The organism is Enterococcus sp. 12F9_DIV0723 (genome assembly GCF_002174375.1).
GTDB lineage: Bacteria > Bacillota > Bacilli > Lactobacillales > Enterococcaceae > Enterococcus_A > Enterococcus_A gilvus.
The window spans coordinates 1,832,841-1,890,511 of record NZ_NIBK01000001.1 but is presented as its reverse complement, the minus strand read 5'-3'; the positions used below and the strand labels follow the sequence as shown (position 1 = coordinate 1,890,511).

At 41.3% G+C, this 57,671-nt stretch carries 53 protein-coding genes and 1 riboswitch (1 of these 54 only partly in view); of the genes, 50 read left to right on the top strand and 3 right to left on the bottom strand.

All coding sequences use genetic code 11. The features are described from left to right. The 30 genes from ligA to A5868_RS08805 form a co-directional block, all read left to right on the top strand. A protein-coding gene (gene ligA / locus A5868_RS08945; protein ID WP_086304428.1) for an NAD-dependent DNA ligase LigA crosses the window boundary here: on the top strand, positions 1-1,710 show its 3' portion. The gene continues 309 nt to the left of window position 1, outside the view; only the last 1,710 of its 2,019 coding nucleotides appear in the window; its start codon lies beyond the left edge, outside the window; the stop codon is at positions 1,708-1,710. A 194-nt stretch (positions 1,711-1,904) separates the two neighbouring features. Continuing rightward, positions 1,905-2,210 (top strand): Asp-tRNA(Asn)/Glu-tRNA(Gln) amidotransferase subunit GatC, encoded by a 306-nt coding sequence (gatC, locus tag A5868_RS08940; protein ID WP_010780633.1) that lies wholly within the window; start codon positions 1,905-1,907, stop codon positions 2,208-2,210. After that, positions 2,210-3,679, top strand: coding sequence for an Asp-tRNA(Asn)/Glu-tRNA(Gln) amidotransferase subunit GatA (gene gatA, locus A5868_RS08935; RefSeq protein ID WP_086303711.1), 1,470 nt, complete (start codon positions 2,210-2,212; stop codon positions 3,677-3,679). The genes gatC and gatA overlap by 1 nt, the downstream gene beginning before the upstream one ends. Next, on the top strand, positions 3,679-5,109 hold the full coding sequence (gene gatB / locus A5868_RS08930; RefSeq protein ID WP_086303712.1) for an Asp-tRNA(Asn)/Glu-tRNA(Gln) amidotransferase subunit GatB: 1,431 nt from the start codon (positions 3,679-3,681) through the stop codon (positions 5,107-5,109). The genes gatA and gatB overlap by 1 nt, the downstream gene beginning before the upstream one ends. Before the next feature lie 11 nt (positions 5,110-5,120). Beyond that, positions 5,121-6,140 (top strand): diacylglycerol kinase, encoded by a 1,020-nt coding sequence (locus A5868_RS08925; protein ID WP_010780636.1) that lies wholly within the window; start codon positions 5,121-5,123, stop codon positions 6,138-6,140. 173 nt (positions 6,141-6,313) lie between these two features. Next, the gene (rlmD, locus tag A5868_RS08920; protein ID WP_086303713.1) at positions 6,314-7,678 is read left to right on the top strand and encodes a 23S rRNA (uracil(1939)-C(5))-methyltransferase RlmD; all 1,365 of its coding nucleotides are present in this window, start codon (positions 6,314-6,316) and stop codon (positions 7,676-7,678) included. Between the two features lie 2 nt (positions 7,679-7,680). Further along, positions 7,681-7,809: a hypothetical protein gene (locus A5868_RS19355; protein ID WP_010780638.1), complete on the top strand. Its 129-nt coding sequence runs from the start codon at positions 7,681-7,683 to the stop codon at positions 7,807-7,809. Between the two features lie 23 nt (positions 7,810-7,832). Then, a complete protein-coding gene (locus A5868_RS08915) occupies positions 7,833-8,246 on the top strand; it encodes a hypothetical protein (RefSeq protein WP_254908292.1) in 414 nt (137 codons plus the stop codon). Between the two features lie 50 nt (positions 8,247-8,296). Further along, positions 8,297-8,965 carry a 2,3-bisphosphoglycerate-dependent phosphoglycerate mutase gene (locus A5868_RS08910; protein ID WP_086303714.1) on the top strand — a complete coding sequence of 223 codons (669 nt, stop codon included), beginning with the start codon at positions 8,297-8,299 and terminating at the stop codon, positions 8,963-8,965. Positions 8,966-8,995: 30 nt separating this feature from the next. Beyond that, positions 8,996-9,601 carry an HAD-IA family hydrolase gene (locus A5868_RS08905; RefSeq protein ID WP_086303715.1) on the top strand — a complete coding sequence of 202 codons (606 nt, stop codon included), beginning with the start codon at positions 8,996-8,998 and terminating at the stop codon, positions 9,599-9,601. Positions 9,602-9,711: 110 nt separating this feature from the next. Continuing rightward, positions 9,712-10,095: a DUF1149 family protein gene (locus tag A5868_RS08900; protein ID WP_010780642.1), complete on the top strand. Its 384-nt coding sequence runs from the start codon at positions 9,712-9,714 to the stop codon at positions 10,093-10,095. Between the two features lie 240 nt (positions 10,096-10,335). After that, the gene (locus tag A5868_RS08895) at positions 10,336-11,727 is read left to right on the top strand and encodes an L-cystine transporter (RefSeq protein ID WP_010780643.1); all 1,392 of its coding nucleotides are present in this window, start codon (positions 10,336-10,338) and stop codon (positions 11,725-11,727) included. Positions 11,728-11,897: 170 nt separating this feature from the next. Beyond that, a complete protein-coding gene (locus A5868_RS08890) occupies positions 11,898-12,269 on the top strand; it encodes a VOC family protein (protein ID WP_086303716.1) in 372 nt (123 codons plus the stop codon). 30 nt (positions 12,270-12,299) lie between these two features. Further along, positions 12,300-13,028 (top strand): metallophosphoesterase family protein, encoded by a 729-nt coding sequence (locus A5868_RS08885; protein ID WP_086303717.1) that lies wholly within the window; start codon positions 12,300-12,302, stop codon positions 13,026-13,028. 139 nt (positions 13,029-13,167) lie between these two features. Next, positions 13,168-14,070 (top strand): DMT family transporter, encoded by a 903-nt coding sequence (locus A5868_RS08880; protein ID WP_086303718.1) that lies wholly within the window; start codon positions 13,168-13,170, stop codon positions 14,068-14,070. Between the two features lie 106 nt (positions 14,071-14,176). Continuing rightward, complete coding sequence (locus A5868_RS08875; protein WP_086303719.1) at positions 14,177-16,357, top strand: Tex family protein; 2,181 nt, start codon at positions 14,177-14,179, stop codon at positions 16,355-16,357. Further along, positions 16,350-16,799 (top strand): SprT family protein, encoded by a 450-nt coding sequence (locus A5868_RS08870; protein ID WP_086303720.1) that lies wholly within the window; start codon positions 16,350-16,352, stop codon positions 16,797-16,799. Before A5868_RS08875 ends, A5868_RS08870 begins: the two co-directional genes overlap by 8 nt. Positions 16,800-16,900: 101 nt before the next feature. Further along, the gene (murC, locus tag A5868_RS08865) at positions 16,901-18,235 is read left to right on the top strand and encodes a UDP-N-acetylmuramate--L-alanine ligase (protein ID WP_010780649.1); all 1,335 of its coding nucleotides are present in this window, start codon (positions 16,901-16,903) and stop codon (positions 18,233-18,235) included. 137 nt (positions 18,236-18,372) lie between these two features. Next, positions 18,373-18,852: a MaoC/PaaZ C-terminal domain-containing protein gene (locus A5868_RS08860; RefSeq protein WP_044926163.1), complete on the top strand. Its 480-nt coding sequence runs from the start codon at positions 18,373-18,375 to the stop codon at positions 18,850-18,852. Further along, positions 18,845-19,528: a Bax inhibitor-1/YccA family protein gene (locus tag A5868_RS08855; RefSeq protein ID WP_086303721.1), complete on the top strand. Its 684-nt coding sequence runs from the start codon at positions 18,845-18,847 to the stop codon at positions 19,526-19,528. Before A5868_RS08860 ends, A5868_RS08855 begins: the two co-directional genes overlap by 8 nt. A gap of 214 nt (positions 19,529-19,742) precedes the next feature. After that, on the top strand, positions 19,743-22,382 hold the full coding sequence (gene polA / locus A5868_RS08850) for a DNA polymerase I (protein ID WP_086303722.1): 2,640 nt from the start codon (positions 19,743-19,745) through the stop codon (positions 22,380-22,382). A 269-nt stretch (positions 22,383-22,651) separates the two neighbouring features. Then, entirely contained in the window at positions 22,652-23,485 is an 834-nt protein-coding gene (gene mutM / locus A5868_RS08845; protein ID WP_086303723.1) for a DNA-formamidopyrimidine glycosylase, read from the top strand. Between the two features lie 2 nt (positions 23,486-23,487). Then, positions 23,488-24,087, top strand: coding sequence for a dephospho-CoA kinase (coaE, locus tag A5868_RS08840; protein ID WP_086303724.1), 600 nt, complete (start codon positions 23,488-23,490; stop codon positions 24,085-24,087). Between the two features lie 185 nt (positions 24,088-24,272). Next, a complete protein-coding gene (gene nrdR, locus A5868_RS08835; RefSeq protein WP_010780655.1) occupies positions 24,273-24,746 on the top strand; it encodes a transcriptional regulator NrdR in 474 nt (157 codons plus the stop codon). A gap of 10 nt (positions 24,747-24,756) precedes the next feature. Beyond that, entirely contained in the window at positions 24,757-26,070 is a 1,314-nt protein-coding gene (locus tag A5868_RS08830) for a DnaD domain protein (RefSeq protein WP_086303725.1), read from the top strand. Then, positions 26,070-26,996: a primosomal protein DnaI gene (gene dnaI / locus A5868_RS08825; protein ID WP_010780657.1), complete on the top strand. Its 927-nt coding sequence runs from the start codon at positions 26,070-26,072 to the stop codon at positions 26,994-26,996. Before A5868_RS08830 ends, dnaI begins: the two co-directional genes overlap by 1 nt. Positions 26,997-27,112: 116 nt before the next feature. Continuing rightward, on the top strand, positions 27,113-27,826 hold the full coding sequence (locus A5868_RS08820) for a tRNA (adenine(22)-N(1))-methyltransferase (RefSeq protein ID WP_086303726.1): 714 nt from the start codon (positions 27,113-27,115) through the stop codon (positions 27,824-27,826). Then, the gene (locus tag A5868_RS08815; protein WP_441316140.1) at positions 27,807-28,928 is read left to right on the top strand and encodes a Nif3-like dinuclear metal center hexameric protein; all 1,122 of its coding nucleotides are present in this window, start codon (positions 27,807-27,809) and stop codon (positions 28,926-28,928) included. The genes A5868_RS08820 and A5868_RS08815 overlap by 20 nt, the downstream gene beginning before the upstream one ends. Before the next feature lie 24 nt (positions 28,929-28,952). Next, positions 28,953-30,182 (top strand): peptidase T, encoded by a 1,230-nt coding sequence (pepT, locus tag A5868_RS08810; protein WP_086303728.1) that lies wholly within the window; start codon positions 28,953-28,955, stop codon positions 30,180-30,182. 101 nt (positions 30,183-30,283) lie between these two features. Further along, the gene (locus A5868_RS08805) at positions 30,284-31,318 is read left to right on the top strand and encodes a lysylphosphatidylglycerol synthase transmembrane domain-containing protein (protein ID WP_086303729.1); all 1,035 of its coding nucleotides are present in this window, start codon (positions 30,284-30,286) and stop codon (positions 31,316-31,318) included. Between the two features lie 17 nt (positions 31,319-31,335). Here the strand turns inward: A5868_RS08805 and A5868_RS08800 are convergent, their stop codons facing one another. Further along, a complete protein-coding gene (locus A5868_RS08800; RefSeq protein ID WP_086303730.1) occupies positions 31,336-32,346 on the bottom strand; it encodes a zinc-binding alcohol dehydrogenase family protein in 1,011 nt (336 codons plus the stop codon). Between the two features lie 157 nt (positions 32,347-32,503). Between A5868_RS08800 and clpB the strand changes: the two genes are divergently transcribed. The 6 genes from clpB (at position 32,504) to tdcB (ending at position 40,376) form a co-directional block, all read left to right on the top strand. Then, positions 32,504-35,107 (top strand): ATP-dependent chaperone ClpB, encoded by a 2,604-nt coding sequence (clpB, locus tag A5868_RS08795; protein ID WP_086303731.1) that lies wholly within the window; start codon positions 32,504-32,506, stop codon positions 35,105-35,107. A gap of 270 nt (positions 35,108-35,377) precedes the next feature. Further along, entirely contained in the window at positions 35,378-36,247 is an 870-nt protein-coding gene (locus A5868_RS08790) for a glucosaminidase domain-containing protein (RefSeq protein WP_086303732.1), read from the top strand. Between the two features lie 218 nt (positions 36,248-36,465). Then, complete coding sequence (gene cysK / locus A5868_RS08785; protein WP_086303733.1) at positions 36,466-37,386, top strand: cysteine synthase A; 921 nt, start codon at positions 36,466-36,468, stop codon at positions 37,384-37,386. A gap of 102 nt (positions 37,387-37,488) precedes the next feature. Continuing rightward, positions 37,489-37,926 carry a Fur family transcriptional regulator gene (locus A5868_RS08780; RefSeq protein ID WP_087654152.1) on the top strand — a complete coding sequence of 146 codons (438 nt, stop codon included), beginning with the start codon at positions 37,489-37,491 and terminating at the stop codon, positions 37,924-37,926. A 333-nt stretch (positions 37,927-38,259) separates the two neighbouring features. Then, positions 38,260-39,369 (top strand): alanine dehydrogenase, encoded by a 1,110-nt coding sequence (gene ald, locus A5868_RS08775; RefSeq protein WP_010780667.1) that lies wholly within the window; start codon positions 38,260-38,262, stop codon positions 39,367-39,369. Continuing rightward, positions 39,369-40,376 (top strand): bifunctional threonine ammonia-lyase/L-serine ammonia-lyase TdcB, encoded by a 1,008-nt coding sequence (gene tdcB / locus A5868_RS08770; protein ID WP_010780668.1) that lies wholly within the window; start codon positions 39,369-39,371, stop codon positions 40,374-40,376. Before ald ends, tdcB begins: the two co-directional genes overlap by 1 nt. Positions 40,377-40,513: 137 nt before the next feature. On the opposite strand, the gene A5868_RS08765 is transcribed toward tdcB, so the two are convergent. Further along, positions 40,514-41,431 carry a magnesium transporter CorA family protein gene (locus tag A5868_RS08765; protein ID WP_010780669.1) on the bottom strand — a complete coding sequence of 306 codons (918 nt, stop codon included), beginning with the start codon at positions 41,429-41,431 and terminating at the stop codon, positions 40,514-40,516. 245 nt (positions 41,432-41,676) lie between these two features. Next, positions 41,677-41,774: riboswitch (purine riboswitch) on the top strand. Between the two features lie 76 nt (positions 41,775-41,850). Between A5868_RS08765 and A5868_RS08760 the strand changes: the two genes are divergently transcribed. The 5 genes from A5868_RS08760 (at position 41,851) to purB (ending at position 46,937) form a co-directional block, all read left to right on the top strand. Then, positions 41,851-42,432 carry a xanthine phosphoribosyltransferase gene (locus A5868_RS08760; protein ID WP_010780670.1) on the top strand — a complete coding sequence of 194 codons (582 nt, stop codon included), beginning with the start codon at positions 41,851-41,853 and terminating at the stop codon, positions 42,430-42,432. 1 nt (position 42,433) lies between these two features. Next, positions 42,434-43,720, top strand: coding sequence for a nucleobase:cation symporter-2 family protein (locus A5868_RS08755; protein WP_086303734.1), 1,287 nt, complete (start codon positions 42,434-42,436; stop codon positions 43,718-43,720). A 243-nt stretch (positions 43,721-43,963) separates the two neighbouring features. Further along, positions 43,964-44,452, top strand: a complete 489-nt coding sequence (gene purE / locus A5868_RS08750; RefSeq protein WP_010780672.1) for a 5-(carboxyamino)imidazole ribonucleotide mutase — start codon at positions 43,964-43,966, stop codon at positions 44,450-44,452. Further along, positions 44,445-45,566, top strand: a complete 1,122-nt coding sequence (purK, locus tag A5868_RS08745; protein ID WP_174293644.1) for a 5-(carboxyamino)imidazole ribonucleotide synthase — start codon at positions 44,445-44,447, stop codon at positions 45,564-45,566. The genes purE and purK overlap by 8 nt, the downstream gene beginning before the upstream one ends. 75 nt (positions 45,567-45,641) lie before the next feature. Next, positions 45,642-46,937: an adenylosuccinate lyase gene (gene purB / locus A5868_RS08740; protein WP_086303735.1), complete on the top strand. Its 1,296-nt coding sequence runs from the start codon at positions 45,642-45,644 to the stop codon at positions 46,935-46,937. Between the two features lie 37 nt (positions 46,938-46,974). Here the strand turns inward: purB and A5868_RS08735 are convergent, their stop codons facing one another. Beyond that, entirely contained in the window at positions 46,975-47,346 is a 372-nt protein-coding gene (locus A5868_RS08735) for a hypothetical protein (protein ID WP_086303736.1), read from the bottom strand. A 257-nt stretch (positions 47,347-47,603) separates the two neighbouring features. Here A5868_RS08735 and purC point away from each other — a divergent pair, with 257 nt between their 5' ends. From purC to purD, 9 genes are all read left to right on the top strand, one after another. Then, positions 47,604-48,320 (top strand): phosphoribosylaminoimidazolesuccinocarboxamide synthase, encoded by a 717-nt coding sequence (purC, locus tag A5868_RS08730; protein ID WP_086303737.1) that lies wholly within the window; start codon positions 47,604-47,606, stop codon positions 48,318-48,320. A gap of 2 nt (positions 48,321-48,322) precedes the next feature. Next, complete coding sequence (gene purS / locus A5868_RS08725; RefSeq protein WP_086303738.1) at positions 48,323-48,577, top strand: phosphoribosylformylglycinamidine synthase subunit PurS; 255 nt, start codon at positions 48,323-48,325, stop codon at positions 48,575-48,577. 1 nt (position 48,578) lies between these two features. Next, on the top strand, positions 48,579-49,259 hold the full coding sequence (purQ, locus tag A5868_RS08720; protein ID WP_086303739.1) for a phosphoribosylformylglycinamidine synthase subunit PurQ: 681 nt from the start codon (positions 48,579-48,581) through the stop codon (positions 49,257-49,259). Continuing rightward, positions 49,259-51,478: a phosphoribosylformylglycinamidine synthase subunit PurL gene (gene purL, locus A5868_RS08715; protein WP_086303740.1), complete on the top strand. Its 2,220-nt coding sequence runs from the start codon at positions 49,259-49,261 to the stop codon at positions 51,476-51,478. Before purQ ends, purL begins: the two co-directional genes overlap by 1 nt. Then, the gene (purF, locus tag A5868_RS08710) at positions 51,463-52,902 is read left to right on the top strand and encodes an amidophosphoribosyltransferase (protein WP_010780680.1); all 1,440 of its coding nucleotides are present in this window, start codon (positions 51,463-51,465) and stop codon (positions 52,900-52,902) included. The genes purL and purF overlap by 16 nt, the downstream gene beginning before the upstream one ends. Before the next feature lie 106 nt (positions 52,903-53,008). Next, the gene (gene purM / locus A5868_RS08705) at positions 53,009-54,052 is read left to right on the top strand and encodes a phosphoribosylformylglycinamidine cyclo-ligase (protein ID WP_086303741.1); all 1,044 of its coding nucleotides are present in this window, start codon (positions 53,009-53,011) and stop codon (positions 54,050-54,052) included. After that, on the top strand, positions 54,049-54,621 hold the full coding sequence (purN, locus tag A5868_RS08700; protein WP_010780682.1) for a phosphoribosylglycinamide formyltransferase: 573 nt from the start codon (positions 54,049-54,051) through the stop codon (positions 54,619-54,621). The genes purM and purN overlap by 4 nt, the downstream gene beginning before the upstream one ends. Positions 54,622-54,790: 169 nt before the next feature. Next, entirely contained in the window at positions 54,791-56,323 is a 1,533-nt protein-coding gene (gene purH, locus A5868_RS08695) for a bifunctional phosphoribosylaminoimidazolecarboxamide formyltransferase/IMP cyclohydrolase (RefSeq protein WP_086303742.1), read from the top strand. Between the two features lie 15 nt (positions 56,324-56,338). Beyond that, positions 56,339-57,586 carry a phosphoribosylamine--glycine ligase gene (purD, locus tag A5868_RS08690; RefSeq protein ID WP_086303743.1) on the top strand — a complete coding sequence of 416 codons (1,248 nt, stop codon included), beginning with the start codon at positions 56,339-56,341 and terminating at the stop codon, positions 57,584-57,586. Positions 57,587-57,671 lie beyond the last annotated feature (85 nt).

Sequence of the window (57,671 nt, the reverse complement as noted above, 5' to 3'; positions counted from 1 at the left end):
GTGGGACATCCGGTTTCCTATTGTGTGGAATTAAAAATAGACGGGTTATCGATCTCATTGAAATATGAGAATGGCGTGTTTGTTCAAGGGGCTACTCGTGGTGATGGCACTGTGGGCGAGAATATCACTGAAAATTTAAAAACGGTCAAGTCCATTCCTTTACGTCTGAAAGAACCCTTGTCCATTGAGGTTCGTGGGGAATGTTATATGCCTAAAGCCTCTTTTGTCAAACTCAATCAGCAACGAGAAGAGGAAGGAAAAGAAGTATTTGCCAATCCTCGAAACGCTGCTGCTGGAAGCTTACGGCAATTAGACACTCGTGTCGCAGCCAAAAGAAATTTGAGTACCTTTTTATACACACTGGCAGATTTTGGTCCATTAGAATCAACAACGCAGGATCATGCGCTCAATGAGATGTCTCGTTTAGGATTCCGAACAAATCCTGAGCACCGTGTCTGTGAGACTATTGATGAGGTTTGGGAATACATTGAGAATTTCCACGAAACAAGAGAGCAGCTGGATTATGAAATTGACGGTATCGTCATCAAAGTGAACGATTTTAGCATTCAAGATGATCTAGGTTTTACGGTGAAGGCACCACGTTGGGCAACGGCCTACAAGTTTCCACCAGAGGAAGCACAGACAACATTGTTGGACATTGATTGGACGATTGGTCGGACGGGTGTGCTGACACCTACAGCAATTATGACGCCGGTTCGTCTAGCCGGCACCACTGTTGGCCGGGCCAGTCTTCATAATAGTGATTATATCGAGAAGAAAGATATACGATTAAAGGACACTATTTTAGTATACAAAGCAGGGGATATTATCCCTGAGGTTTCTCGGGTGATTCTGGAGAAACGGCCATCTGACAGTGAACCCTACCCGATTCCGACGCATTGTCCGATCTGCGGCAGTGAACTGGTTCATTTAGATGAGGAAGTTGCTCTGCGATGTATCAATCCTAAATGTCCCGCACAAATCAAAGAGGGGCTCAGCCATTTTGTGTCTCGGAATGCGATGAATATTGAAGGATTAGGGCCTCGCGTGTTAGCACAAATGTTTGATAAAGGGTTGGTTTCAGACGTCGCCGACCTCTATTCTTTAGAGAAAGAGCAGTTACTCACATTAGAGAAGATCAAAGATAAATCTGCAGAGAATATCTTACAGGCCATTGACGCCAGCCGTGAAAACTCAGTGGAACGCTTAATTTTTGGCCTAGGAATTCGCCATGTTGGCTCAAAAGCCGCGGGTATATTGGCAGAGCATTTTGGCAGTCTTGAAGGTGTCAGTCAAGCGACGAAAGAAGAAATTGTAGGACTGAATACGATTGGAGAAACGATCGCGGACAGTTTAGTGACTTACTTTGAGAACGAAGAAGTACATGAATTGATGCAAGAGCTGAAAGATCGGCATGTAAACCTTGAGTACAAAGGCATCCGTGCTAGCCAATTAGCAGAAGTGGAGTCGCCATTTAAAGACAAAACGATCGTGCTGACTGGAAAACTCGTAGACTACACAAGGGAAGATGCAAAGGAAAAGATTCAAATGCTCGGTGGAAAAGTTACTGGCAGTGTATCTAAAAAAACAGATATCGTGGTAGCAGGAGAAGAAGCCGGAAGCAAGCTGACGAAAGCACAAAATCTTGGAATTGACATTTGGGATGAGAAACAAATGATTCAAGCAATCGAAGAAAGTCATACAGATTAAGTATTTTTGTCTAAATGACGATTGACGATTGGATTCACGAACGGGTATGATAAAAAGCGTTACATCTATTAGAAGCTGTTTTATTTGTGTTTTATTGATGAGAGCGATTTTTCGAAAAATTTCAGGAAAAAAACGTGAATTCTAATAGAGTTATGATAAAATGATTGAAAATTGACAAAAGAAAGAGGGATATTATGGCAATCAATGAAGAACAAGTGAAACATGTCGCGAAACTTGCGAAGCTTTCTTTTTCAGAAGATGAATTGACCGGTTTTACGGATCAATTAGGCAAAATAATCGACATGGTCGAACAACTTGGGGAAGTTGATACAGAAGGCGTGCCATTTACTTCCAATGTATTAGAAACGATCAACGTCATGCGCGAGGATGTAGCTGATCAAGGCTGGTCGCGTGATGAGTTAATGAAAAACGTTCCGGAACACGAAGATGGCTTTATCAAGGTTCCGGCGATCATTGACAATGGAGAGGCTGGTGCATAATGGAAAAATTATACGATAAATCAATCGAAGAATTACACACTCTTTTGGTTTCAAAAGAAATCACGGCAACGGACTTAACAAACGAAACATTTGACCGTATCAAAGAGACTGAAGAGAAAGTCGATGCGTTCATTACTTTAAATGAAGAAAAAGCATTAGAAATGGCTAAAGCGATCGATGCAAAAGGGATCTCTGATGAGAATGCCTTAGCGGGTATTCCAATCGGTATCAAAGATAACATCGTGACAAAAGGACTCTTGACGACCGCTGCATCGAAAATTTTATCTAATTTTGATCCTATTTATGATGCAACAGTCATGGAGAAGGTTTACAGCTCTGACTTGATTCCAGTAGGTAAACTCAACATGGATGAGTTTGCAATGGGAAGTTCGAGCGAAACATCTTACTTTAAGAAAACGAAAAATGCTTGGGATCAAACAAAGGTTCCCGGAGGTTCTTCAGGTGGTTCTGCCGCAGCAGTGGCTGCTGGAGAAGTCCCTGTTTCTTTAGGGAGTGATACGGGTGGTAGTATTCGCCAACCGGCAGCGTTTAATGGGGTTGTCGGATTAAAACCAACTTATGGACGTGTCTCTCGTTTTGGTCTGATTGCATTTGCTTCATCATTGGATCAAATTGGACCCTTTACCCGCACCGTGAAGGATAATGCGTTAGCGTTAAACGCGATTAGCGGCTACGACCCTAAAGATGGGACTTCCGCCGGTGTCTCTGTTCCTGATTTTGCTGCTGGTTTAACAGGAGATATTAAAGGAATGAAGATCGCTTTGCCAAAAGAATTTATGGCAGAGGGAATCGAACCGGGCGTCAAAGCAGCAATTACGAAAGCAGTAGAAACCTTTAAAGCATTAGGGGCAACTGTTGAAGAAGTTAGCCTGCCGCATTCAAAATATGGGGTAGAAGTCTATTACATCATCGCTTCATCCGAAGCAAGCTCTAATTTGCAACGCTTTGATGGTATTCGCTATGGGTTCCGTTCTGAAGACGTTCAAAACTTAGAAGATGTGTATGTCAACACTCGGACTGAAGGTTTTGGTGATGAAGTGAAGCGTCGGATCATGCTAGGAACATTCTCACTTTCTGCTGGATATTATGATGCATACTTTAAGAAAGCTGGACAAGTTCGGACATTGATCAAACAAGACTTTGATAAGGTCTTTGCAGATTACGATCTGATCATTGGTCCAACCTCACCAACTGTGGCATTTGGCATTGGTGAAAATATCAATGATCCGATCACGATGTATTTGAACGATATTTTGACGATCCCTGTGAACTTGGCAGGATTGCCAGGTATGTCTGTTCCTGCCGGATTCTCTGAAGGATTGCCGGTCGGCCTGCAAATCATCGGCAAGCATTTTGATGAGTCAACGATGTACAAAGCCGCCTATGCCTTTGAACAGGCAACGGATTTCCATAAGCAAAAACCAGTGATTTTAGGGGGGGACAAATAATGAACTTAGAGACAGTCATTGGACTTGAAGTCCATGTAGAATTAAAAACAAACTCTAAAATCTTTTCACCTGCGCCCGCTCACTTTGGTGCGGAAGCAAATACAAATACAAGTATCATCGATTGGGGCTATCCAGGTGTGCTGCCAGTTATGAATAAAGCAGCAATCGAATTTGGGATGAAAGCCGCCCTGGCGTTAAACTGTGAAATTTCAAAAAATATGCATTTTGACCGTAAAAACTATTTTTACCCAGATAATCCGAAGGCCTACCAAATTTCTCAATTTGATGAGCCGATCGGCCATGATGGCTGGATCGAGATCGATGTCAACGGGAAAAAGAAAAAGATTCGTATCGAACGCGTCCATTTAGAAGAAGATGCAGGTAAAAATATGCACGGTATCGGCGGCTATTCCTTTGTCGATCTAAACCGTCAAGGCACGCCGTTGATCGAAATCGTATCTGAAGCAGATATGCGTTCACCGGAAGAAGCAAATGCTTATTTAGAAGCATTACGTTCAATCATCCAATTCACTGGCGTTAGTGATGTGAAGATGGAAGAGGGTTCTATGCGTTGTGATGCCAATATCTCTCTACGCCCCTACGGACAAGAAGAATTTGGTACAAAAACAGAGTTGAAAAACTTGAACTCTATCAGTTTTGTTAAAAAAGGCTTGACCTTTGAAGTACAACGCCAAACAAAAGTATTGTTATCTGGCGGAACGATCCAACAAGAAACACGTCGCTATGACGAAGGAACGAACAAGACCATCTTGATGCGTGTCAAGGAGGGCTCTAGTGATTATCGTTATTTCCCTGAGCCAGATATTCCCCGCTTTGAAATCGATGACGAATGGATTGAAAAAGTTGGGAAAGCATTGCCTGAGATGCCCGCTTCGCGTCGCAAACGCTATGTGGAAGAACTTGGGTTGCCTGAATACGATTCTATGGTCTTAACGTTAAGTCGCGAAATGTCTGATTTCTTTGAAGAAACATTAGCAGAAGGCGCAGATGCGAAACAAGCATCCAACTGGTTAATGGGTGAAGTTTCAGCCTACTTGAATAGTGAAAAGCTGGAATTAGCGGATACTAAATTAACACCAAATAATTTAGCAGGTATGATCACGTTGATCTCTGATGGAACAATCAGTTCTAAGATCGCGAAGAAAGTCTTCCGTGAATTGATCCAAAACGGCGGCGAGGCCAAAGAAGTCGTTGAGGCGAAAGGACTTGTCCAATTATCTGATCCTGCACAATTACTTCCTATGATCAATGAAGTGCTTGATAACAACGAACAATCAGTTGAAGACTTTAAAAATGGGAAAGACCGAGCTGTTGGTTTCCTTGTTGGACAAATCATGAAAGCAACTAAAGGGAAAGCAAACCCTGGTGTTGTAAATAAATTACTTCAAGAGGAATTAGCGAAACGGTAAGGGGCTTGAACATGAGAAAAGCACGACTGATTTATAATCCAGTATCTGGAAAAGAGATCATGCGCAATAATTTGGCAGATATTTTGGATGCCATTGAAAAAGCAGGTTATGAAGCAAGTGCCTTTGCGACGACCCCTGAACCGAATTCAGCGAAAAATGAAGCGACTCGTGCCGCAAAAGCTGGTTTCGAACTAGTGGTTGCGGCAGGGGGCGACGGAACGATCAATGAGGTAGTCAATGGGATTGCCGGGTTAAAAAAACGGCCTAAAATGGCGATTATTCCTGCCGGAACAACAAATGATTATGCGCGCGCGTTAAAAGTGCCTCGAAACAATGTTAAGGCAGCTGCAGAAGTTATTCAAAAACAGCAAACAGTCAAGATGGATATTGGGAAAGCCGCGGAGACGTATTTTATCAATATCGCTGCTGGCGGCTCTCTAACGGAATTGACCTACGAGGTGCCATCTGAATTAAAAAGCATTTTTGGTTATTTAGCTTATTTGGCTAAAGGAGCTGAAATGCTTCCCCGTATTAAGCCAACAAAGATGCGCTTAGTCTATGAAGGCGGCGAATACGAAGGAAATGCATCGATGTTTTTCCTTGGGTTGACCAATTCTATCGGTGGCTTTGAGACGATTGCCCCCGACGCAAAATTGGATGACGGGAAATTCTCGTTGATCGTAGTGAAAACGGCGAATCTATTTGAAATCGTTCGTTTAATTACGCTTGTTTTGAATGGTGGAAAGCACGTCAATGACTCAAAAGTACTGTATGTTAAAACGAGTTTTTTAGATGCTAGTCTAATTGATACGGATAAAAAAATGATGATCAATTTAGATGGTGAATACGGCGGCGATGCGCCAATGCGTTTTGAAAATCTTCATCAGCACATTGAATTTTATGCCAACACGGATGAAATCAATGATGACGCAATTTTAGGTACGGGTGACCAAGACGATCAAAAACGCGAAGCAGGCATCGAGCTCGTGAAAGAATATGAAAAGATCCAAGACGAAGATCTAGAGAAATAAGACAAAAACGTTTCTGTCAAAATGGATAGAAACGTTTTTTGTTTGCAAGAGTATTCACTGTAAGAAAGTTATTAGTAGCTTATGCAACTCTTAAGATTATAACTCTCGGTGTTACCTTGCTTTTTCTAGTAGAATTCATTAGAATAGGTGAATCAGCCTTGAAGGAGAATATAATGACCACAGTAGAAAAAAATAAAACATATACGGTCTCAATCGACGATTTGTCCCATGAAGGACTCGGTGTCGCTCATATTGATGGCTATCCCCTGTTTATCGAAAATGCTTTACCAGATGAAGAAATGACAGTTAAAGCAGTTAAAGTTGGAAAGAAATTTGGTTACGGAAAAGTAATCGAACGATTCACTGCAAATCCTGAGCGTCAAGATGTAAAAGATTTAGACTTGTTGAGAAGCGGAATTGCACCGTTAAGTCACATGACTTATGACTATCAATTACGATTCAAGCAACAGCAAGTTGAAAAAGTATTGAAAACAATTGCAAAGTTGCCGGATTTGTCCGTTGCTCAAACGTTAGGAATGGATAACCCCTTTGAGTACCGCAATAAAGCACAGATTCCTGTACAAAAAGTCGACAATCAATTAATGACGGGTTTTTACCGTAAAAATTCACATAACTTACTACCGATTGAAGATTACTTGATCCAAGATCCAAAAATTGATCAAGCGATTCTAGCTGTTCGTGATATCTTACGACGTTTCAATGTGAAAGCTTATAATGAACGTGAAAATACGGGCTTTATCCGCCACATTATTATCCGTCGTGGGCACTACAGTCATGAAATGATGGTCATTCTGGTAACAAGAACCGAACGTTTCTTTAAAGGAATGGAAATCGCCGAAACGATCAAAAAAGAGTTGCCTGAAGTAGTTTCAGTGATCCAAAATGTAAATCCAGAAAAAACCAACGTGATCATGGGACGAGAAGAGAAGGTATTGTTTGGGAAGTCGACGATCAACGATACATTGTTAGGCAAGACATACCGCATCTCTCCTCAATCATTTTATCAAGTAAATACGCAGCAAACAGAAGTACTCTATCAAACAGCAATTGATTTTGCGGAGTTAAGTTCAGAAGATATCGTAGTAGATGCATACTGCGGAATTGGAACAATCGGTCTGTCACTAGCAGAAAAGGTGAAGCATGTTTATGGCGTTGAGGTTGTCCCTCAAGCAGTTGAAGATGCAAAAGCCAATGCAAAAATGAATGGTATCGAAAATGCGAACTATGAAATCGGAAAAGCTGAAAAAATTATGTCTCGCTGGGCACGAGAAGGGATCGAACCTTCTGTAATTTTTGTTGATCCGCCAAGAAAGGGACTAGATGAAAAATTCATTGAAGCATCTGTTGCGGTAAATCCTGAAAAAATCGTCTATATTTCTTGTAATCCAGCCACATTAGCTAGAGATTTGAGACGATATGAGGATCTTGGCTATCATGCTGTGAAAGTTCAGCCAGTGGACATATTCCCACAAACTTATCATGTGGAATCAGTGACTCTACTGGTAAAGGCGGTGTAAAAATGAATCAAAAAGAAAAAATGCTAGAATTAATAAAGAAGAAACAAGGCGGCGGTCGTTCGGAAAAAATGGAAAAACCGAAAAACGATCGTAAAAATATGCGTAAGGGACCAAAGATCTACAACAAGTAATTTTTTAGAAGGGAGCTTCTCCATTGGGAAATATCTGGATGCAGCGAGTAACGAAGCTTTATCAAAAATATGCACATTTAATGCGTGGGCGCTACGGTCGTTTCGATCAAATCAATAAAGCATTGTTGGTTTTATGGGCTATAATGATGATTTTAGATCGTTGGATCCCGTATTATATTGGAAACATTTTGGCAGTCGCGGCATTTGCACTCGTACTTTATCGATTTCTTTCAAAGAAAATCTATCCACGAAGCAATGAGAATCAGAAATTTATTCAATGGATTGCTCAAATGAAAGATGTTTTTAAAGGAAAAAAAGCTACCTATAGCTATTTTAAGTGTCCAGAGTGCAAACAGAAAATGCGTGCTCCAAAAGGACGAGGAAAAATCAAAGTGACATGTAAAAATTGTCATACGCAATTCACGAAAAAGGTCTAGTTTTTAAAACTAGGCTTTTTCTGATATCCTTACAACAAGAGGGTGAGAGAATGAAGTTGATTTTAGTTCGTCACGGAGAGAGTGAAGCCAATTTTCAAAATTACTGGACAGGTTGGTTAGATGTAGATTTGACCGAGAAGGGCATCGAACAAGCAAAAAATGCTGGCAAAAAAATAAAAGATGCAGACCTGTTCATTGATGTTGCGTACGAGTCCGTATTAAAACGTTCGATCAAAACAGCAAAAATGATCTTGCAGCAAGCGGATGCAAGTTTTGTTCCTGAATTTAAGACATGGCGCCTAAATGAGCGTCACTATGGTGCATTAGTTGGGAAAAATAAAGAGACTATCGCTCAGCATTTTGGAAAAGAACAAGTAAAAAAATGGCGAAGAGGGTTTGATGAAGTGCCGCCATTGACTAAGGACAATCATTTTGATCGCCGCTACGACCAATTAGATCCTCGACTGATACCGACAGGAGAAAGTCTGCATATGACGTTGAAGCGTGTAATCCCTCTCTGGCAGGAGTGTATCGCTCCAGATTTGCTGGATAATAAGACTGTTTTAGTTTGTGGTCACGGCAATAGCTTGCGTGCATTGGTTCAGTTTTTAGAAAATGTGCCAACAGATCAAGTGGATCAAATTGACATTCCTAACGCCGCTCCAATGGTTTACACGATGGACGCACAATTAAGAATTGTAAAAAAAGATATTTTATAAAATTATTATGTTTACTTAGAAAGGTTTACGATGAATTATATTTGGGATTTTGATGGGACACTGTATGATACATACCCGATTATGTTGAAGGCATTGATGAAAACTTTTAACGATTTTGATCTTCAAAAAGAACAAAAGCTTGTATACAAGAAAATAAAGGAAGAGTCTATTCGTCAAATGATTCTTGATTGGAAGTTGCCTGCACCGGAATTTGATAGAGTCTATCATGCTTATGAGGCGCAGGACAATAAAGATTCCTATCCTTTTGAAGAAACGAAAGACATGCTAAAAGAATTACAAGAAAAGGGCGGGCAACATTTCATTTTGACACACCGAACCGTGGACTCCACTTGGGATTTGTTGAAACGCGATGGGCTGGATTCTTTTATTGTGGATATTATTGGGAGTGACTCCGACTTTCCTAGAAAACCGGACCCGTCTTCCATTAAATATTTTTTAGATACTTACCAGCTATCCCCGGAAGAAACGGTAATGATCGGGGATCGAAAATTAGACGTAGAGGCTGGAAACAACGCAGGTGTACAAACCGTTTTCTTTGATATCGATCACTTCAATCAAGCAATTCATGCCACTTATTTTATAAATAATTTAAAAGAAATGGTACAAAAATTCTAAGCAAAAAGCTATAATTAAGATAAGCAAAAGAAATTTATTTGAGAATCATGCAGACATTAATAAATATTTGAAAATTGATGGATTATTTCTTATGAATGAGGAGTTATGAAATGGAATTACAGCGTGATCCGGAAGTCGTAGAGTCATTTAATTATGGACTTCCTCCAAAAGACCAAGTGGTCAAACAAAAATTATTGATTAATTTCAGTCCGTTGGAAGCAGTTGATCCAGGGTATCCGGCTGGAAATAGCATCATGGGTGTACGAATTGAATTCGTTATTCCCTTTGAGAAGTTCATTATCGGTGGGGTGTTTTCGCAGGTGATCCACGTCATTGGACGAGAAGTCAAACAGCAAAGCGACCTAACTGAAGCAGAAGCGAACGAGATGATCCGACCAATCTTGCGTTTAATCGAACGAATGGTTTACGAAATAACCGAGATTGCCTTAGATCAACCTGGTGTAAAAATAAACTTCTCCTCCAACACCATTTAACTGTTAAAAACCTCCATTTTAAAAATGGAGGTTTTTTTATGAATATCATTATGAAAATTTCTATGGAACAGTGCAAATCATAAGACAGATTATTTTTTCTAAGTTATAATTTAAAGGTCACTAAAATTTAGGAGTCGCGCAGCTATATTTTAGGGTAGGTCGCTGAAGAGCGGATACCGGGAACCTTTACTTCCTTTGACAGACTTGTCATTATAGAAAGTTATTTTAAGGAGGAATACAATGACAACTCTGTTCACTGTATTAGTGATCTTAGCTTTCGTTGCCTTGCTTGTAGTTTTCTACCAAATGCAAAAGAAACATGTGAAATTTTCTAATCGTGTATTTGCAGGATTAGGAGCCGGTATTCTTTTTGGCGGTATTTTACAGCTTCTTTTAGGAAATGGTAGCAAAGTTATTTCTCAAGCGATGGAATGGATCGGGATCGTTGGTAATGGTTATATTTCATTATTACAAATGTTGGTTATGCCGTTAGTTTTTATTTCAATCGTCGGTGCATTCACCAAGATGAAATCAAGTAAAAAATTAGGGAAGATCAGCGCCAATGTATTAGTTACTTTATTAGCAACAACAGCAATTGCTGCGTTGATCGGAATCGTTGCAGTGATGGTCTTTGGCCTTGATGGTGCAACATTCACCAAGGGTGCGGCTGAAACTGCTCGAATCAACGAGTTGGCGGAACGTCAATCAATGGTTCAAAACTTTTCGATTCCGCAACAAATCTTATCGTTTATTCCAACAAACGTTTTTGCTGATTTTGCTGGAACACGCCCAACAAGTACAATCGGCGTGGTAATTTTTGCGGCCTTTGTCGGCATCGCCTTCTTGGGTGTACGCCGGAAAGCACCAAAAGAAGCAGAATTCTTTTCTAATTTAATTGAAAGTCTTTATAAAGTTATTATGCGTATCGTGACTTTGGTCTTGCGTCTAACACCTTATGGCGTGTTTGCTCTGATGACCAATGTTCTAGCAACAAGTGATTTCGAAGCAATCGTTAACTTAGGTAAATTTATTCTGGCTTCTTATAGTGCGTTGATCGTTGTACTATTGGTTCATTCGTTGATATTGCTCGGCGTCAAAGTAAATCCAGTTACTTTCTTCAAAAAAGCTTTTCCAGCTTTAAGTTTTGCCTTTACTTCTCGTTCAAGTGCCGGAACATTGCCAATGAATATTGAAACGCAAACAAAAGCATTAGGCGTTGATGAAGCAACAGCGAACTTTGCGGGAAGCTTCGGTATTTCAATTGGTCAAAACGGCTGTGCGGGTGTTTATCCAGCGATGCTTGCAACGATCGTGGCGCCAACAGTCGGGGTAAACGTATTTGATTTGAAATTTATCATCATGTTGATCGCAATTGTGACTATCAGTTCCTTTGGTGTTGCAGGTGTCGGCGGTGGGGCAACCTTTGCTTCATTGATCGTCCTTGGTGCTATGAACTTGCCGGTTGCTATCGTAGGATTGGTCATTTCAGTTGAACCTTTGATCGATATGGCACGTACCGCGGTTAATGTTAGCGGCAGTATGGTCGCTGGTGTTGTAACGAGCGAACGTATTCATGAATTGGATCGAGAGATGTTAAAAGACGAGAATGCTTCAATCGAAGTGAATTCTTAATCATAGAAAAGACTTGGCTAGCGCGACCAAGTCTTTTTTTGTTACACTCACTATAGCAAGCGCAACTTTGTGCAGATTGTTTTTAAGGCTATGAATTAACAGTCGCTTCAAAAGCTTCTTTTTGTTATATTAACTATATATTTTTAGAAATTTTTCGAGGAGTGGATACCGTGTTCAATGAACAAGTAAAAGTGATTTTGTATGCAAATGATGTAAAAAAAGCGAGCGCATTTTGGCAAAGTCTTGGTTTTGTCGAGATTAGTTTTGAAGAATTAGATGGCTCGCAGGTTGCGGAAGTAGCGATGAGTAAGGAGAGTACGACGCATTTAGTTATTTATGATCGCGCGTTTATTGAAAATAATGACGACGAACTATCTGAACCAGCCCCTGCACTGATTTTCGGAAGTGACGATGTTGTTTCACTATATAAAAAATTGCAAGAAGTGAATGTTCAGTTGGGAGATCTAGCGCAAATCGGTGAAGAATATGTCTTCAATTTTGTCGACACCGATGGAAATTATTTTGTCGTTTCTGGAAGGTAAGATAGTCCTTGGTTGAAGGGGGCAAATAAAATGGATCAAGTTTTTGTAATTGGTGATATTCATGGTGAGTATGAAATGTTTCAACAAGTATTGAAATATTTTCAACCTGAGAAGCAGCAGCTCGTGCTGATTGGGGATTTGAATGATCGTGGACCTAAGAGTAAAGACTGCTGGCTTTTAGGTATGGAACTGGTTGAAAAGTATCAAGCGGTCTACTTAAGGGGAAACCATGAACAATACTTTTTAGAGTTTATGGAAAAACCGGAAGATTGGTTTCCTAGTTATCTTTATAATGGTGGAAAAGAGACCATCGAGAGCTTGCTTCATAAAGGGGCGACAGATGAGTATTCCCCGACTGAAATCGCGATGATGATCCGCAGCCGCTATCGATCATTGGTTTCTTTTTTATCCGAAAGGCCTTTTTATTACGAATGGGGCGACTACCTTTTTGTACATGCGGGAATAGACTTGACGAAGAACTGGAAAGAAACTTCGGAATTTGATTTTCTATGGATTCGTGAGCCTTTTCATGAAGGAAAAAATCGCACGGGAAAAACAATTGTGTTCGGACACACGATTACTCCTATGCTTTACGACGACATGCAAACGACTTCTCTGTGGGAATCAGATGGAAAGATCGGTATTGACGGAGGGGCTGTTTTTGGAGGAAGCTTGCATGGTGTAGTTTTTGACACTAAAGGCATTGTTCAAGATTATGAGCTTCCAAATGAGCATGGGCCGTGGCAACCTGATTTTTAGCAGCTAAGTGAGATTCGACTAGAATCTCACTTTTTTTTGAATTTTCTTGCATGGTCATTTCTTAAATGGCATAGTGGTTAAGTATACAGAGATCAAATGAATTAAAATATTACAACTGATTGAAAGAAGGAGGGAAAGAATGTCAGAGACGGTCAAAGGGCATTTATCCGCAAGTGTAACGGTCATGATTTGGGCATTAACATTTATCTCTACGAAAGTATTGTTAAAGGACTTTTTACCTATTGAAATTCTTTTTATTCGTTTTTTGATCGGTTTTTTAGTTCTGACGGTTGTTTCGCGTAGGCGACTTTCATTCAATGGATGGTCAAAGGAAAAGTATTCTATGATCGCTGGTTTATTCGGTGTTTTCTTGTACTACTATTTGGAAAATGTCGCGTTGACCCATACGTTAGCAATGAATGTGGGGATCATAGGCTCGGTCAGTCCCTTCATGACTGCGTTGATTAGCCGATTTGTGCTGAAACAAGGAACGATTCCAAAAATTTTTGTTTTAGGATTTATTTGTTCCATGATCGGTATTTCGTTGATCAGCTTATCTGGGACACTAAATGTTGATCCCATTGGCGATGGGCTGGCTTTAATTGCAACAGTTTGCTGGGCGTCCTACTCGCTAATCGTTAAAAAGATCAGTACTTTTGGTGAAGGAACGATTGCAGCAACGCAGCGAATATTCTTTTATGGACTGTTATTCATGCTTCCGGTTCTATTTTTGTCGATAGATTCTCTTGATGTTTCTAGATTTGCTCAACTAGGAAACCTTAGCAATTTATTATTTTTAGGCGTGGGTGCATCTGCGTTGTGTTTTGTCACTTGGAACTTTTCAGTCAAAACCCTCGGCGCCGTTCGAGCAACAGTTTATATTTATACGATTCCTATGTTAACAACGATCGCGTCCGTAGCTATATTAGGCGAAACGATCACGATTAAAACAGTTTTTGGTATTTTATTAACTTTAACAGGACTAATTTTATCAGAATTACCAAGTCTGTTGAGGCAACGTAAGAATATCATTTCTAAATGACCCTTCACTGCGGATGAACGTGAAGGTTTTTCTATGGATGGATAGAAGCAAAGTTCGCTGAACTATGATAAAATAGATAAGATTTTGGATGAAAAGAGGAATGGAAATGGCAGAAGGTTTAAACCAAGAAATCATTCAATTACTGAATAAAGAATTAACGGATTACCGTCCACAGCAAATCACTGTTGTTTTAACTTTATTGACAGACGGAAATACGGTGCCTTTTATCGCCCGTTACCGAAAAGAAATGACAGGCAGCTTGGATGAAGTCCAGATTCGCGAAATCGAAGAACGTTATAATTATTTAGAGAACTTAGAGAAGCGCAAACTGGAAGTACTGCGTTTAATTGATGAACAAGGAAAATTGACGGAAGAACTAGCACAAAAAATCCAAAAAGCAGTCAAAGTACAAAAAGTAGAAGATTTATATCGTCCGTATAAACAAAAACGTCGGACAAAAGCAACCATCGCCAAAGAAAATGGATTGGAACCTTTGGCTGAGTATTTAGTAAGCTTTCCGCAAAACGGCGATGTTTATGCAAAAGCGGAAGAATTTATCAATGAGAATGTCGCCAATGCAGATGAAGCCTTGCAAGGCGCGCATGAGATCGTAGCCGAACAAATCAGTGACAATCCGGATTTTCGTACATGGATTCGCACCTTCACGAAAAATAAAGGCGTCTATCAAAGCAAAGTCAAAGATGCCGAGAAGGATGAAAAGGGCGTCTATGAAATGTATTATGATTTCGCTGAGCCTATTAATAAAATGGTCTCCCACCGTGTATTAGCGTCTAATCGTGGGGAAAAAGAAGAGGTTCTAAAGGTTTCGATCGTCGTTGAAGAGAACAAAGTCTTTGAATACTTGGAGCGCCAACTGGTACAAAATAGTCGTGCAATCACCGCAGAATTTGTTCGAGAAGCCTATAAAGACAGCTATAAACGGTTTATCGGTCCTGCTATTGAGCGAGAGATTCGAAACGAATTGACCGAAGATGCCGATGAACAAGCCATCAATATCTTTGGCGAGAATTTACGCAACTTGCTTTTGCAACCTCCTTTAAAAGGAAAAGTCGTGTTGGGCTTTGACCCCGCGTACCGTACTGGCTGCAAATTAGCAGTCGTAGATGAAACAGGGAAAGTGTTGGCCATCGAAGTGATCTATCCCCATAAGCCAGCACCTCAAGCCAAACGCCAAGCAGCCGGTCCAGCCTTTCAAGCGTTGATCAAAAAGCACGGCGTCGAAATGGTTGCTATTGGGAACGGGACAGCAAGTCGTGAATCTGAATTATTTGTTTCAGAGCAGTTGAAACAAGTACAACAAGAAGTGTTTTATGTCATCGTGAATGAAGCAGGAGCTTCCGTGTATTCTGCCAGCGATGTAGCACGCGCAGAGTTTCCAGAATTACAAGTAGAAGAGCGCAGTGCAGTCAGCATCGCGCGACGCTTGCAGGACCCTTTATCGGAATTAGTGAAGATCGATCCAAAGGCGGTAGGTGTAGGGCAATACCAACACGATGTTTCGCAAAAACGGTTATCTGAACGACTTGATTTTGTCGTTGAAACAGCCGTTAACCAAGTGGGTGTCAATGTCAATACAGCGAGTCCGCAGTTGCTGCAATATGCTTCTGGACTAAATAAGACCACTGCGCAAAATATTATGACGTATCGTGAAGAAAATGGCGCGTTTACATCACGTCCGCAATTAAAAAAAGTGCCCCGCTTAGGACCGAAGGCTTATGAGCAAGCCATTGGATTTTTACGGATTCCCGATGCAAAAAATATTTTGGATACAACAGCGATCCATCCGGAGAGTTATGCTAGTGCGAAAGAGATTTTGGCTCTAGCAAATGTGGAGCTTAAATCTTTAGGCTCTGAAGAAGCAACAGAGAAAATCAAAAGGTTGCAGTTAAGCCAATTGCAGCAAGCGCTGGAAATCGGAAAAGAAACAATCAAAGATATTCTTCAAGCGTTGCTTCAGCCTGGTCGTGACATGCGTGATGAAATGCCCGCACCGTTATTACGCCAAGATGTTTTGACAATGGAAGATTTGCAAGCAGGGATGGAACTGCAAGGAACCGTCCGCAACGTAATTGATTTCGGTGCATTTGTCGATATCGGCGTAAAACAGGACGGGTTGGTCCATATTTCTAAATTGAGCAAAAAATTTGTTAAACACCCAACGGACGTTGTATCGGTCGGAGATGTGGTAACTGTCTGGGTTGAAGCGGTGGACGTCAAAAAAGGCAGAATCAGTTTGACAATGGTTCAAAGTGACAATCATGACTAATCAAGAGTTACAGGTTCTCGTCGAAAAGATTTCTCAGGAATTTTTTCGACGTCCCTTTTGTCATCGAGCAACATTTAACAAGCGATTAAAAACAACAGGTGGTCGTTACCATCTAAATAGCCATGATTTGGACTTCAATCAGTTGGTCTTTCAAAAATACGGGGAAGAAGAATTGATCAAAATCATCAAGCATGAACTTTGTCATTATCATTTGCATATAGCTGGACGAGGGTATCAGCACAAGGATAGAGAATTCAAACAACTGTTGAAGCAGACAGGAGGTTCACGGTTTACACCGCCGTTAGCTGTGAAAACGTATCAAGTGTACCAGTGCCTAAAGTGCCAACAAGAAGTCATTCGTCGGCGAAAACTCGACACGAAAAGGTATGTATGTGGAAGATGCCAAGGAGAACTAAAATTTATGAAGATGATTGAAAAATAAGGAAATAAAAACAGCTTGAAGAATAAAAGATTGCTATTTTTACGGATTTATATGATAATGTGAACCGCAAACAATTTTGTACATATAAGGAAGAGGATTAAATGAATAATAAAGATACACTTTATCATTTTGTTGGAATCAAGGGTTCTGGAATGAGCTCATTAGCTTTAGTTTTACATGAAAAGGGCTATCGTGTACAAGGTTCCGACGTTGAAAACTATTTCTTCACTCAACGTGATTTAGAAAAAGCGGGCATTACTATTTTGCCATTTAGTAAAGACAACATTAAAGAGGGTATGAAAATTATTCAAGGAAATGCGTTTCCTGATACCCATGAAGAAATTGCCCGAGCGAAAGAACTAGGTCTGGAAATCGTTCGTTACCATGATTTTATTGGAGAATTTATCCAGCCTTACACGAGTATCGCAGTAACAGGGTCACACGGAAAGACGAGTACAACAGGCTTGCTTGCCCATGTATTAAATGGATTAGCGCCTACGAGCTATCTAATCGGTGATGGGACTGGACACGGTGTACCAGATGCGACCTTCTTTGCGTTTGAAGCCTGCGAATACCAACGCCATTTCTTGGCTTATGCACCAGATTACTCCATCATGACGAATATTGACTTTGATCATCCTGATTACTTCAAGAGTATCGGTGATGTGTTTGAAGCTTTCCAAACATTGGCATCACAAGTTAAAAAAGGTATCTTTGCTTATGGTGATGATGAATACCTGCGCAAACTAGAAGCAGATGTTCCTATTTATTATTATGGACTGTCAGAAAATGACGACATCCAAGCACGGAATATCGTTCGTACGACGAATGGTTCTGCATTTGATGTGTACCATAAAGAAAAATTTATCGGACGTTTCTCCGTTCCTTCATTTGGAAAACACAACATTCTCAATGCGTTGTCAGTTATCGCTGTTGCCTATTTCGAAGGACTAAACATGGACAAGGTGAGAGATGAGATGCTGACTTTCTCTGGTGTGAAACGCCGCTTTACTGAAAAGAAAGTTGCGGATATGATCATTGTCGATGATTACGCGCATCATCCTGCTGAAATCAAAGCGACGATTGATGCCGCTCGTCAAAAATACCCTGAAAAAGAATTGATCGCCGTGTTCCAACCACATACATTCACACGGACGATTGCCTTAATGGACGATTTTGCTGAAGCACTGGATCGTGCGGATAAAGTATATCTATGTGATATTTTCTCATCTGCCCGCGAAGTTGCTGGAGACGTGAAAATTGAAGATCTAGGTGCGAAAATTCAAAAGGGCGGACAAGTAATCAAAGAAGAAAACATGTCGCCGCTTTTAGACCATGAAAATGCAGTAGTTATATTTATGGGCGCGGGGGATGTACAAAAATTTGAACGTGCTTATGAAAACCTATTAAGTAATACGACACGCAACGTGTTATAGTAAGCGGCCCTCGGCAAACCATTGTCGAGGGTCCTCTTCTTTTTTTAATCTTCGCAAAAAATTAATACAAAAAAGGTACAAGCTTGTGTTTTACTTGCTTTCTGATAAAATAATGAGTAGAACAATACACGGAGGGAATGAATTTGTATACTATGAAAGCTCGGAAAATAGGCAAATCGATTGATGAAATTGAGGAAGGTGACTCGTTATCGTTAACGGAATCAATCGAAGATAATCAGATTCTTTTATATTTAGGATTAACAAACGATGCCAATCCTTTGTATATCCAACATGATTACGCAAAAGAAACTGAATATGAACAACCACTTGTCCCATCGGTTATGTTAATGGGGATCATAACAAGTGCGATTTCAAAACATTTACCAGGACCGGGTTCTCATGTCGTGAATTTTTCTATCAATTTTATTGATCCAGTTTTCCATTATGAAACGTTGACCTTTGAGTTTGAAGTGATCAAAGTGGATAAAATGAAAGATGTTGTTACGATCTCTGTTGAAGCGGTGGAGTCCACCGACAATGAAGAGAAACGTATTTTAGATGCAGTGGTAATGGTGAAACCGCCACAGGCACATATAGGAGATGATTTGAATGAATAATCAAGAAACACAAGTTTATGGCTTGAATCGTTTTTATGGAAAGATTTATGCCTTTCTAGCGATGGGAATCGGTATTAGTGCAGTGATTTCATATGTGACATTGAATGTTTGGAGCAGTGAAGTCGCACGCTTTATCAATAATTTTCCGCTAGGTTTCTGGGGAATCTGGATCGCTGAGATCGCCTTAGTTATCTTTTTAGGTGTGAAAGCACAGAAAAATCCCACGTTAGCAATTGGCGGATTTATCGTTTATTCTGCGTTGAATGGATTGACGCTGGCAGTTACTTTGGCAATGTATGATATTGGTACCGTCACTCAGGCATTCGTTACAGCATCTGCTACATTCCTAGTGATGTCACTGATAGGTTCATTTACTAAACGTGATTTATCGGGCGTTGGACGAGCAGCATTGAGTTGTCTGTTCGGGATTATTATCGCCATGCTGCTAAATGTGTTTGTATTACGTAGTGGTGCGGTAGATTTCTTCATTTCCATTTTAATGGTAGTGGTCATGTCAGGGATCACGGCGTATGACAATCAAATGATTCGAAAGATTTATCAAGGGACGAACGGTGAGGCAGGAAATGGTGTGGCTGTCTTTATGGCGCTGCAGCTTTATTTAGATTTCATTAATCTGTTCATTTCATTCTTAAGAATTTTTGGAAGTAGTAAATAGAAAGAGACGAGCGATCGTCTCTTTTTTTTTGCATTAAAGAAAGAATCCGAGAAAAAATGGCTCCATTCTTTTCATTTCATAGATTACTTTGTTAAAATGAGGGGTGGAAGATCATCGCCATAGAAAAATGGCTGGAACATGATGACTGATGTGCTGAAAAACGCATTTATTTTGTAAAAATCAACTACATTAATAGAAATTAGGGGTCGAGTATATGAGTGAAAAGAAATTATTATTAGTAGACGGCAATAGTGTTGCGTTTCGTGCCTTCTTTGCTTTACACAATTCTTTGGAGCGCTTTAAAAATAAGAATGGGTTGCACACGAATGCGATCTACGCGTTTAACAACATGTTTGAAAATGTAATGGATCGAGAAAAACCGACACATGTATTAGTAGCTTTTGATGCGGGAAACACGACGTTCCGTACAGCCATGTACTCTGACTACAAGGGTGGGCGATCAAAAACACCGGGAGAATTCCGAGAACAGATGCCCTATTTACGTGAATTATTAGTAGGCTTAGGAGTAAAGCACTACGAGCTCGATAATTATGAAGCGGACGATATTATTGGCACACTCGCACATCGCGCAGCCGAAGAGGGATTTGACGTAGTTGTCCTATCTGGTGACCGCGATTTGACTCAGTTAACGACGGATAAGATCAAAGTAGATATCACTGTTAAAGGGGTAAGTGAGATCGAATCCTACACGCCTGAGCATGTAGCTGAAAAATATGATGGATTAACGCCTCATCAAATTATCGACATGAAGGGCTTAGCGGGAGATACTTCCGATAATTACCCTGGTGTAACGAAGGTTGGAGAAAAGACAGCGATCAAGTTGTTGAAGCAGTTCGGTAGTGTTGAAGGCGTTTATGAAAATATTGACGAATTGAAGAAAAGTAAAATGAAAGAAAATTTGATCAATGACAAGGATCAGGCGTTTCTTTCTAAAGAATTAGCGACCATCAAACTAGATGCACCTGTGGATGTTTCGATTGATGATTTAGCGTACAACGGGAAAGATTTAGACAAGTTGATCCCATTCTTCAAGGAAATGGATTTTAAAGGCTTTTTGAGCAAATTAAATGTTGAAGAAGAAGAAGTTGAATTAGAGGACATAAAGTTTGAAGTGGTTGATGAATTTACAGAAGAGATGTTCACCGCTGATTCAGCTTTATATGTAGAAATGTTAGAAGACAATTATCACCTATCGGATATTGTGGGTGTTGCTTGGGGAACCAAAGAAAAAATATATGTGACCGACGAGTTGGCGCTTTTTGATAGCGATGTGTTTAAAAAATGGCTGGAAACTGCAAACGGTAAAAAAGTTTATGACGCAAAACGCACGTATGTTGCATTAAATCGTTACATTACTAAAACAGAAGGTATCAATTTTGATGTTTTACTAGCGGCGTATCTTTTAGATACCAACGATAATAGCAATGACATCGCAGGAGTCGCTCAATATTATGGCTATACTGAGATCCAAACAGACGAACAGATATACGGAAAAGGCGCTAAAAAAGGTCTCCCTGAAGATCGTGAAGTCTTCTTTGGACATTTGGCACGGAAAATCAAAGCGATCCATTTCTTAAATGATAAATTGGAAAAAGAGTTGAAAGAAAAGAAACAGGATGATCTGTTTTATCAAATGGAACTGCCACTTTCACGTATTTTGGCTGAAATGGAAATTACAGGGATCACTGTTGATGCGCAACGGCTGCAATCGATGCGTGGGGAGTTCTCCAAACGTTTGCAAGAGATCGAAAAAAAGATTTATCAAGATGCGGGAGAAGAATTCAATATTAATTCACCGAAACAGCTGGGCGTTATTTTGTTCGAAAAAATGAATCTGCCAGTAATCAAAAAAACAAAGACCGGTTATTCCACAGCAGTCGATGTGTTGGAACAATTACGGGAGCAAGCGCCAATTGTGGAGCATATTTTAAACTATCGTCAGATTGCTAAGATTCAATCAACTTATGTAGAGGGTCTTTTGAAAGTGATTCAAAGCGATAACAAGATCCATACTCGTTATATTCAGACATTAACGCAAACGGGACGATTGAGTTCAGTTGATCCGAACTTACAAAATATCCCGATCCGTTTAGAAGAAGGAAGAAAAATTCGTCAAGCGTTTGTGCCGCGAGATGAAAACTGGTTGATTTATTCTTCTGACTACTCTCAGATCGAGTTACGCGTTTTGGCACATATTTCTGGAGATGAACATTTGAAGCAAGCCTTCCGTGACGGAATGGATATTCACACGAGTACCGCGATGCGTGTCTTCAATGTTTCTGAAGATGAGGTAACACCGAATATGCGCCGCAATGCAAAAGCAGTGAACTTCGGTATCGTTTATGGGATCTCTGATTACGGCTTGTCACAAAATTTAGGAATCACCAGAAAAGCAGCTCAAGAATATATCGATACGTATTTCGAAAATTATCCAGATGTAAAACGGTACATGGAAGAAAGTGTTCGAGAAGCAAAAGATAAAGGCTATGCGGCTACCTTATATAATCGTCGACGGTATTTACCAGACATTAATGCCCGCAACTTCAATCTTAGGTCTTTCGCTGAGCGAACGGCGATCAATACACCTATCCAAGGAAGTGCTGCAGATATTTTGAAGTTGGCAATGATCGAAATGGCAAAACGTTTGAAAGATGAAAAATTACAAGCAACGATGCTGTTGCAAGTGCACGATGAATTGGTATTTGAAGTCCCTGAGAGTGAATTAGAGCAGTTAGACGCACTCGTAAAAGAAGTGATGGAAAATACTGTCCAATTAGATGTGCCGCTTTTGACGGACAGCAATTGGGGCAAAACATGGTATGAAGCAAAATAGTGAGAAGCTGGAAGAAATTCCAGCTTTTTTACTTCATTATAAATTGCTGCGGGCATGTTAGAATAAGAATGATTGCCTGTTCTTTCTAGAGAAAACAAATTATTTTTCGCTTTTTTAGAAAAATGGTACCGTTAATACGAACTTGCGCTTTTTTTGCGAGATAAAGATACGTACCGCTTCACTGTTAATATATCCAGAGATGTGAAGGGCGTACCTGGCTCAAGCAAGTTCATAAAATCGAATAAAAGAATAGAGTTAGGATGATAGATATGCCAGAATTGCCAGAAGTTGAAACAGTAAGGAAGGGGCTAGTTTCTTTAGTCAAAGGAAAGACGATCGCAAAGGTCGATGTTTATTGGCCAAGAATCGTTGAATTCCCAGAAGTAGAAATTTTCCAGCAGCAGTTGATCGGGGAGACCATTGAAACTGTCCAACGTCGAGGAAAGTATTTAATTTTTCAGTTTACTCATTATGAAATGGTTTCCCATTTAAGAATGGAAGGCAAATATGAATACTTTAAACAGCCGACACCACTAGATAAGCACAGCCATGTACGCTTTATTTTTTCAGATGGGTCAGAACTAGTCTATCATGACGTTCGAAAATTTGGCCGAATGGCGTTGCTAAGAAAAGGGACAGCCAAGGAGTACAAAGGTTTGGCCCAATTGGGACCGGAGCCGACAGATGAAGACTTCGATCTAGCGCTTTTTAAACAGCAGTTAAAAAAATCCTCAACCATGATCAAGCCATTATTATTAAATCAAAAAGTGGTGGCAGGTTTAGGGAATATTTACGTGGATGAAGTGTTATGGCTGGCAAAGATTCATCCAGAGCAGCCTGCCAATACATTAAGTGCGCAATCTGTTCGTCGTTTACGAGAAGCCAGCATTGAAGTGATTGGAAAAGCCAAAGAAGCAGGCGGCACCACTATTCGGACGTATTTGAATGCGCTGGGAGAAGCAGGTCATTTTCAACAAGAGCTGCATGTCTATGGACAAACGGGTATGCCTTGCTCTCGTTGCGGCACACCAATTATAAAGATCAAAGTTGCTCAGAGAGGAACGCATCTCTGCCCACATTGTCAAAAATTGAAGAAGGTGTAAAGATGAGCTTTGTTTTAGGCATTACTGGAGGAATCGCTAGTGGAAAATCGACGGTGGTAACTCTTTTTAAAGAGCAAGGATTCCCTGTTGTCGACGGGGATATTGTTGCTAGAGAAGTGGTTGAACCGGATACGGAAGGACTTCATGCTCTAAAAAAAGTTTTCGGCTCGGAAATCATCAAAGAAAATGGCACGCTAGATCGAAAAAGATTAGGAACGATTGTTTTTCAAGATGAAGAACAGAGAAACCTGTTGAATCGAACATTAGATTCCTTTATTCGGAAGGAAATTACGAAACAAACAGAAGTGGCTAAGCGCGTAAGCCCTCTTGTGATCGTGGACATTCCTTTATTATATGAAGGAAAGTATGAAGCGATGATGGATCAGGTCGCGGTAGTTTATGTCACTCCAGAAATACAATTGCAACGGTTGATGATGAGAAATGATTTTTCAGAAAAAGAAGCCTTGGAACGAATCAACAGTCAGCTTTCTTTAGAAGAAAAGAGAAAACGAGCAGATGTAATCATTGATAATTGTTCCTCGAAAGAAACAACGCAGCGGCAAGTCCTTGATTGGCTAAAAAAAAATAAATTTGTTTCTTAAAGAATTCGGCGTCGTAGCAGTACGACGCTTTTTTTAGCGCGCTGGTTATGGTAAACTCATGTTATATAAACAAATAAATTTAATGTCACAGCGAATCGTTGTTTTTAAAAAATTGTTCTATATAACAAAATATATTTCACAAAATCAGTGAATTTAACTAAACGTAAGAAAGTGTGGGTGAAGCAATGCGTTGTCCAAGATGTAATCATAATAATTCTCGAGTGATCGATAGTCGACAAACTGATGACGGACGAGCGATTCGCCGTAGAAGAGAGTGCGAAAGCTGTGGGTTTCGGTTTACAACCTTTGAGCGGATCGAAGCAGCTCCTTTATTAGTTGTTAAGCGAAACGGGGATCGTGAAGAGTTCAGCCGTGATAAAATTTTACGAGGATTGATCCGTTCGGCGGAAAAACGCCCAGTCGCGATGGAGCAAATGGAACAAATCGTCGATCACGTGGAAAATCGCGTCCGCAGCATGGGTGAAAATGAAGTTCCAACGAGTCAGGTTGGCGAATTTGTCATGGAAGATTTGATGGAAGTGGATGAAATTGCGTATATACGTTTTGCAAGTGTGTATCGACAATTTAAAGATATGTCTGTGTTCTTGAAGGAATTACAGGAGATCGTTGATAAAGCGAAATCAACGGATGAAGAGTAGGAGGCTTTTAGTGGCAGAAGAACTAAAACCCAGCACCTTTTACACGGTCTTTGGAGAGCCACAGCTTGATCAAAGTAAGCAAGAGGCGTTGCTTTATTTGTATCAGCCGATCATTGGCAGCGCCGCATTAAGTCTCTATTTAACTTTAGCAAGTGACATTACTATCGAAGGAAAAAGTCCTAGTTTGATGCATACAGACTTGCTGGCTGCTGTCGATACTGGAATGATGAATTTGATCAAGGCACGAGAACAGCTTGAAGGAATAGGTCTGTTAGACACGTACCAGCAAACGGATGATGAGATAGGCTTGAGTCTGCTGTATCATTTAAGGACCCCGATGTACCCAGTTAAATTTTTCCAAGATCCATTAATGGGTTATTTATTATTAGAAAAAATTGGCACGCGACGGTATGAACGGTTGGTGGGGCGTTTCAAGCCAAAGGATTTTGACACGACCGCTGCTAAAAATATCACGAAGCGTTTTCGCGATGTTTACCGTTTTGATGAGAAAATCTTTGACAGCCAGAGTGAGCTGCTGGAAAAAACACAGGATGATTTTTCAGATTCCAGAGACTTTGATTGGTCATTGTTTAGCCAACAATTGAAACGATTCAATCTTATTTTATCTGTTGATGAACGTGAAAAATTACAGACCTTCCAGACTCTTTATGGTTTAGGGGAACTGGACCTTGCAGAATATGTTGCCAAAGCTGCGGCGGGTGAGAAGACAGGCGTTAATTTTACTTATTTGCGACAATTGATCAATAAAGAGAAGCGGCCGATTATTCCTACTGCTTCATCGGAAGCTGTTACTGAAAATAAAGAGACGACGGGGACTTTTTCACCGCAAGAGTTAGAAATTATTACACAAAGCAAAAAAATCGCGCCGGTCACTTTCTTAAGAGCGATAAAAAGAGAAAAAGGCGGATTTGAAACAAATACGGAAGTTCGATTGCTGGAGGAATTGATCGGTAGAAATTTACTCCCTAAGAGCGTCATCAATATCATCATCAATTATATCTTGGTGATCCAAAATCAAGCTGTAATCAATGCGAATTATTTAAATGCGATCGCCAACGATTGGGCGCAAAAGAAGATCACAACGCCGGAAGCAGCAATCGCGCATGTCCGACAGAACAATCAAAAATTGGTTCGTAAGACTCAACCCTCTCGTTCAAATTACCAAAAGCGTGGAGCGGGTCGTAAAGAGGCATTGCCGGAACATATCAAGCAACCGCCAAAAGAAACAAAATTGACGCCAGAAAAAGAAGCGGAATTGAACCGTAAATTAGCAGAATATTTGAGTAAAGAAGGTGACGATTGATGGAAGATGTAGGAAAAGAATTGAATCGCATCATTAGAAGCCGCGGAGTTGATGGCCGTTACCGTCAAATGATGGAAGAAGTTTTGGCTGATCCGGATGTTCGTCAATTTATTGAAGAACACAAAGAAAAATTAACGCAAGAGGACATTGAAAAATCTTTTGCGAAGCTTTACGAGTTTGTTCAAGAAAAGAAAAAATTCTTGGCCTCTGATCCAACCATGATCGCACCAGGCTACGAACCGCAATTAAGCTTGAATTTTCATTTTATTGACGTTACTTATGTACCTACCGATGAATTGTTGCGTTTGAAGCGCGAGGAGGAAATCCGTAATCGAGTGAATTCTTTGGATATGCCTAAAGATATTCGTAAAGCCTCTATCCGTACTTTTGAAGTCACTTCAGGACGAAGCGAAGCGCTGGAGGCTTCCTTAGATTTTATAAATCAGTATGAGGGCAGCCCTAAGTCGTTTCATAAAGCGTTGTATTTAGTGGGGACATTTGGTGTAGGGAAAACCTACTTGTTAGGAGCCGTGGCCCATGAACTGGCTGTCAAAGGATTCGAAACCACGCTGTTACATTTTCCAACTTTTGCTGGAGAAATGAAACAAGCCATTTCAAACGATAAAGTGGGCCCTAAATTGAATGAAGTGAAGCGTGCGCCAATTTTGATGATTGATGACATTGGTGCCGATTCTATGAGTGCTTGGATTCGTGACGAAGTTCTAGGTGTTATTTTGCAGCACCGTATGCAAGAACAACTCCCAACATTCTTTTCTTCAAATTTCAATATGGATGAGTTGGAAGAACATTTGTCTGTCACACAACGCGGGGATGAAGAACCGTTAAAGGCCAAAAGAATCATGGAACGTATTCGTTATTTGAGTAAAGAAATATTCGTGATTGGTGAAAACCGTCGAAATGGTTAAAAAGCGAAAAGTTTCTTAGAAAAAGAGAAACGCCCTATTAAAAAGCGCTGTCATTTAGCTCTTTTTAAGGGCGCTTTTTTTAAGGAGTGTTATAATTATTTTTAGGATGTGAAAAAATGAACGCGAAAGATTTATCCCTTCGTTTACAAAAAGCGGCGGAATTTGTTCCGCAAAATGCCCGATTAGCCGATATCGGCTCGGACCATGCCTACCTTCCAGTGGCACTGATGCTTCAAAATAAAATTTCTTATGGTATCGCCGGGGAAGTGGTTGTAGGTCCCTATAAATCCGCTCAGAAGCAAGTAGCAAAAAACGGATTAGAAAACAAAATTGATGTCCGACTTGCAGATGGAATGGAAGCCGTAAAACTGGAAGACCATGTTTCAGCTATTACTATCTGCGGTATGGGCGGTGTATTGATCCGCGATATTTTACAACGGGGAAAAGAAAAGAATCGTCTATCTGGAGAAGAACGACTGATCTTGCAGCCAAATGTTGGTGAACGGCAATTACGAAAATGGTTAGTAGATGAGAAATATACGATTACTGACGAGTCGATCCTCGAGGAAAATCGGAAGGTCTATGAGATAATCGTTGCAGAAAAGAAAGAAACCATTCCAGAGTACACGGAAAAAGAGTTGTTCTTTGGGCCGATTTTGTTGAGAGAAGAAAATGAAGTATTTCTAGAAAAATGGCAATATAAATTATCTAAGAGTGAGAGAATCTTAAACAGCCTACATCAAAGTGATCAAGATGTAGCGGAGAAAATCCGTGAAGTCGCGCAAGAAATCGAATGGATCAAGGAGGTACTTGCACATGCAGGGAAATAAATTTATTCAACGATTCAACGAGTATTGTCCTGAGTGGTTAGCTGAAGATGGCGATCCTGTTGGCTTGCATATCGGCACCTTAGATAAAGAAGTCGATCGTATTATGATGAGTCTTGATGTTCGTCCAAATGTTGTTGAAGAGGCAATCGCTAAAAAAATTGATCTGTTGATCGTGAAGCACCCTCCGATATTTCGTCCAGTTTCTCGCTTGACGACGGATGAGGTGCAAACGAAGATGTATGCAGATTTACTTAAGCATGACATCGCAGTCTATGCGGCACATACCAATATGGATATTGTTTCTAATGGATTGAATGATTGGTTTTGCGAAGCCTTGGATGTTTTCAATACGAGTTATTTGGTCCAAACGCACACGATCTCCATGAAAAAAATGGCTGTTTATGTTCCGCAAGAAAACGCAAAAGAAATGCGTCGAGCATTAGCTGAAGCTGGAGCGGGGGAACAAGGAAATTATCAAGCAACCTCGTTTACAGTAAATGGGACAGGTCGTTTTACACCAACGGAGGAAGCGAACCCGGCAATTGGATCGAAAAACGTGCCGGAACAGGTTCAGGAAAGTAAAATCGAAGTTATTTTTCCTGAAACGAAACAAGCAACGGTTGAACAAGCAATGCTCGCTGCGCACCCCTACGAAGAACCGGCTTATGATATCTACTCGTTAGATAATCTCACCGAGAAATTTGGGATCGGCCGAATTGGTGAATTGAAAGAAGCACTGCCGACGGAAGATTTCATTGAGAAGGTAAAAGAAACATTTCAGTTGGAAGGATTACGGGTCGTTTATCCTCATACGGAGAAGAAAACGATCAAGCGAGTGGCTATTTGTGGCGGAAGCGGTGAAAAATTTTATCGCGATGCTTTGGCTGCGAAAGCGGATGTATACATTACTGGAGATGTCTATTACCATACCGCGCATGACATGCAGGAAACAGGGATGCTGGTGATTGATCCGGGGCATTATATTGAGTCATTGTGCAAAGAAAAGATGGTGGCTCTATTTGAACAATGGAAAAATGAAGAAGAATGGACAGTTGATTTCTTCGTGTCTGAGACGTCCACGAATCCTTTTTCATTTAAATAAATAAGCATTAAAGGAGAGAGTAAGATGTACGAAAATTTATTACCACGTTTTTTAGACTATGTGAAGACAGAAACTCGTTCTGATGCGACAAGCACCACAACACCCTCAACACAAACACAGGTAGCATTTGCCAAAGAGCTGATGAAAGAATTAGAAGAAATCGGCATGAAGGATGTTGCTTATAATGAAAATAACGGCTATGTGATTGCTACTTTGCCAAGCAATCTTGACAAAGAAGCGCGGACGATCGGCTTTATTTCTCACATGGATACCGCAGACTTTAATGCAGAAGGCGTAAATCCTCAAATCATTGAGAAGTATGATGGCGAATCAACGATCAAACTTGATGCTGAAGGCAAGTATACATTGAACGTAAAAGATTTTCCTAATTTAAAAAATTACAAGGATCAAACCTTGATCACGACGGACGGATCGACGTTGCTTGGCTCTGACGACAAATCTGGGATCGCTGAAATTATGACGGCGATGGAATATTTGATCGCTCATCCTGAGATCAAACACGGTGAAGTTCGTGTTGGTTTTGGTCCGGATGAAGAAATCGGTATCGGTGCGGATAAATTTGATGTAAAACAATTCAATACGGACTTCGCTTACACGATGGATGGCGGGCCAATTGGTGAATTGCAATATGAAACCTTTAGTGCGGCTCAAGCAGAGATCACGATGCACGGCAAAAACGTGCACCCAGGAACAGCGAAAAATACCATGATCAACGCGTTGCAAATGGCGATCGATTTCCATAATCAATTACCAGAAAGTGATCGTCCTGAAAAAACAGATGGACGTGAAGGGTTCTTCCATCTATTAGCATTAGACGGCAATGTGGAAGAAGCGAAAATGACCTACATCATTCGCGACCACGACCATGATAAATTTGAAGAACGCAAACAAATGATTACGGACATCCAATCAAAAATGAACAGCCAATTTGATCAAGAGCGTGTGGAAATCAACATGTACGATCAATATTACAATATGGGTGAAATCATCAAGAAAGACATGAGCATCATTGATCTAGCGAAGAAGGCGATGGAGGAAGTAGATGTAAAACCTGTCATTGAACCTATCCGCGGAGGAACAGACGGTTCGAAGATTTCTTTCCTAGGAATTCCTACACCAAACATCTTTGCCGGAGCAGAAAATATGCACGGGCGCTATGAATTTGTTTCATTACAAACAATGGAAAAAGCGGTCGATGTGATTGTGAAGATTATTGAGAATAACGCAAAATAATTTTTTCAGAGAAAAGCTTTGAGGAAACTCGAGGCTTTTTCTTTTTTTGGTTACGTGCATGTGTTAGGGTAGAACAATAAAGATAAAAATGAGGCTAAAAAATGAACGTACCAATCAATCGTAAATTGATTTTAAATATCTTATTGTTTGTTGTGATGATCGGCATTATCATTTTTGTGATCCGTGATTCCTTAAGCGATATTTTTACTGAACTTGGAAAGACATCCTTGCCGGTGCTTATCGGTGTAACAGGTCTAGGGATTGTCAGTCAGATCATTGAAGGCTACACAATCAAAAACATTGCTGGCGAATTCAATCCAGACTTTACCATCCGTGATGGGTTCTTTGCTTCCGCCTATTCGACGTTTTATCGTGTCATTACGTTTGGTACAGGTTCGATCGTCGCGGAGGTAATTTATTACCACAAAAAGGGCCTGAAATATTCAGAAGGCACAGGGAGCAGTGCATTACGCATGATCACTTATAAAATGGCATTGATCGTGTGGGGCGTCTTCTTTTTGATCGTTAAAAGCGATGCGATTCAAGATGTTATTGCAAACGGCATCTTTTGGGTATTAGCGGGTATGCTGGTCACGTTACTGATTATGGCGATTTTGTTACTTTTAAGCTTGAATATCAACGCGCAAGTGGTATTGGTGCTGATTTGTAATCGCATATTTAAACGGCAAAAGCTTCGCGACATTGTTGATAAGGTGAACAATCAGGTCTATTCGTTAAGAGGCGCGATCCAAACGTTTATTCGTGATCGAAAAGCAGTGATTCGTGTTTTTTTCTCAAACATGGCAAAGCTGGCAGCATGGTATTTTCTGCCTTACTTTATTCTAGTTCAGGATTATCCGGATATTGATATTTGGTTAACTGTGGCGCTGATCAGCTTTACGGTGATACTCGGGGGGATCTTACCCGCTCCGGGAGGGATCGGAGGCATTGAATTTGTCTATGTGTTATTATTCAGAAATGTCGTAGGCAGAGTAGATGCTGTATCTTCATTGTTGCTGTACCGGTATGCCACCTATTTGCTGCCATTTCTGATCGGAATGGTTTATGTACTGTTTAATAAGCAAAAAGAAATTAATCATGAAATAAAAGAAGCAAAAAAAGAAGTGAACGATTGAATTCGTTCACTTCTTTTTTAGTAATGTACGACAAGTTTGCCGATCATATTGTTTTCTTCAACAAATTGATGCGCTTGATAAAAAACATCTGGTGAGAATCCTGGGATAATTTTGGTCAACGTGCTTTTGATTTTTTTCTCTTGAAGCAGGTGAATCATCAATGCTAAAATTTCACCTTGAGAAGCAATGTTGTAGTCGTAATCTGTCTTAGCGAACATGTACTCCCAATCAAAGCTGCCGGATTTATTTTTTAACTTAGCAATATTCAGATCCTTACTGGATTCTACGATGGAGCCTAAGTGTCCGAAGGGTTCAAGCAGGTCACTCATCTCATCAAAATAACGGTCTGTAGAATGAAGAATCATGATATAAGGTAAAGAATTGTAGTTGATTTTTTTTAATTGCTTTGTTAAATCCTTATGATGGTCGATGACATGATCAGCTCCCATTTTTTCGGACCACTCTTTGCTCTCTTTACGTGAGGCAGTAGTGATCACTGTCAATCCAGCCCATTTCGCTAATTGGGTCGCCATTGAGCCAACACCACCCGCGCCATTGATGATAAGAATGGCACCGTTGTTTTGGTTTTCTTCGGGAACCAACTTCATTTTTTCGAAAAGCAGTTCATACGCCGTCAAAAAGGTCAAAGGCATCGCGGCAGCTTCGTCCGTTGAAAAGCCGTTTGGTAATTTCGCAACGATTCTTGAATCGACCACCTGACTTTCGCTGTAGCTGCCGAATCGTTTTGTTGTGCCTGCGAATACCACGCGATCACCAATCTCGATGGTTGAAACTTCGCTGCCGACCTGAGTCACAATGCCAACGCTATCAAAACCTAACACGTGAGGCTGTGGTGTGCCTTTTCCAGTTTGTCTGAGCTTTGTATCTACTGGATTGATGGAGACCGCCAGATTCTTTACGACAAGGTCAAATCTATTTAATTTAGGAAGCATTACTTCATATGTTTCAAAATGGTTTCCGTTCGAAAGGGGGAACCCTTTTTCGAACCCGATGACACGAGAAATCATTGAATCACTCTCTTTCTGATAATGAGAAAATTGTAGCATTTTTTTGTTTTTCTTCATAATAATAAACGTTGATTTTGATGAGTATATCGTTTGACCTTTACTGACCAAAAGAATATACTAGTAGATGTAAATGAATAAATCTGTCGGAGGTATGACTATGAATATCGAAAAAATGACGACAACTTTACAAGAAGCAATTGCGGAAGCGCAACAAATTGCTGTAACAAGAAAACATCAAGAAATCGACATTGCGCATCTATGGAAAATATTTTTGCAACCCAATCACTTTGGGCGCAACTTTTATACGGATGCGGGAATCGACGTTGATCGATTCGAGCAAGAAGTAGACAAGGCATTAGATGACTACCCAACGGTTAGTGGTGGTAATGTCCAATATGGGCAAAACCTTAGTCAAAATTTATTTAACTTGCTGAATGAGGCAGACAAACTACGCGAGAACTTTCAAGATGATTTTCTATCAACGGAAATTGTCATATTAGCATTGATGCAATTGAAAAATTATTCCTTGACGAAATATTTGATTGCGCAGGGATTAAATGAAAAAGAAGTACGAAAAAACATTGAAGACATACGAGGAGGAGATCGAGTGACCTCACAAAATCAAGAAGAAACCTACAAAGCGTTAGAAAAATACGGTGTGGATCTAGTCCAGCAAGTAAAAAATGGAAAACAAGACCCTATCATTGGCCGAGACGAAGAAATACGAGATGTGATTCGGATTCTCTCACGTAAAACTAAGAACAATCCTGTCTTGATTGGCGAGCCAGGTGTCGGTAAAACGGCAATCGTTGAAGGTCTTGCCCAACGAATCGTAAGAAAGGACGTACCAGAGAATCTGAAAGATAAGACGGTCTTTTCTTTAGATATGGGTTCCTTGATCGCTGGAGCGAAATTCCGAGGAGAGTTTGAAGAACGTCTGAAAGCTGTATTGAAGGAAGTTAAAAAATCAGATGGGCGAATTTTATTGTTCATCGATGAGATTCATACGATTGTCGGCGCTGGAAAAACAGAAGGCAGTATGGATGCTGGAAATATATTGAAGCCTATGCTGGCTCGCGGTGAACTTCATTTGATCGGTGCTACAACATTGGATGAATACCGTCAATATATGGAAAAGGATAAAGCGTTGGAGCGTCGTTTCCAAAAAGTTCTTGTTAAGGAACCTACCGTTGAAGATACGATCAGTATTTTGCGTGGGTTGAAGGAACGCTTTGAGATCCATCACGGTGTAAACATCCATGACAATGCACTGGTGGCAGCCGCTACTTTGTCTGATCGGTATATTACGGATCGATTTTTACCGGATAAAGCAATCGACTTAGTGGATGAGGCAAGCGCAAGTATTCGTGTAGAAATGAACTCGATGCCAACGGAATTGGATCAGGTGACGCGTCGGCTGATGCAACTTGAAATCGAAGAAGCTGCTTTGAAAAAAGAAAGCGACGATGCAAGTAAGAAACGTTTGGCTAGCTTGCAAGAAGAGTTGGCAGATCTTCGTGAAGAGACCAATGCCATGAAGTTGCAATGGGAAACGGAGAAAGAGGAAGTAAATGTTGTTTCGAATAAACGGGCTGAAATTGATCAAGCCAAGCATGAATTAGAAGATGCTGAAAACAATTACGATCTCGAACGTGCAGCAGTACTCCGTCACGGCACCATTCCTAATTTAGAAAAAGAACTGGCCGATCTGGAAGAAAAAAATCAAAAGAATGACATCAGAATGGTTCAGGAAGCCGTGACCGAAAACGAAATCGCGCAAGTCGTGGGACGTTTGACTGGTATTCCTGTGACAAAATTAGTCGAAGGCGAGAGAGAAAAACTTCTAAGCTTGAATAGTACGCTCCATAAGCGTGTCATCGGACAGGAAGAAGCAGTGGATGCAGTAAGTGATGCGGTGTTACGATCACGTGCAGGCTTGCAAGATCCTAATCGCCCCCTAGGCTCGTTCCTATTTTTAGGACCAACAGGGGTCGGAAAAACAGAGCTGGCAAAAGCGTTGGCAGAAAACTTATTCGATTCAGAGGATCATATGGTACGAATCGATATGAGTGAGTACATGGAGAAGCATTCGGTGTCTCGTTTAGTAGGAGCGCCTCCAGGCTATGTCGGTTACGAGGAAGGCGGCCAATTGACAGAAGCGGTTCGTCGCAACCCGTACACGATTATCCTATTAGATGAAATCGAAAAAGCCCATCCAGATGTATTCAACATTTTGCTTCAAGTCTTAGACGATGGCCGTTTGACAGATTCTAAAGGACGTTTAGTGGACTTTAAGAATACTGTTTTGATCATGACCAGCAACATCGGGTCACAGGTATTGTTAGAGGGTGTGACGGCAGATGGAGAAATTCCAGAAGCGACGAAAGAGCAAGTACTAAGTCTATTACGCGGACATTTCAAACCAGAATTCTTGAATCGGATTGATGATACGATTCTCTTTACACCATTGAGCTTAGAGGATGTAAAAGGAATTGTTGAGAAAATCGTTCAGCATTTGTCTCAGCGATTGGAGGAACAAGACATTCAATTGGCTATTACAGAAGATGCGAAAAGCTGGATTGCTGAAAAGGCGTATGAACCGCAATACGGAGCGCGTCCTTTAAAACGGTTTATAACGCGTGAAGTAGAGACACCTTTAGCAAAAGAAATAATTGCGGGGCGTGTCATGCCGAAAACAAAGGTCTCCATCGAATTGTTTGATGACCAACTAGTCTTTCAAAATGAACCAATAAACGACTAAGCGTTATACAAACGACGATTAAAAGAACAATAGAGCGAATCATCGAGAAATGATATCTTGATGACTCGTTCTTTTTTTTATAATTAGACAGTTATAAAAAAAGCAAGTGTATTCAAACAGAAATATAACAACTATTTCATTACGGATGTTACGAAGTAATGACAAATTAGTGAATTTATGGTGTTTAAATTGTTTGTTAATTGTGATTGCATTATACTTTTAAAGTAACCAAAAATGAGGAGCTCTGCAAAAGTTTCCTGGAGGTATATAATGAATCAATATAAAACACGTACCGAAAAGTATAATTATATAAGAACGCAGCAAAAGGAAAAACGAATAAAGACTGCCAAAAAAACAGTGCCGTTATTAGGAACAGCCATGATTCTTTCTCCCGCTGTTTTAACGATGAATACCGTGAAAGCAAATGCTGCTGAGATGGGTCAAGTACAAAACCAATCAGCATTCATCGAGCAACTCGGCGCTTCTGCGATGCAAGTGTCTGCATCCAGTGATCTCTATGCGTCGATCATGGTAGCACAGGCATTAGTCGAAACAGGCTTTGGCTCTTCTCAATTGTCTTCTGCGCCGTATTACAATTTGTTTGGCGTTAAGGAATATAGCGGCGGCCCTTCTGTTACCATGAGCACGAAGGAATATTTAAACGGCCAATGGGTCACGATGAATGAACCTTTTGCCGTATATAGCAGTTATGCGGAGTCTTTCCAAGCACATGCCAGTCTTTTAGCGAGTTCATATTACGCTGGGGCATGGAAAAGCCACACGAACAGCTATCAAGATGCCGCTGTCTACTTAACGGGTCGATATGCGACAGATCCAGGTTATGCAGGGAAATTAATTTCTTTGATTCAGACGTACAACCTGACTCGCTTTGACACACCAGGAGCCGGGACAGCAGTCCAAACGACCGATCAGGCACAATCGGCAGTGACTCAAAATACGGCTCAATCAACAGAAACTGCGAGCACATCGCAAGCAAGTGGTCAATCCTACACGGTACAATCTGGAGATTCGATCTGGGGGATCGCAGAGAAATTTAATATCAGTGTAGATCAGTTATTAGCAGATAATGGTTGGAGTTCTGATTCAACGATTATGCCTGGTGACACGATCGTCATTTAATCAATTAGAGATGGAGCAGCTTGCTCCATCTTTTTCTTGCATCGATTTTGTCATAAATATCAGTATGTTTTCTGTTAAGATTCAGAATAGCTCTTTTTTCTTTCTGAAAAGCGAAAAAATCGAAGGGATTCACAATTTTTAAAGGCGAAATTCTCGCTTCTTTGCCCATTATTCGTTAGTATAAACTTACATAAGGTAAGGAATGGAGCGAGGAAAAAATGACAAAAATTTATAATTCAATTTTGGATACCATCGGTGAGACGCCTATTGTAAAACTCAGAAATATGACGACGGATGATATGGCGCAGGTTTATGTTAAACTGGAATCATTTAATCCTGGCGGAAGTGTGAAAGATCGTATTGCTCTGAGAATGATCGAAGACGCAGAAAAATCAGGAAAATTAACACCAGGTATGACGATTATCGAGCCTACGTCTGGAAACACAGGCATCGGGTTGGCGATGGTAGGTGCAGCTAAGGGCTATCCTGTTACACTTGTTATGCCCGAAACCATGAGTATTGAGCGTCGCAAATTGATGAAGGCTTATGGTGCTGATCTTGTCTTAACACCTGGTCCAGAAGGAATGAAGGGCGCAATCGCAAAAGCGTCGCAATTAGCAGAGGAAAATGGTTGGTTTGTGCCAGCTCAATTCGACAATCCTGCGAACCCAAAAGTGCACGAACAAACGACAGCGAGAGAAATCGCCAATGCATTTGAAAAAAATGGATTGGATGCTTTTGTGGCTGGTGTGGGCACAGGCGGAACAATTACAGGTGTCGGTAATGAACTAAAACGTATGTATTCAAACATCAAAATTTACGCGGTCGAACCTGAAGAATCTCCAGTTTTAGAAGGTGGCGCACCAGGTCCCCACAAGATTCAAGGAATCGGTGCAGGATTTGTTCCGAAAATTTTAAATACTGACATTTATGATGACGTGTTGCCGGTCAAAGCTAGCGATAGTATGGAAACGGCACGAGAGATCGCCAAAAAAGAAGGGATTCTTGTAGGGATTTCTTCAGGCGCAGCATTGTTTGCAGCGATCGAATTAGCGAAGAAGATGGATCGTAATCAGAAAGTATTGGTTCTGTTGCCAGATAATGGCGAACGTTACTTGTCTACTGAGTTGTTTGAATAAAACCAATATGTTTATGAAAGTCATTAATTTTTGAATCCAACTAGTATTTCCCCTCAGATAATAGTATCATTTTAATAGATAATCCAAACAGGAGGGGCTTATATGGTAAATGAGGCAGTAGATCAGGCGGTCAGAGAGTTAAAGACCGGCGGAGTTCGTATTACGCCACAACGTTATGCCATTTTGGAGTATTTAATCCAGTACCGTAATCATCCGACAGCTGATGAGATTTTCCGTTCGCTAGAAAGCCGCTTCCCAAATATGAGTGTGGCTACAGTGTACAACAATTTGAGAAAGTTCGTTGAGATCGGCATCGTTCAGGAAATGAATTACGGGGATGCAGCAAGTCGTTTTGATTTCACGAACAAGCAGCATTATCATGCAATTTGTACAGAATGTGGAAAGATTGTTGACTTTTTCTATCCTGGATTAGAAGATGTAGAAATGGCATCAAGTAAATTGACAGGTTATCAAATCAATAAGCATCGTTTAGAAGTTTATGGTTTGTATCCAGATTGTCAAACAACGGCTGAGGAATAATTCCTCAGCCTTTTTTTCATTCAAATGCACGATTCAAATGCTAAGACAAATGAGAAAAATCACACAATAACGTGCAAGCGATTGCACGTTTTTTTATTAAAAGAACTTTTTAAAGAGAATAAAAAAATACAAAATGAAAGTATTCTTATTTAAGAATGCTGATTTAACAGTGTTTTGAGAAAAAAATAGTCGGTAAAATGAACGGGGTTATTGAAAAAATGAGATATCAATAACACTTGAGTCGTGTTTGTTGTTTAAAAAAGGCATTGTGATATATTAAACATGTTCTGAAGTTAAAGAACTTCAATAATAATTTTGTAGGAGTGATTTACTGTGAAAATCGGCGTAATCAAAGATCCAAAACAAGGTGAAGCTCGTGTAGGTATGACACCTGAAAATGTAAAAATTTTAGTAGAAGCAGGCAACGAAGTATTGGTCGATGACCATGCGGGTGCTGGATCAGGTTTTACTAATGAACAATATGTTGAAGCTGGCGGAAAGATCGTAGACACAGATACAGCGTGGACAGCGGATTTAATCGTAAAAGTAAAAGAACCAATGGAAAGTGAATATCACTATTTCAAAAAAGGTCAAATTATATGGGGCTTCTTGCATTTAGCTGCAAATAAAGCCTGTGTTGAGAAAATGATGGAAGTTGGCGTGACCGCTTTATCTGGTGAAAACATCTCAATCAACGGTGTATTAGAATTATTGAAACCAATGAGTGCGATCGCTGGACGACGTGCTGTAAACTTGGGTCAATATTATTTAGAAAAACAACACGGCGGAGAAGGCATCTTGCTTCCTGGTATCGAAGGTGTTGAAGCAGGAACTGTTGTGATCTTAGGTGGCGGGAACGCTGCGGAAAACTCAGCAGATATGGCTGTTGGGATTGGCTGCCACGTCATCATTCTTGAAGTCAACGAAAACCGCATCAAACAATTGCAAGAGCGCTACAAAGATCATAATGTAGATGTACTTGTTTCAAATACTGAAAACTTGGAAGAAAAAATCAAAGAAGCAGATGTATTTATCTCAACAGTCTTGATTCCAGGAGCAAAACCACCAAAATTAGTGAAAGAATATATGGTTGAATCGATGAAACCAGGTTCTGTGATCGTGGATATCGCGATCGACCAAGGTGGTACAGTTGAAACGATCGACAAACCAACGAACCATGCAGATCCAGTATTCACGAAACACGGAGTCATCCATTATGCAGTTCCAAATATGCCAGGTGCTACACCAAGAACAGCAACGATCGCATTAGCGAAAGGAAATATTTCTTTCCTTAAAGATGTTAGTGTGAAAGGCTTAGAAGAAGCATTGAAATCAGATGAATCATTAGTATCAGGATTAAGTGTTTATAATGGAAAAGTTGTTTCCAAAGCGTTAGCAGATTCAATTGACGTACCTTTTACTGAAATAGGAGATGTTTTATAATGACGGACACAATGACAAAGCTGCCTGTATCTATCGAAGATATTCATGAAGCAAAAAATGTCGTAAAACAATATGGACGTGTCACACCGTTGATTCAATCAATGTTCTTGACTGCAAACACTGGCGGACAAGTTTTCATGAAATTAGAAAACATGCAATTAACAGGGTCCTTCAAATTCCGCGGGGCGTTTAACAAAATCGCACATTTGACACAAGCGGAAAAAGACAAAGGCGTTATCGCCGTTTCGGCTGGGAACCATGCACAAGGCGTAGCATTGACTTCTAAATTACTAGGAATCGAAAGCACGATCGTTATGCCGGAAACTGCACCGAAAGCGAAAGTGGAAGCAACAGAAGGCTACGGCTCAAAAGTGATCCTTCACGGCTCTGGTTTTGACGATGCGAAAGCTTATTGCGAAAAAATCGTTGAAGAAACAGGCGTAACTTACATTCCTCCTTATGATGATGAATATGTCATGGCTGGTCAAGGAACGATTGGTCTTGAAATTTTGGATTCAATTTGGGATGTGGACACTGTTATCGTACCTGTCGGCGGTGGCGGCTTGATCTCTGGTATTGCAGTAGCAATGAAAACATTCAATCCAAACATCAATATCATTGGGGTCCAAGCAGACAATATCCATGGGATGACTGCTTCATTCCGAGCAGGGAAAAAAGTTGGCTATAAAAAAGCCGCAACGATCGCTGACGGCTGTGCAGTAGAATTTCCAGGAAACTTGACGTTTGAAGTTGTTGAAGAATTAGTGGATGATATGGTTACTGTATCTGAACAAGAAATCGAAGTAGCGATGAAAGACTTGATCCAACGTACAAAAATTGTCGTTGAAGGTGCGGGCGCTTTAGCAACGGCAGCGATTCTTTCTGGAAAAGTAGACAAGTATGTAAACGGCAAAAAAGTGGTTGCTGTCGTATCCGGCGGGAACGTAGACTTGAACCGTATTACAGATGTTATTGGACACTTCTCAGTAGCGAACGAATTGAAATAGAAGAAACCATTAAAATTTAAATGTAAAGTTTTTTAGAGAAATACTTTACAAATGTAAAGCCGATCGACGATTTACTATGTTTTTGAATAGTAAAATGCCGATCGGCTTTTTATTTGATTTTATAACCTAGGGATCAGTCAAGCATCGTAATCTTTTTTGAACAAGTAAACGCCGCTGACAATGGAGACGATCAATGCTAAAAGGACGACCATGATTGAGCCTATTTCAGAATCATGCCATAGGAGTCCGCCTGTATTGATCCCCCATAGACTGAAGATAAGTGTGGGCAGTGCGAGAAGCAAAGAAGCCGTATTTAAAAACTTCATTAATTGGTTTAGTCGGTTGTCCATCATGCTGTCGATCAAGCCGCTGATCGAACTCAGCATTTCGCGATAGATCTGCACAGAGGTGGTTGCTTGCTTTGTCTGCAATTCGATTTCGATCGCTAAATCTCTATCGGAAGAGACAAGACGTGAATCTAGTAGCTGGTTAATGGTTTTCCGCTGCTCCTTCAAGAGGTTGTCGATATAAACAAGATTTTTCTCGGTGTGCGTCGTTAATTCGAGAATGTTTTTATTGGAGCCGTTGGAGGTCCCTTGGCTGATTTCTTCGATGGTTTTTCGTTGTTCCTTCAAAAATGTCAGATAGTGCTGGTTGATGGTTTGCAGCAAGTGAAGAATCAGTCCAGCCTTAGTAAAGATTTCCGATTGATAAGACTGCAATACTTCATCCATCAGTGATTGTTCACTCACGGTGATCAAGACATCCGAAGTGAGGAACACGGTAACGGTCGAAGATAGGGATTCTGGTTCGTCGATAGACTCAATATTAACAAACAACATCAAGCAGAGAGGGGTATCATTTTCTGTCTGGAATTTCTTGAAAAAGGACACATTGGAATACTTTTCACCCAATGAGAAAAAATTTCCAGGCAGGTTATAATCCTTCCGCAAACGGTTTCTTTCTTCGTCTGTAGGATTGGAGACAGATAACCAATTTTTTTCGGTGGTACTTTCTTGTATGCCTTTATTTGAAATGGAAAAGAAATCAATCAATGGAAAAGCCTCCTTGTCTCTTTCTGATAGTGATCTAATCATCTCAAATTGAGGAATGAATGCCAATTATTTTGAATCGATTCCTTGTTTCACTTGTCTTTCTTCCATCAAAGAATAGGAAAACACTTTTTTTAAAGTGAGACAGTCATGGAATTCAACTATCAATCTTCTCATTTAAAGCAATTCCAGTTTACAGATCGTTTCAATCTGCTATAATATTTTCATATTTCATAAACTTCAGTGAAAATTTTCATTAGAAGTGAACTTATATATCGTCATAATATGGATGACAGTTTCTACCTTGTGCCGTAAACGCAAGACTATAAGTAAAAATCGTACGGTTACGTACCTTTTTTGCTTTGCAGATGAGGTGCGTTTTTTGTATTAATCAAAAAACGACAAGAAAAGGAGAAATAATAATGAGAGAATTGACAGATCGCATCAAGGAAAATGGCCGCGTTTTAGGTGAGGGCGTATTGAAAGTGGATGAGTTTGTGACACACCAAGTAGACCCTGAATTGATGGATGCCATGGGCAAACGTTTAGCAGAAGTGTTTGAAGAGAAAAACATCACTAAAGTAGTGACGATCGAAGCTTCAGGGATCGCACCTGCTGTATACGCCGCTCAAGCATTAAAGGTGCCAATGATCTTTGCTCGCAAATCGAAAAGCTTGACGATGGATGAAGAGCTGCTGACAGCTTCGGTTTATTCATTTACAAAACAAGTAACCAGCACGATTTCGATTTCTCGTAAATTCCTTTCTGCAGAGGACAATGTTTTATTAGTCGATGATTTTTTAGCCAACGGACAAGCCGCTAAAGGATTGATTGAACTGTGTCAACAAGCTGGAGCAACTGTTGCCGGAATTGGTATTTTGATTGAAAAATCCTTCCAAGACGGCCGTCAGCTGATTGAAGACATGGGCATCCCAGTTGTTTCCTTAGCGAGAATCGCTTCCTTACATGACGGTAAAGTAACGTTTATCGAGGAGGACGCATAGAGTGACAAGTGAAACAGGAAATGGAAAATCAGCAGTTTTAGGTTTGCAGCATCTTTTAGCCATGTATGCTGGCGCGGTCGCAGTACCCCTTTTGATCGGAACAGGTTTGGGATTCAATGAAGCTCAAATGACGTATTTGATTTCGATCGATATTTTTATGTGTGGCGTAGCAACGCTCTTACAATTAACAGTCAACAAGTTTTTTGGGATCGGCTTGCCAGTTGTTTTAGGATGTGCGATTCAAGCAGTTGCGCCGTTGATCCTGATTGGTCAAACACATGGGGTAGGAACGGTTTACGGATCGATCATCGCCGCAGGGATATTCGTTGTTCTAATTTCCGGTTTCTTTTCAAAGGTAGAAAAATTATTTCCGCCAATCGTGACGGGTACGGTCATTACGACGATCGGGCTAACATTGATTCCCGTAGCAATCACTAAAATGGGCGGCGGCGATGCTGCGGCGAAAACTTTTGGTGATCCAACAAACTTGATTTTGGCATTTGTAACGATCCTATTGATTTTAGCTGTGCAAGTCTTTGGTCGTGGATTTATCCGTTCGATCGCTGTATTGGTGGGATTAGTCGGAGGCAGTGTTTTAGCTGCGCTGTTAGGTCAAGTGGACCTGGCAGCTATCGGACATGCGCCGATGTTCCATGTTCCGCAACCTTTTTATTTTGGCACACCCAAATTTGAGCCATTTTCTATTTTATTAATGATTATTATTTCAATCGTAAGCATGGTTGAATCAACTGGGGTGTACTTTGCATTAGGAGATATCGTCGGGAAAGAAGTAAAAGAAGACGATTTGAAACGCGGCTATCGTGCTGAAGGATTGGCTGTCATTTTAGGTGGGTTATTCAATACCTTCCCGTATACAGGCTTTTCACAAAATGTGGGATTGGTTCAATTGTCTGGCATCAAAACACGACGTCCCATTTATTTCTCCGCCATCTTTTTAATTATCTTGGGACTTTTCCCGAAAGTCGGGGCATTAGCTCAAATCATCCCTGAGCCTGTTTTAGGCGGGGGCATGCTGGTCATGTTCGGTATGGTAGCTGTTCAAGGGATGAAAATGCTGTCGAAGGTCAATTATAATGATGAAAAAAATCTCTTGATTATCGCCATCTCTATTGGATTCGGCTTAGGCTTCAACGCTATGCCAATGCTGTTTTCAAAACTCCCTGAAACAGTTCAAATGTTTACTGGGAACGGCATCGTGATGAGCAGCGTATCTGCCATTGTTTTGAATTTGCTCTTTCATGGCTACAAAAGAGAGAAAAACGACTGAACAAAACACAGCTTCGGCTGTGTTTTCTTTTATCCGATAAAAACACGAACAATATATTAAAAAACTCTATTAATATTCGAATTGTCTTTTGACTTCATACATTGGACTTGCTAGAATAAACGTGAATAATAAAAGAACAATTGCTCATCGAGTCTCTTATTTTGATCTGTCAGGAAAAGTGAATGACAGGACTTGAAGTAAACAGCTCGGAGCAGGTAGTTAGTGACTAGAAGGGAGCAATTTATGAAGCCGGAAATTGCAGTTATTATGGGGAGTACCTCAGATTGGGAAACAATGAAGCACGCGTGTGACAGCTTGGATGAATTGGAGATCTCTTATGAGAAGCGTGTTGTTTCAGCGCATCGCACACCCGACTTAATGTTCGACTTTGCGGAAAAGGCACGAGAACGCGGCATCAAGGTGATTATTGCTGGAGCAGGGGGCGCCGCTCATTTGCCAGGAATGGTCGCTGCAAAAACAACTTTGCCAGTGATCGGTGTGCCGGTTCAATCGAAGGCGTTGAACGGATTGGATTCCTTATTGTCTATTGTTCAAATGCCTGGAGGCGTCCCCGTGGCTACCACAGCGATCGGAAAAGCTGGTGCAACAAACGCAGGACTACTTGCGGCTCAGATGCTTTCAATGTATGATAAAAAAGTAGCTGATCGTTTAGAAAAAAAACGTCAGCAAATGACAGAAACTGTATTGGAAAGTAGTGAGCAACTTGGTTAAATCGTTAAAACCAGGCTCTACGATTGGTATCGTAGGCGGAGGACAATTAGGCCGAATGATGGCTATCAGCGCAAAGGAAATGGGCTTTCGCACAGGAGTGATCGATCCGACGGAGGATTGTCCGGCTGCGCAAGTATCCGATTGGCACATTGTGGCCGATTATGATGATCAGATGGCATTGGAAGAAATGGCCCGCAGATCACAGGTAATTACGTATGAATTTGAGAATGTGGATGTGGATACGATCAACCATATTCAACATTACGCAAACATTCCTCAAGGGACAGATTTGTTAGCGATCAGCCAAGATCGTTTAATGGAAAAATCCTTCTTGGAAAACAACAATATCGTTATCGCACCGTATGCAACAATTATTAGTCCGACGGATATTCAAGATGCTATTGAAGGAATCGGCTATCCTTGTGTCCTAAAAACGACGCGCGGCGGATATGACGGCCATGGACAATATGTCTTAAAAAGTACGGCCGATTTGGCTCCTTCAATGAACCTTTTGCGTCAAGGAACCTGCGTCTTGGAAGCGTGGATTCCTTTTGAAAAAGAATTGTCTGTCCAGGTAGCAGGAAATAATATTGGCGATTACGTCACATTTCCAGTAGTTGAAAATGTCCATCGAAACAATGTTCTCCATGAAACGATCGCACCGGCTGGGATCGATGCAGCCGTTGCAAAAGAGGCGAGCCGGATCGCGAAAGTAATCGCTCGTGGGGTAGACCTTGTAGGAACGCTTTGTGTGGAGTTTTTCTTGACCAAAGCAGGCGCGTTGTATGTAAATGAAATCGCCCCTCGTCCACACAATTCAGGACACTACACGATTGAAGCCTGTACCATGAGCCAATTCGATGCGCATATTCGCGGGATCTGTGGATGGCCTTTAAGCGAACCGAAATTATTATCAAACGCTGTAATGGTCAATGTCTTAGGGGAGAATCTCTTGAAAACCTATGAATTGATTGATCTATGGCCAGACTGGCACTTTCATTATTATGGTAAAGCCATGCCGAAAAAGGGTCGTAAAATGGGGCATGTCACTATCTTGACTGAAAGCATCCAACGAACACTAGACGATATCAAGAAAACGGAAACGTGGGATTAAACCAGTTGTAAAAGGATTACGAACGTTACGTAAGAAAAGTATCGAAATAACAAGTACGTTAAAAGGGAGAATACAATGATAGATCGCTATACAAGAGCTGAAATGGGAAATATCTGGAGTGACGAAAATCGCTATAAAGCATGGCTGGAAGTTGAAATCTTAGCCGACGAGGCATGGGCAGAGCTTGGTGAGATCCCGAAAGAAGATGTTGAAAAGATTCGCGCAAACGCGGGGTTCGATATTGATCGTATCTTAGAGATCGAGCAATCGACAAAACATGATGTCGTTGCCTTCACACGTGCCGTTTCAGAAACATTGGGCGAAGAACGGAAATGGGTTCATTATGGATTGACCAGCACCGATGTCGTGGATACGGCGTATGGTTACTTGTACAAACAAGCCAATGATATTTTACGCCAAGATTTGCAAGACTTTTTGACTATTGTCGGCGAAAAAGCGAAAGAGAACAAGAACACAGTAATGATGGGACGGACCCACGGTGTTCATGCTGAGCCAACTACGTTTGGTCTGAAATTAGCGACGTGGTATTCAGAGATGAAACGCAATATCGAGCGCTTTGAGCATGCGGCTAAAGGGGTAGAAGCTGGGAAAATTTCAGGGGCTGTAGGAACATTCGCGAATATCCCGCCTTTTGTTGAAGAATATGTCTGTGAAAAATTAGGTATTCGCCCGCAAGAAGTATCGACTCAGGTATTGCCTAGAGATTTACACGCGGAATACTTTTCAAGCCTAGCTTTGATCGCTACGTCAATTGAGCGCTTTGCGACAGAAATTCGTGGTCTGCAAAAATCTGAAACGCGTGAAGTGGAGGAATTTTTCGCAAAAGGACAAAAAGGTTCTTCTGCTATGCCTCACAAGCGCAATCCGATTGGTTCTGAAAACATGACTGGGTTGGCCCGTGTTGTAAGAGGTCACCTGATCACTGCCTTTGAAGACGTGGCTTTATGGCATGAACGCGATATTTCACATTCATCAGCAGAACGGATCATTACTCCAGATACAACGATTCTTGTGGATTATATGCTGCATCGCTTTGGTACGATCGTTAAAAATCTGACCGTGTTCCCAGAAAATATGAAGCGCAACATGCAGGCGACATTCGGGTTGATTTATAGCCAACGTGTGCTATTGAAATTGATCGATAAAGGAATGACTCGAGAAGAAGCCTATGATCTAGTGCAGCCAAAAACAGCTTACGCATGGGATCATCAAGTGCAATTCCGTCCGCTACTTGAGGAAGATGAGAAAATCACGAAGGTATTGTCTGAATCTGATTTAGACGATGCATTTGACTATAATTATCATTTGAAAAATGTCGATAGCGTATTTGAACGCGTAGGTCTTAAATAAAAAAATCTCTTGCCGAAGGGCAAGAGATTTTTTTGTTTCACGCATAAGAGTAAACATCTACGAAACAACTTTCATGAAGTTCCTGTAATAAGCAATCCACCAACTGGTACTCATAAGAATGGGTGTTTAATAGAATCTCGATCCGATAAGAATTCTTCAAAAACGAATGAACCTTAAATTGTTTGATCACTAAGGTATCTTGTGCTTGATTAGAGAAATTTAAACATTGCATCGCTTGAGATTGCTTTGGATGCAACATTTTTTTTAAATTTCGGTACGAGTAAAAACTGGTTCCTTGATTGAGATTGTGTGTAGTATCTAGTCCCAATAGGGCATTTAGCAATTGTTGTTTTTCTGTTTCTTCCATTGAATTAAGAAATGTATGAGCTGCTGCACCCGCGTCTAGCATAAGCGATTCCTCCATCTAATTCTTTCGAGTTTAATATAGCATCATTCGCTTAAAATGTAAACGTTATCTCTTAGTGGTTAAGATAATTCCAAGTGATAGGATCAACTAAAACACGAACGTTATACAGTTTTTATGATTATAATATCCGATAAAGCTTTGAAAAAGTGAGGGGCAGTTGTTACACTAAAGATGAAGTTGATAAACGAACGATTTGAACATTATGTTTCATAATGTTCAGAAAAAAGGGGCGCACTAACGTGGAAAAAACGACTTTATTGTATGAAGGCAAAGCAAAAAAATTATTTAAAACAGACGATCCAGCGATTGTTTGGGTCGAATACCTCAATCAGGCAACTGCTTTAAACGGTGCAAAAAAAGATCAAATTAGCGGTAAAGGCGAACTTAATAACCAAATCACTGCTCAAATCTTTAATTTTTTAAAAAGTAAAGGAATCAACAATCACTTTATCGAACTACTGTCAGAGAAGGAACAATTGATTCAGACGGTCGAGATCATTCCATTGGAAGTAGTGGTAAGGAATGTCGCAGCGGGAAGTTTTTCAAAACGATTGGCGATACCAGAGGGAACCCCACTGAATAGACCCATCGTAGAATTTTATTATAAAAACGATGCGCTGGACGATCCAATGATCATTGAGGACCATATTGAATTCCTGCAACTTGCAACGACGGATGAGATTGCCCAGTTGAGAAAAATGGCTTTAGAAGTCGACGAAGCGTTGACGGCGCTATTTGACTCGATGGATATTACGCTGATTGACTTTAAATTAGAGTTTGGTCGTCAGAAAGATGGGTCGATTTTACTAGCAGATGAAGTTTCTCCGGATACTTGCCGTTTATGGGACAAGAAAACGAAGGAACATTTAGACAAAGATATTTATCGTCGTGACTTAGGAGATATTATCCCGGTATATCAAGAAGTACTAAATAGATTAGAAAAGCGAGGAGAATAAGAATGTATTTTGTGAAAGTTTATGTTACGTATAAGGATTCTGTGTTAGATCCCCAAGGAGAAGCAGTAAAGGGTGCGGTTCATCGTTTAGACTATGATGAGATCGAAGAAGTACGTATCGGGAAATATTTTGAAATCAAAGTGGCGAAAAATGATCGCCCTGTAGAAGAAATGATTGAAGAAGTTTGTGATAAATTATTAGCCAACGTAAACATGGAGACGTATCGCTACGAAATTTTGACAGCGGAGGAAGTGTAGCATGAAATTTGCAGTCATTGTATTTCCCGGTTCAAATTGTGATTTAGATATGTACTGGGCAATGAAGGAAATCATGGGAGCTGATTGCGAGTATGTTCGATATGATTCCGACAGTCTAGAAGGGTTTGATGGTGTATTGCTTCCAGGCGGATTCTCTTATGGAGACTACTTACGCTGCGGTGCAATCGCTCGGTTTGCGGCGATCATGTCGGAGGTTATTCGGTTTGCTGAAGAAGGAAAGCCTGTTTTTGGGACCTGTAATGGGTTTCAGATCCTGACAGAAGCTGGTCTTTTACCTGGTGCGCTGCGTCGCAATGATTCCTTGAAATTTATCAGCAAGATCACACCACTCACTGTTGTGAATAACCAAACAAAATTTACTTCTGAATATGAAGCGAATGAAACGATCCAAATTCCTGTTGCCCACGGTGAAGGAAGCTATTATTGCGATGAAGAAACTTTGGCTGAGCTAAAGGCGAACGATCAAATTGTCTTCACTTATGAAGGTGAAAACATCAATGGAAGTGTCGCAAATATCGCAGGGATCACGAACAAGGCAGGAAATGTCTTAGGGATGATGCCGCATCCAGAACGAGCAATGGAGACATTACTGGGTTCTGATGACGGAAAGAAATTCTTCGCTTCAATACTAACTAATTTTGGAAAGGTGACTGCAAACTAATGATGAAAGTTGAACCTACAGCTCAAGAGATCAAAGATCAGCGCATTTATGCTGGATGGGGGTTGACTGATGAGGAATATCGCCTGATTTCCGAGGACATCCTTGGCCGCCTTCCGAATTATACAGAAACGGGCTTATTTTCTGTTATGTGGAGCGAGCATTGTTCGTATAAAAATTCGAAGCCTGTATTACGCAAGTTCCCAACAGAGGGGGCACAAGTGTTGCAAGGACCCGGAGAAGGTGCTGGGATCGTGGACATTGGTGATGGACAAGCGGTTGTTTTTAAAGCAGAAAGCCACAATCATCCTTCCGCAGTCGAACCATATGAGGGGGCAGCAACAGGTGTTGGCGGGATCATTCGCGACATTTTCAGTATGGGTGCCCGTCCGATCGCTATTTTAGATTCGTTGCGTTTCGGTGAGTTGACTACCGCACGCACGAAGTATTTATTAGAAGAAATCGTTGCAGGAATCAGTGGTTATGGAAATTGTATCGGTATTCCGACTGTCGGCGGAGAAGTGGCATTCGATGCTTGTTACGAGGGAAATCCATTAGTCAATGCGATGTGTGTGGGCTTGATCGACCATAAGGATATTCAAAAAGGCCAAGCAAAGGGCGTTGGCAATTCGATCATGTACGTTGGGGCTAAAACGGGTCGAGATGGTATTCATGGCGCAACGTTTGCTTCTGAAGAATTTGTTGAAGGGGAAGAACAACAGCGTTCAGCCGTTCAAGTAGGCGATCCCTTCATGGAAAAACTTTTATTAGAGGCATGCTTGGAATTGATTTTAGAGCATTCGGATATTTTGGTTGGAATCCAAGACATGGGAGCGGCCGGCTTGGTTTCTTCTAGTTCAGAGATGGCTTCAAAAGCCGGCTCTGGGTTAAAACTGTATTTGGATGATGTCCCGCAGCGAGAAACACAGATGACCCCTTACGAAATGATGCTTTCGGAATCACAGGAGCGGATGCTGATTTGTGTGGAACAAGGGCATGAAGAGGAAGTTGTGGCATTGTTCAAACGCTATGAGTTGGATGCAGTGACTATCGGTGAGGTAACGGATGACGGGATGTACAGCTTGTATCATCACGGAGAGGAAGTCGCGAATTTGCCCGTTGATGCATTGGCTGAAGATGCGCCTGTGTATGAAAATGAAAAACGCGAACCCGCACGTATCCAAGAATTCGCAGCGATGGCTGATTTTGAACCACAAGTTTCTGATGGGACAGAAACATTATTGGCGTTATTGCAGCAGCCGACGATCGCTTCAAAGAGAATGATCTATGAGACCTATGATTCTCAGGTTCGAACAAATACGGTTGTCAGACCCGGGAGTGACGCCGCTGTTTTACGGGTTCGTGGAACAAATAAAGCCTTGGCGATGACGACTGACTGTAATGCTCGGTACCTGTATTTGAACCCTGAAGTAGGCGGTCAAATCGCAGTTGCTGAAGCGGCACGTAATATTATTGCTTCTGGCGGACAGCCTTTGGCGATCACAGACTGTTTAAATTACGGTTCTCCAGAAAAACCAGAAGGCTTCTGGGAATTGTGGACTTCGGCAGACGGTATTTCAGCGGCTTGTCGTACATTGAATACACCAGTTATTTCAGGAAATGTGTCCATGTACAATGAGACGAACGGGAAAGCGATCTACCCAACACCAATGATTGGTATGGTGGGCTTGATCGAGGACTTAGCTCACATTACGACTCAGGAGTTCAAGAATGCGGACGACTTGATCTATATTGTTGGCGAAACAAAGGACGATTTCAATGGAACTGAAATTCAAAAAATGCAAACAGGAAAAATTGAAGGAAAATTGATGGACTTTGATCTCGCTGTCGAAAAAGCAAATCAAGACTTCGTTCTTGCCGCGATCAAAGCGGGTCTCATTGAAAGTGCTCATGACTGTGCAGAGGGCGGATTGGCAGTAGCCATCGCTGAGTCAGCATTCACGAATCATTTAGGTGTTGAGATTACTGTAGATATGCCTATCGAAACTCTTTTTGCAGAAACTCAATCTCGTTTTGTTCTATCAGTAAATCCAGAGAAGCAAGTGGACTTTGAGACTTTAGCAGGGAAGAAAGCTTTGAAGGTCGGAAAGGTGACGGATTCCGGGAACCTACGCATGAACGCTGTGGGCGGTGAGATCACAGTCGCTACAGAGGAAGCTGAAAAATTATGGGAGGAAGCCATTCCATGTCTAATGAAGTAAAAAGTTTAAATGAAGAGTGTGGCGTTTTCGGCATCTGGGGTCACCCAGATGCTGCACGCGTCACTTATTTTGGCTTGCATAGTTTGCAGCACCGTGGTCAAGAAGGTGCTGGAATCGTTAGTAATGACAGCGGCAAATTAATGAGTACTCGTGGTCTAGGATTGTTGTCTGAAGTCTTTAAAGATGAGCGCCAGTTAAACCAGTTAACAGGGCAGGCAGCGATTGGTCATGTGCGCTATGCGACGGCGGGAAACAGTAGTGTCGATAATATCCAGCCTTTTCTATTCAATTTTTATGATGGGGATTTTGCGTTAGCTCATAATGGAAATTTGACCAATGCAAAAAGTTTGCGAAAGGAATTGGAAATTGATGGAGCCATCTTCCATTCAAACTCTGATACTGAAATTTTGATGCACTTGATTCGCCGCAGTCAAAAGGAAACGTTGTGTGAACGAATGAAGGAGGCCCTGAACACGGTCAAGGGCGGCTTCGCTTACCTGATGCTGACAGAAGAATCGATGGTGGCGGCACTTGATCCTAACGGCTTTCGCCCGTTGTCTATTGGACAAATGGTCAATGGCGCGTATGTCGTAGCATCGGAAACGTGTGCGCTGGAAGTCGTTGGGGCCACGTTTATTCAAGATGTGAATCCAGGGGAGATCATCACGATCAACGATGAAGGCCTAAAAGTCGAACACTTTACGAAAGAGACACAACACGCCATTTGTTCAATGGAATATATTTATTTTGCCCGTCCCGATTCAAACATTGCTGGCGTGAACGTTCACAGTGCACGCAAAAACATGGGGCGCATTTTGTCACAGGAAGACGGCATTGATGCAGATATGGTGGTGGGTGTCCCAAATTCATCCTTATCAGCGGCAAGCGGCTATGCAGAAGAATCAGGCATCCCTTATGAAATGGGGTTAGTAAAAAATCAATATGTCGCCAGAACGTTTATCCAGCCAACTCAAGAATTGCGGGAGCAAGGGGTGCGGATGAAGCTTTCGGCTGTCCGAGGTGTCGTTGAGGGCAAACGAGTTATTATGGTGGATGACTCGATCGTCCGCGGGACAACGAGCCGCCGCATCGTAAACTTATTAAAAGAAGCAGGTGCGAAGGAAGTTCACGTGCGCATTGCTTCGCCTCCTTTACGCTATCCTTGTTTTTACGGGATTGACATACAAACCCGCAAAGAGCTGATTGCGGCCAATCATTCAATTGAAGAAATTCGCGAACTGATCGGCGCAGATTCTCTTTCTTTTTTAAGTGAAGAAGGACTGATCAACGCTATTGGGTTACATTTTGACGCACCCTATTCAGGGTTGTGCATGGCCTATTTTAACGGAGACTATCCGACACCGTTATACGATTATGAGGCACATTACCAAGCAACACTGAAGGAAAAGACTTCGTTTGTCTAAAGCGGCTGATATCAAAGGACCAGGCGCATGATAGATGCGGTAAAGGGGTCAATAAATTTTCTGTTTTTCTAAATGAACCAACAAAAACGAATAAGGGGCGAAACGAGTGGGAAATGCATATTCCAGAGCTGGTGTAGATGTTGAGGCCGGTTATGAAGTAGTGGAGCGTATCAAAAAGCATGTGAAAAGGACCGAAAGATTAGGCGTCATGGGTGCCATCGGCGGATTTGGCGGCTGTTTTGACTTGAGCCAATTCGATGTAAAAGAGCCTGTTCTAGTCTCAGGAACAGACGGGGTCGGAACAAAATTGATGGTAGCGATTCAGGCGGACAAACATGATACGATCGGGATCGATTGTGTCGCTATGTGTGTGAACGATATCGTAGCACAAGGAGCAGAACCGTTATACTTTCTAGATTACATCGCAACAGGAAAAAATGTACCCGCGCGATTGGAACAAGTGGTTGCTGGTGTTGCGGAAGGCTGTGTGCAAGCAGGAGCAGCCTTGATCGGTGGAGAAACTGCTGAGATGCCGGGAATGTATGGTGAAGACGATTATGATCTTGCAGGGTTTACAGTGGGAATCGCTGAGAAAAGCCAAATGATCACCGGCGAGAAAATTTCGGAGGGCGACATCTTAGTTGGTTTGCCTTCTTCAGGAATTCATTCAAATGGCTACTCCTTAGTTCGGAAAATTTTCTTTGAAACGAATCATTTTTCATACGACGAGAAGCTGCCGGAGCTTTCTGGCACTCTCAGCGATGAAATTTTGACACCAACAAAGATTTATGTTGACGCAGTAATGCCTCTGATCAAAAAGGAATTAGTGAATGGGATCGCCCATGTGACGGGTGGCGGCTTTGTAGAAAATTTACCAAGAATGCTGCCGGACGCATTGGCCTGCGAGATCCACTTAGATGCGTGGCCTGTTTTACCGATCTTTGACGCGCTAGCAAAGTACGGAAAAATTCCTGAAATGGAAATGTACGAAATTTTCAATATGGGGATTGGAATGGTCTTGGCTGTTTCTCCAGAAAAATTAGACGCTGTCAAAGCGGATCTCACTGAACGAAACGAAGCCTTCTTTCTAATCGGCAAAGTGACGAAAAAAGAGGAAGCAGCGATTCTTTTCAAAGGGAAAAAAATATGAGAATAGCCGTTTTAGCTTCAGGAAATGGGTCGAACTTTGAAGTGATCGCTCAGGCCGTCAAAGATAAAGAGATCCCGGCCGAGTTGGTTTTGCTGTTTTCTGATCATCGCGATGCCTATGTGTTAGAACGAGGAAAGAAATTTTCGATTCCTTGTGAGAGCTTCGAGTTGAAAGAGTTTCCTGATAAGAAAAGTTACGAAGCAGCCCTGTTAAAGAAATTGAAGGATCACGAGGTTGAATTGGTCGTATTAGCGGGGTATATGCGCATTATCGGCGAAGACTTGTTAACAGCATTTCCGAATCGAATCGTCAATATCCATCCAGCCCTGCTCCCTGATTTTCCAGGTTTACACGGGATCAGAGACGCCTATGAGGCAGGGGTAAAGGAAACAGGCGTGACGATTCACTATGTCGATCGCGGCGTGGACACAGGACCGATCATTGCTCAAGGGAAAGTATCTGTTGCTGAAACAGACAGCTTGAGTGATTTAGAAACGAAGATCCATGCAGTTGAACACCAGCTTTACCCTCAGGTTTTAGCAGAAATTGTAAAAGAATCTGACAACTGAGAAGTTTACACATACTAAGCGAATCGCTCTAAAACTTTACAAATGTAAAGAAAAAGCGAGAAAAACTTTTCAATTGGAAAGTCAAATGCCTAATTGCTTGGTATTCGATATACGTATTTAGTCGTTCACAAACAAAATGAATTCATTACTATGAATAAGGAGAATCATAATGACAAGAGCATTGATTAGTGTTTCAGATAAAACCGGAATTGTAGAATTTACTAAAGGATTGATTGACGCAGAGATTGAGATTATTTCTACGGGCGGGACTAAAAAAGTACTAGACGATGCCGGACTATCGACCTTGAGTATTGACGAAGTTACTGGTTTTCCAGAAATGATGGACGGCCGCGTGAAGACGCTGCATCCAAAAATCCATGGTGGGTTATTAGGCCGCCGCGATCTAGCAAGTCATTTAGAGGCAATGCAGGCGCAGGATATTCTGCCGATTGATTTTGTTTGCGTAAATCTCTATCCATTTAAAGAAACGATCTCTAAAGCAGACGTCACGGAGGCAGAAGCGATTGAGAACATTGATATCGGCGGGCCAAGCATGCTTCGTTCCGCTGCGAAAAACTTCGCATCGGTAACGGTCGTTGTTGATCCAGAAGATTATTCACTTGTGTTAGCAGAAATGAAAAGTAATCAGGCGACTACGTTAGAAACGCGGAAACGTTTAGCGGCGAAAGTTTTCCGTCACACTGCGGCCTACGATGCCTTAATCGCAGAATACTTAACGAATCGTGTAGAAGAGCTGGAACCAGAAAAAATGACGTTGACCTATGAGCTGAAGCAAACGCTGCGGTATGGGGAAAATAGTCATCAAACGGCTGCTTTTTATCAAAATGCCCGACCGGTTTCTTATTCGATTGCCAGTGCGGAACAATTACACGGGAAAGAATTGTCCTACAATAATATTAAGGATGCCGATGCGGCTATTCGTATTGCCAGAGAATTTTCCGACCCTACTGTAGTGGCACTGAAGCATATGAATCCATGTGGGATCGGTAGCGGCCGAACGATTGCAGAGGCGTATCAATTTGCATATGAGGCAGACCCTACTTCTATCTTTGGCGGTATCTTAGTCGCAAACCGCGAAATCGACCTAGAAACAGCAGAAGAAATGCACAAGCTATTTTTAGAAATTATTATTGCTCCAAGCTTCAGCAAGGAAGCCTTTGACGTATTATCAAGCAAGAAAAACCTGCGCTTAATGACGTTGGATTTCAGCAACACGAACAGCGATCAGCAAGAAGTGGTGTCTGTTCTAGGTGGATTGCTTGTTCAAGAGCAAGATGTTGTGACAGAAATTCCAGAAGAATGGGAAGTAGCCACAGATCGGAAACCAACAGACGAAGAGCTGAAGGCATTGGCATTTGCTTGGAAAGCCGTGAAGCATGTAAAATCGAATGCGATCGTTGTCGCAAACGCTCATCAAACCGTCGGCGTTGGTGCAGGTCAAATGAATCGAGTAGGCTCCGTAAAAATTGCTCTTGAAGAGGCAAAAGGCCGGATGGAAGGGGCAGTTTTAGCGAGTGATGCTTATTTCCCAATGGATGACAGTGTAGAATACGCGGCACAGCATGGAATCAAGGCGATCGTTCAGCCGGGTGGAAGTATTCGTGACAAGGATTCAATCGCGATGGCTAATAAATATGGCGTAGCGATGGTCTTCACAGGCGTTCGTCATTTCAAACATTAATTTGAGGAGGATTCAATGAAGGTATTAATTATTGGCAGCGGTGGACGTGAACATGCGATTGCGAAAAAAATGCTGGAAAGTCCAAAGGTAACAGATGTCTTTTGTGTAAAGGGCAATCCTGGCATGAAAAAGGACGGGATTCAGCGCGTCGATATTGCAGAAGATGATCACGAAGCGCTGATCTCATTTGCAAAAGAACAGGGCATCGCTTGGACCTTTGTAGGACCTGAGATTCCGCTATTAAATGGGATCGTGGATGATTTCCAAAAAGCTGGATTAAAAATATTTGGTCCGAATAAAGCAGCCGCAATGATCGAGGGTTCCAAGGAATTCGCGAAAAAACTCATGGTGAACAATCAAATCCCGACAGCGGAGTATGAAGCCTTTACTGACTATGAGGCAGCGTGCGCGTATGTCAGAGAAAAAGGCGCCCCCATCGTCATCAAAGCGGATGGGTTGGCAGCGGGCAAAGGCGTTACTGTTGCACTCACCTTAGACGATGCGCTGCAAGCATTGAAAGAAATGATGACGGATCATCGCTTCGGTGAGAGTGGTGACAAAGTCGTGGTGGAAGAATTTTTAGCGGGGGAAGAATTTTCACTACTCGCATTTGTAAAGGACGAAGAAGTCTATCCAATGGTGATCGCTCAGGACCACAAACGTGCTTATGATGGCGATCAAGGTCCGAATACTGGCGGGATGGGGGCTTATTCACCAGTCCCTCAAATTTCTTCAGAGATGGTAACGTCTGCGTTAGAAAAAATAGTCAAGCCAGCCGCTTTAGGAATGATCAAAAATGATACGCCCTTTACAGGAATCTTATATGCTGGATTGATCGCGACAGAAAAAGGACCAAAAGTCATTGAATTCAATGCTCGCTTTGGTGATCCTGAAACACAGGTCGTCCTGCCTCGACTGACAAGTGATCTTGCACAGATCATTGATGATTTGCTGAACAATCGTAAGCCAGAGCTGACTTGGAGCGAACGAGCGTCCGTGGGCGTCGTATTGGCGGCAGAAGGCTATCCGAATGACTATAAAAAAGGGATGGATATACCAACCTTCAATGACCAAGTGACCGTCTATTATGCAGGAGTCGCTGAAAAGAATGAGGCAACCGTGGCTTCAGGCGGACGAGTACTCTTAGTAGAAGCAGAAGCCGACACGATTGAAGCAGCGCAAAAGAAAGTTTACCAAGCGTTGGATGAAGCTACTACCAAAGACTATTTTTATCGCCGGGATATTGGTGATAAATCAAAATAATTAAAAAAAGGCCGACGGGTCTTTTTTTTTGGTTATAGGAGTAACCGGATTAAAAAAATGACAGTTTTCATTAAAAATGGTAAAC

Coding starts and splice junctions, on each gene's coding strand:
- purE (WP_010780672.1), top strand. CDS start 43,964: ATGAAGCCGGAAATTGCAGTTATTATGGGGAGTACCTCAGATTGGGAA.
- A5868_RS08780 (WP_087654152.1), top strand. CDS start 37,489: ATGGTAAATGAGGCAGTAGATCAGGCGGTCAGAGAGTTAAAGACCGGC.
- A5868_RS08880 (WP_086303718.1), top strand. CDS start 13,168: ATGTCAGAGACGGTCAAAGGGCATTTATCCGCAAGTGTAACGGTCATG.
- purN (WP_010780682.1), top strand. CDS start 54,049: ATGAGAATAGCCGTTTTAGCTTCAGGAAATGGGTCGAACTTTGAAGTG.
- purH (WP_086303742.1), top strand. CDS start 54,791: ATGACAAGAGCATTGATTAGTGTTTCAGATAAAACCGGAATTGTAGAA.
- A5868_RS08860 (WP_044926163.1), top strand. CDS start 18,373: ATGAATTTGTATACTATGAAAGCTCGGAAAATAGGCAAATCGATTGAT.
- purL (WP_086303740.1), top strand. CDS start 49,259: ATGATGAAAGTTGAACCTACAGCTCAAGAGATCAAAGATCAGCGCATT.
- A5868_RS08760 (WP_010780670.1), top strand. CDS start 41,851: ATGAGAGAATTGACAGATCGCATCAAGGAAAATGGCCGCGTTTTAGGT.
- gatA (WP_086303711.1), top strand. CDS start 2,210: ATGGAAAAATTATACGATAAATCAATCGAAGAATTACACACTCTTTTG.
- tdcB (WP_010780668.1), top strand. CDS start 39,369: ATGACGGACACAATGACAAAGCTGCCTGTATCTATCGAAGATATTCAT.
- pepT (WP_086303728.1), top strand. CDS start 28,953: ATGTACGAAAATTTATTACCACGTTTTTTAGACTATGTGAAGACAGAA.
- purF (WP_010780680.1), top strand. CDS start 51,463: ATGTCTAATGAAGTAAAAAGTTTAAATGAAGAGTGTGGCGTTTTCGGC.
- purQ (WP_086303739.1), top strand. CDS start 48,579: ATGAAATTTGCAGTCATTGTATTTCCCGGTTCAAATTGTGATTTAGAT.
- A5868_RS08905 (WP_086303715.1), top strand. CDS start 8,996: ATGAATTATATTTGGGATTTTGATGGGACACTGTATGATACATACCCG.
- coaE (WP_086303724.1), top strand. CDS start 23,488: ATGAGCTTTGTTTTAGGCATTACTGGAGGAATCGCTAGTGGAAAATCG.
- A5868_RS19355 (WP_010780638.1), top strand. CDS start 7,681: ATGAATCAAAAAGAAAAAATGCTAGAATTAATAAAGAAGAAACAAGGC.
- A5868_RS08910 (WP_086303714.1), top strand. CDS start 8,297: ATGAAGTTGATTTTAGTTCGTCACGGAGAGAGTGAAGCCAATTTTCAA.
- A5868_RS08875 (WP_086303719.1), top strand. CDS start 14,177: ATGGCAGAAGGTTTAAACCAAGAAATCATTCAATTACTGAATAAAGAA.
- murC (WP_010780649.1), top strand. CDS start 16,901: ATGAATAATAAAGATACACTTTATCATTTTGTTGGAATCAAGGGTTCT.
- A5868_RS08735 (WP_086303736.1), bottom strand. CDS start 47,346: ATGCTAGACGCGGGTGCAGCAGCTCATACATTTCTTAATTCAATGGAA.
- purD (WP_086303743.1), top strand. CDS start 56,339: ATGAAGGTATTAATTATTGGCAGCGGTGGACGTGAACATGCGATTGCG.
- A5868_RS08855 (WP_086303721.1), top strand. CDS start 18,845: ATGAATAATCAAGAAACACAAGTTTATGGCTTGAATCGTTTTTATGGA.
- clpB (WP_086303731.1), top strand. CDS start 32,504: ATGAATATCGAAAAAATGACGACAACTTTACAAGAAGCAATTGCGGAA.
- nrdR (WP_010780655.1), top strand. CDS start 24,273: ATGCGTTGTCCAAGATGTAATCATAATAATTCTCGAGTGATCGATAGT.
- A5868_RS08885 (WP_086303717.1), top strand. CDS start 12,300: ATGGATCAAGTTTTTGTAATTGGTGATATTCATGGTGAGTATGAAATG.
- A5868_RS08895 (WP_010780643.1), top strand. CDS start 10,336: ATGACAACTCTGTTCACTGTATTAGTGATCTTAGCTTTCGTTGCCTTG.
- polA (WP_086303722.1), top strand. CDS start 19,743: ATGAGTGAAAAGAAATTATTATTAGTAGACGGCAATAGTGTTGCGTTT.
- cysK (WP_086303733.1), top strand. CDS start 36,466: ATGACAAAAATTTATAATTCAATTTTGGATACCATCGGTGAGACGCCT.
- A5868_RS08925 (WP_010780636.1), top strand. CDS start 5,121: ATGAGAAAAGCACGACTGATTTATAATCCAGTATCTGGAAAAGAGATC.
- A5868_RS08805 (WP_086303729.1), top strand. CDS start 30,284: ATGAACGTACCAATCAATCGTAAATTGATTTTAAATATCTTATTGTTT.
- A5868_RS08820 (WP_086303726.1), top strand. CDS start 27,113: ATGAACGCGAAAGATTTATCCCTTCGTTTACAAAAAGCGGCGGAATTT.
- gatB (WP_086303712.1), top strand. CDS start 3,679: ATGAACTTAGAGACAGTCATTGGACTTGAAGTCCATGTAGAATTAAAA.
- purB (WP_086303735.1), top strand. CDS start 45,642: ATGATAGATCGCTATACAAGAGCTGAAATGGGAAATATCTGGAGTGAC.
- dnaI (WP_010780657.1), top strand. CDS start 26,070: ATGGAAGATGTAGGAAAAGAATTGAATCGCATCATTAGAAGCCGCGGA.
- A5868_RS08800 (WP_086303730.1), bottom strand. CDS start 32,346: ATGATTTCTCGTGTCATCGGGTTCGAAAAAGGGTTCCCCCTTTCGAAC.
- A5868_RS08900 (WP_010780642.1), top strand. CDS start 9,712: ATGGAATTACAGCGTGATCCGGAAGTCGTAGAGTCATTTAATTATGGA.
- A5868_RS08870 (WP_086303720.1), top strand. CDS start 16,350: ATGACTAATCAAGAGTTACAGGTTCTCGTCGAAAAGATTTCTCAGGAA.
- A5868_RS08790 (WP_086303732.1), top strand. CDS start 35,378: ATGAATCAATATAAAACACGTACCGAAAAGTATAATTATATAAGAACG.
- rlmD (WP_086303713.1), top strand. CDS start 6,314: ATGACCACAGTAGAAAAAAATAAAACATATACGGTCTCAATCGACGAT.
- purS (WP_086303738.1), top strand. CDS start 48,323: ATGTATTTTGTGAAAGTTTATGTTACGTATAAGGATTCTGTGTTAGAT.
- mutM (WP_086303723.1), top strand. CDS start 22,652: ATGCCAGAATTGCCAGAAGTTGAAACAGTAAGGAAGGGGCTAGTTTCT.
- gatC (WP_010780633.1), top strand. CDS start 1,905: ATGGCAATCAATGAAGAACAAGTGAAACATGTCGCGAAACTTGCGAAG.